Annotated in this window: 51 protein-coding genes, 1 tRNA gene and 1 riboswitch (2 of these 53 running past the window's edge); of the genes, 29 read left to right on the top strand and 23 right to left on the bottom strand. The window is 68.3% G+C overall.

Features of this window, described 5'->3' with window-relative positions; all coding sequences use genetic code 11:
- The 8 genes from sucD to E3T54_RS03670 form a co-directional block, all read left to right on the top strand.
- A protein-coding gene (gene sucD / locus E3T54_RS03705; RefSeq protein WP_092322276.1) for a succinate--CoA ligase subunit alpha crosses the window boundary here: on the top strand, window positions 1-885 show its 3' portion. 3 nt of this gene lie to the left of the window's left edge; the window shows 885 of its 888 coding nt (coding positions 4-888); the start codon falls outside the window, past its left edge; the stop codon is at window positions 883-885.
- 245 nt (window positions 886-1130) lie between these two features.
- Complete coding sequence (locus E3T54_RS03700; protein WP_134474620.1) at window positions 1131-2354, top strand: DUF6350 family protein; 1224 nt, start codon at window positions 1131-1133, stop codon at window positions 2352-2354.
- Between the two features lie 9 nt (window positions 2355-2363).
- The gene (gene purN / locus E3T54_RS03695; RefSeq protein WP_092322273.1) at window positions 2364-2957 is read left to right on the top strand and encodes a phosphoribosylglycinamide formyltransferase; all 594 of its coding nucleotides are present in this window, start codon (window positions 2364-2366) and stop codon (window positions 2955-2957) included.
- The gene (gene purH, locus E3T54_RS03690; RefSeq protein ID WP_134474619.1) at window positions 2954-4639 is read left to right on the top strand and encodes a bifunctional phosphoribosylaminoimidazolecarboxamide formyltransferase/IMP cyclohydrolase; all 1686 of its coding nucleotides are present in this window, start codon (window positions 2954-2956) and stop codon (window positions 4637-4639) included. The genes purN and purH overlap by 4 nt, the downstream gene beginning before the upstream one ends.
- A gap of 152 nt (window positions 4640-4791) precedes the next feature.
- Window positions 4792-5871, top strand: a complete 1080-nt coding sequence (locus E3T54_RS03685; RefSeq protein WP_092322270.1) for a Glu/Leu/Phe/Val dehydrogenase family protein — start codon at window positions 4792-4794, stop codon at window positions 5869-5871.
- A gap of 106 nt (window positions 5872-5977) precedes the next feature.
- Complete coding sequence (ddaH, locus tag E3T54_RS03680; RefSeq protein WP_134474618.1) at window positions 5978-6748, top strand: dimethylargininase; 771 nt, start codon at window positions 5978-5980, stop codon at window positions 6746-6748.
- A gap of 438 nt (window positions 6749-7186) precedes the next feature.
- The gene (locus E3T54_RS03675; protein ID WP_134474617.1) at window positions 7187-9040 is read left to right on the top strand and encodes an ABC transporter ATP-binding protein; all 1854 of its coding nucleotides are present in this window, start codon (window positions 7187-7189) and stop codon (window positions 9038-9040) included.
- Complete coding sequence (locus tag E3T54_RS03670) at window positions 9037-10842, top strand: ABC transporter ATP-binding protein (protein ID WP_134474616.1); 1806 nt, start codon at window positions 9037-9039, stop codon at window positions 10840-10842. Before E3T54_RS03675 ends, E3T54_RS03670 begins: the two co-directional genes overlap by 4 nt.
- 48 nt (window positions 10843-10890) lie before the next feature.
- On the opposite strand, the gene E3T54_RS03665 is transcribed toward E3T54_RS03670, so the two are convergent.
- The 3 genes from E3T54_RS03665 to E3T54_RS03655 all read right to left on the bottom strand — a co-directional run bounded on the left by E3T54_RS03665 (window position 10891) and on the right by E3T54_RS03655 (window position 13212).
- Window positions 10891-12381: an alpha-amylase family protein gene (locus E3T54_RS03665; RefSeq protein WP_241977035.1), complete on the bottom strand. Its 1491-nt coding sequence runs from the start codon at window positions 12379-12381 to the stop codon at window positions 10891-10893.
- A 61-nt stretch (window positions 12382-12442) separates the two neighbouring features.
- The gene (locus E3T54_RS03660; protein ID WP_134474615.1) at window positions 12443-12757 is read right to left on the bottom strand and encodes an MGMT family protein; all 315 of its coding nucleotides are present in this window, start codon (window positions 12755-12757) and stop codon (window positions 12443-12445) included.
- 2 nt (window positions 12758-12759) lie between these two features.
- A complete protein-coding gene (locus E3T54_RS03655; RefSeq protein WP_134474614.1) occupies window positions 12760-13212 on the bottom strand; it encodes a GNAT family N-acetyltransferase in 453 nt (150 codons plus the stop codon).
- A 156-nt stretch (window positions 13213-13368) separates the two neighbouring features.
- Between E3T54_RS03655 and E3T54_RS03650 the strand changes: the two genes are divergently transcribed.
- The 4 genes from E3T54_RS03650 (at window position 13369) to E3T54_RS03635 (ending at window position 21143) form a co-directional block, all read left to right on the top strand.
- On the top strand, window positions 13369-14583 hold the full coding sequence (locus E3T54_RS03650; RefSeq protein WP_092322260.1) for an NADP-dependent isocitrate dehydrogenase: 1215 nt from the start codon (window positions 13369-13371) through the stop codon (window positions 14581-14583).
- A gap of 148 nt (window positions 14584-14731) precedes the next feature.
- Window positions 14732-16624: a heavy metal translocating P-type ATPase gene (locus E3T54_RS03645; RefSeq protein ID WP_134474613.1), complete on the top strand. Its 1893-nt coding sequence runs from the start codon at window positions 14732-14734 to the stop codon at window positions 16622-16624.
- A 129-nt stretch (window positions 16625-16753) separates the two neighbouring features.
- Complete coding sequence (locus E3T54_RS03640) at window positions 16754-19840, top strand: S8 family serine peptidase (RefSeq protein ID WP_241977034.1); 3087 nt, start codon at window positions 16754-16756, stop codon at window positions 19838-19840.
- Between the two features lie 130 nt (window positions 19841-19970).
- Window positions 19971-21143 (top strand): MFS transporter, encoded by a 1173-nt coding sequence (locus tag E3T54_RS03635; protein ID WP_241977033.1) that lies wholly within the window; start codon window positions 19971-19973, stop codon window positions 21141-21143.
- Here E3T54_RS03635 and E3T54_RS03630 read toward each other — a convergent pair.
- Together E3T54_RS03630 and purU are read right to left on the bottom strand one after the other, a co-directional pair.
- On the bottom strand, window positions 21136-21489 hold the full coding sequence (locus E3T54_RS03630) for a YrdB family protein (RefSeq protein ID WP_134474611.1): 354 nt from the start codon (window positions 21487-21489) through the stop codon (window positions 21136-21138). The genes E3T54_RS03635 and E3T54_RS03630 overlap by 8 nt on opposite strands.
- A 114-nt stretch (window positions 21490-21603) precedes the next feature.
- Window positions 21604-22476, bottom strand: a complete 873-nt coding sequence (gene purU / locus E3T54_RS03625; RefSeq protein WP_134474610.1) for a formyltetrahydrofolate deformylase — start codon at window positions 22474-22476, stop codon at window positions 21604-21606.
- A 164-nt stretch (window positions 22477-22640) separates the two neighbouring features.
- On the opposite strand from purU, the gene E3T54_RS03620 reads away from it, so the two are divergent.
- From E3T54_RS03620 to E3T54_RS03600, 5 genes are all read left to right on the top strand, one after another.
- Window positions 22641-23864, top strand: coding sequence for an MFS transporter (locus E3T54_RS03620; RefSeq protein WP_134474609.1), 1224 nt, complete (start codon window positions 22641-22643; stop codon window positions 23862-23864).
- A gap of 92 nt (window positions 23865-23956) precedes the next feature.
- A riboswitch (ZMP/ZTP riboswitch) is annotated at window positions 23957-24045 on the top strand.
- A gap of 26 nt (window positions 24046-24071) precedes the next feature.
- On the top strand, window positions 24072-25370 hold the full coding sequence (glyA, locus tag E3T54_RS03615) for a serine hydroxymethyltransferase (protein WP_134474608.1): 1299 nt from the start codon (window positions 24072-24074) through the stop codon (window positions 25368-25370).
- A gap of 77 nt (window positions 25371-25447) precedes the next feature.
- A complete protein-coding gene (locus tag E3T54_RS03610) occupies window positions 25448-26332 on the top strand; it encodes a bifunctional methylenetetrahydrofolate dehydrogenase/methenyltetrahydrofolate cyclohydrolase (RefSeq protein WP_092322248.1) in 885 nt (294 codons plus the stop codon).
- 54 nt (window positions 26333-26386) lie between these two features.
- Window positions 26387-27220 carry a nitrilase-related carbon-nitrogen hydrolase gene (locus tag E3T54_RS03605; protein ID WP_241977032.1) on the top strand — a complete coding sequence of 278 codons (834 nt, stop codon included), beginning with the start codon at window positions 26387-26389 and terminating at the stop codon, window positions 27218-27220.
- A 4-nt stretch (window positions 27221-27224) separates the two neighbouring features.
- The gene (locus E3T54_RS03600) at window positions 27225-28922 is read left to right on the top strand and encodes an NAD(P)/FAD-dependent oxidoreductase (RefSeq protein WP_134474607.1); all 1698 of its coding nucleotides are present in this window, start codon (window positions 27225-27227) and stop codon (window positions 28920-28922) included.
- 98 nt (window positions 28923-29020) lie between these two features.
- Here E3T54_RS03600 and E3T54_RS03595 read toward each other — a convergent pair whose 3' ends face one another.
- Window positions 29021-29560, bottom strand: coding sequence for a gamma carbonic anhydrase family protein (locus tag E3T54_RS03595; protein WP_134474606.1), 540 nt, complete (start codon window positions 29558-29560; stop codon window positions 29021-29023).
- A 40-nt stretch (window positions 29561-29600) separates the two neighbouring features.
- Between E3T54_RS03595 and E3T54_RS03590 the strand changes: the two genes are divergently transcribed.
- From E3T54_RS03590 to E3T54_RS03580, 3 genes are read left to right on the top strand one after another with little or no spacing between them, the layout of a single operon-like run.
- A complete protein-coding gene (locus E3T54_RS03590; protein WP_134474605.1) occupies window positions 29601-30077 on the top strand; it encodes a YbaK/EbsC family protein in 477 nt (158 codons plus the stop codon).
- 31 nt (window positions 30078-30108) lie between these two features.
- On the top strand, window positions 30109-31005 hold the full coding sequence (locus E3T54_RS03585; RefSeq protein WP_134474604.1) for an ABC transporter substrate-binding protein: 897 nt from the start codon (window positions 30109-30111) through the stop codon (window positions 31003-31005).
- Window positions 31006-31051: 46 nt separating this feature from the next.
- Complete coding sequence (locus tag E3T54_RS03580; RefSeq protein WP_134474603.1) at window positions 31052-31993, top strand: aldose 1-epimerase family protein; 942 nt, start codon at window positions 31052-31054, stop codon at window positions 31991-31993.
- Here the strand turns inward: E3T54_RS03580 and E3T54_RS03575 are convergent.
- The 4 genes from E3T54_RS03575 to E3T54_RS03560 all read right to left on the bottom strand — a co-directional run bounded on the left by E3T54_RS03575 (window position 31990) and on the right by E3T54_RS03560 (window position 36805).
- Window positions 31990-33495: an APC family permease gene (locus tag E3T54_RS03575; protein WP_134474602.1), complete on the bottom strand. Its 1506-nt coding sequence runs from the start codon at window positions 33493-33495 to the stop codon at window positions 31990-31992. The two genes, E3T54_RS03580 and E3T54_RS03575, sit on opposite strands and share 4 nt — an antisense overlap.
- 56 nt (window positions 33496-33551) lie before the next feature.
- Window positions 33552-34997, bottom strand: coding sequence for an aldehyde dehydrogenase (locus E3T54_RS03570; protein ID WP_134474601.1), 1446 nt, complete (start codon window positions 34995-34997; stop codon window positions 33552-33554).
- 141 nt (window positions 34998-35138) lie between these two features.
- Window positions 35139-36101 carry a helix-turn-helix domain-containing protein gene (locus tag E3T54_RS03565; protein ID WP_134474631.1) on the bottom strand — a complete coding sequence of 321 codons (963 nt, stop codon included), beginning with the start codon at window positions 36099-36101 and terminating at the stop codon, window positions 35139-35141.
- Window positions 36102-36208: 107 nt separating this feature from the next.
- On the bottom strand, window positions 36209-36805 hold the full coding sequence (locus tag E3T54_RS03560; protein WP_134474600.1) for a TetR/AcrR family transcriptional regulator: 597 nt from the start codon (window positions 36803-36805) through the stop codon (window positions 36209-36211).
- Between the two features lie 138 nt (window positions 36806-36943).
- Here E3T54_RS03560 and E3T54_RS03555 point away from each other — a divergent pair, with 138 nt between their 5' ends.
- From E3T54_RS03555 to E3T54_RS03545, 3 genes are all read left to right on the top strand, one after another.
- Entirely contained in the window at window positions 36944-38893 is a 1950-nt protein-coding gene (locus tag E3T54_RS03555; protein ID WP_134474599.1) for a primary-amine oxidase, read from the top strand.
- 57 nt (window positions 38894-38950) lie between these two features.
- A complete protein-coding gene (locus E3T54_RS03550; protein ID WP_134474598.1) occupies window positions 38951-40225 on the top strand; it encodes a DUF445 domain-containing protein in 1275 nt (424 codons plus the stop codon).
- Between the two features lie 177 nt (window positions 40226-40402).
- A complete protein-coding gene (locus E3T54_RS03545) occupies window positions 40403-42307 on the top strand; it encodes a PKD domain-containing protein (protein ID WP_134474597.1) in 1905 nt (634 codons plus the stop codon).
- A gap of 39 nt (window positions 42308-42346) precedes the next feature.
- On the opposite strand, the gene E3T54_RS03540 is transcribed toward E3T54_RS03545, so the two are convergent.
- From E3T54_RS03540 to E3T54_RS03490, 12 genes are all read right to left on the bottom strand, one after another.
- Entirely contained in the window at window positions 42347-43993 is a 1647-nt protein-coding gene (locus tag E3T54_RS03540) for an AMP-binding protein (protein WP_134474596.1), read from the bottom strand.
- Between the two features lie 116 nt (window positions 43994-44109).
- The gene (locus E3T54_RS03535) at window positions 44110-45291 is read right to left on the bottom strand and encodes a MarP family serine protease (protein WP_134474595.1); all 1182 of its coding nucleotides are present in this window, start codon (window positions 45289-45291) and stop codon (window positions 44110-44112) included.
- 639 nt (window positions 45292-45930) lie between these two features.
- The gene (locus tag E3T54_RS03530) at window positions 45931-46323 is read right to left on the bottom strand and encodes a DUF2510 domain-containing protein (RefSeq protein WP_134474594.1); all 393 of its coding nucleotides are present in this window, start codon (window positions 46321-46323) and stop codon (window positions 45931-45933) included.
- 653 nt (window positions 46324-46976) lie between these two features.
- Entirely contained in the window at window positions 46977-48257 is a 1281-nt protein-coding gene (locus E3T54_RS03525) for a phage major capsid protein (RefSeq protein ID WP_166804813.1), read from the bottom strand.
- Between the two features lie 17 nt (window positions 48258-48274).
- Complete coding sequence (locus E3T54_RS03520) at window positions 48275-48676, bottom strand: helix-turn-helix domain-containing protein (RefSeq protein WP_134474592.1); 402 nt, start codon at window positions 48674-48676, stop codon at window positions 48275-48277.
- Window positions 48669-48932: a hypothetical protein gene (locus E3T54_RS03515; protein ID WP_134474591.1), complete on the bottom strand. Its 264-nt coding sequence runs from the start codon at window positions 48930-48932 to the stop codon at window positions 48669-48671. The genes E3T54_RS03520 and E3T54_RS03515 overlap by 8 nt, the downstream gene beginning before the upstream one ends.
- Window positions 48929-49870, bottom strand: a complete 942-nt coding sequence (locus tag E3T54_RS03510) for a hypothetical protein (RefSeq protein WP_134474590.1) — start codon at window positions 49868-49870, stop codon at window positions 48929-48931. The genes E3T54_RS03515 and E3T54_RS03510 overlap by 4 nt, the downstream gene beginning before the upstream one ends.
- Window positions 49871-49926: 56 nt before the next feature.
- The gene (locus E3T54_RS03505; protein WP_134474589.1) at window positions 49927-51180 is read right to left on the bottom strand and encodes an AAA family ATPase; all 1254 of its coding nucleotides are present in this window, start codon (window positions 51178-51180) and stop codon (window positions 49927-49929) included.
- Complete coding sequence (locus E3T54_RS03500) at window positions 51180-51524, bottom strand: hypothetical protein (RefSeq protein ID WP_134474588.1); 345 nt, start codon at window positions 51522-51524, stop codon at window positions 51180-51182. Before E3T54_RS03500 ends, E3T54_RS03505 begins: the two co-directional genes overlap by 1 nt.
- Before the next feature lie 2 nt (window positions 51525-51526).
- Window positions 51527-51655: a hypothetical protein gene (locus tag E3T54_RS17535; RefSeq protein ID WP_255452815.1), complete on the bottom strand. Its 129-nt coding sequence runs from the start codon at window positions 51653-51655 to the stop codon at window positions 51527-51529.
- Window positions 51655-51948, bottom strand: a complete 294-nt coding sequence (locus tag E3T54_RS03495) for a helix-turn-helix transcriptional regulator (protein ID WP_134474587.1) — start codon at window positions 51946-51948, stop codon at window positions 51655-51657. The genes E3T54_RS17535 and E3T54_RS03495 overlap by 1 nt, the downstream gene beginning before the upstream one ends.
- A gap of 330 nt (window positions 51949-52278) precedes the next feature.
- Complete coding sequence (locus E3T54_RS03490) at window positions 52279-52503, bottom strand: AlpA family transcriptional regulator (RefSeq protein ID WP_134474586.1); 225 nt, start codon at window positions 52501-52503, stop codon at window positions 52279-52281.
- Between the two features lie 120 nt (window positions 52504-52623).
- Between E3T54_RS03490 and E3T54_RS03485 the strand changes: the two genes are divergently transcribed.
- Together E3T54_RS03485 and xerC are read left to right on the top strand one after the other, a co-directional pair.
- Window positions 52624-53517, top strand: a complete 894-nt coding sequence (locus E3T54_RS03485; protein ID WP_134474585.1) for a hypothetical protein — start codon at window positions 52624-52626, stop codon at window positions 53515-53517.
- The gene (xerC, locus tag E3T54_RS03480; RefSeq protein ID WP_134474584.1) at window positions 53501-54655 is read left to right on the top strand and encodes a tyrosine recombinase XerC; all 1155 of its coding nucleotides are present in this window, start codon (window positions 53501-53503) and stop codon (window positions 54653-54655) included. The genes E3T54_RS03485 and xerC overlap by 17 nt, the downstream gene beginning before the upstream one ends.
- 51 nt (window positions 54656-54706) lie before the next feature.
- On the opposite strand, the gene E3T54_RS03475 is transcribed toward xerC, so the two are convergent.
- Window positions 54707-54779, bottom strand: a tRNA-Lys gene (locus tag E3T54_RS03475).
- A 91-nt stretch (window positions 54780-54870) separates the two neighbouring features.
- Here E3T54_RS03475 and E3T54_RS03470 point away from each other — a divergent pair.
- From E3T54_RS03470 to E3T54_RS03455, 4 genes are all read left to right on the top strand, one after another.
- Window positions 54871-55500 carry a DNA-directed RNA polymerase subunit beta gene (locus E3T54_RS03470; RefSeq protein WP_092322235.1) on the top strand — a complete coding sequence of 210 codons (630 nt, stop codon included), beginning with the start codon at window positions 54871-54873 and terminating at the stop codon, window positions 55498-55500.
- A 293-nt stretch (window positions 55501-55793) separates the two neighbouring features.
- Window positions 55794-56378, top strand: coding sequence for a sigma-70 family RNA polymerase sigma factor (locus E3T54_RS03465; protein WP_241977031.1), 585 nt, complete (start codon window positions 55794-55796; stop codon window positions 56376-56378).
- The gene (locus tag E3T54_RS03460) at window positions 56375-57229 is read left to right on the top strand and encodes an anti-sigma factor (protein ID WP_134474583.1); all 855 of its coding nucleotides are present in this window, start codon (window positions 56375-56377) and stop codon (window positions 57227-57229) included. The genes E3T54_RS03465 and E3T54_RS03460 overlap by 4 nt, the downstream gene beginning before the upstream one ends.
- 63 nt (window positions 57230-57292) lie before the next feature.
- A protein-coding gene (locus E3T54_RS03455) for an aminodeoxychorismate lyase (protein WP_134474582.1) crosses the window boundary here: on the top strand, window positions 57293-57550 show its start. Its footprint extends 630 nt past the window's final position; only the first 258 of its 888 coding nucleotides appear in the window; the start codon lies at window positions 57293-57295; its stop codon lies beyond the right edge, outside the window.

The raw sequence follows: 57550 nt of genomic DNA, 5'->3' as shown, positions 1-57550 counted from the left end.
TCAATCTTCCTCAACAAGGACTCCAGGGTCATCGTCCAGGGCATCACCGGCGGCGAGGGCACCAAGCACACCGCCCTCATGCTCAAGGCCGGCACCCAGGTCGTCGGCGGAGTGAACGCCCGCAAGGCCGGCACCACCGTGGTGCACGGCGACGTTGAGCTGCCCGTGTTCGGCACGGTCGCCGAGGCGATGGAAAAGACCGGCGCGGATGTCTCCATCGCGTTCGTCCCGCCCGCCTTCACCAAGGACGCCGTGATCGAAGCGATCGACGCGGGCATCCCGCTGCTCGTCATCATCACCGAGGGTGTCCCGGTGCAGGACTCCGCCGAGTTCTGGGCCTACGCCCAGGCCAAGGGCAACAAGACCCGCATCATCGGGCCGAACTGCCCCGGCATCATCACCCCCGGTGAGGCGCTCGTCGGCATCACGCCGGCGAACATCACCGGCAAGGGCCCGATCGGCCTCGTCTCCAAGTCGGGCACCCTGACCTACCAGATGATGTACGAACTGCGCGACCTCGGCTTCTCGACCGCGATCGGCATCGGCGGCGACCCCATCATCGGCACCACCCACATCGACGCCCTCGAGGCGTTCGAGGCGGACCCGGAGACCAAGGCGATCGTCATGATCGGCGAAATCGGCGGCGACGCCGAGGAGAAGGCGGCGGACTACATCCGGGCGCACGTCACCAAGCCCGTCGTCGGCTACGTCGCCGGCTTCACCGCCCCCGAGGGCAAGACCATGGGCCACGCCGGCGCCATCGTCTCCAACGGGGCCGGGACCGCCCAGGGCAAGAAGGAGGCCCTTGAGGCCGCCGGGGTCAAGGTCGGCAAGACGCCGAGCGAGACCGCCACCCTGCTGCGCGAGGTTCTCGCCGCGCTGTAAGGAAGCATTCAGCGGATGGGCCCGGCGTTCTCGCCGGGCCCTTTCGCGTGCGCCATACTGGTTCCTATGGAGACTTTTCTCACCCTCTTTCTCACCGGATTCGTCCTCGTCGGCGCCGCTCTCGGCGTCGCGGCGATCGTCGCGATGATCAAGGAGCCGTACCGCAAGTAGAATCTCCGTCGAATTCGCACGCACCGGTCGCGCGTGCCCGGTGCGGCCGGATCGGCGGGTAGGCTCAGAGGCCGATGAACCGCTTAACGACAGCCCTGCTCGCCGCGCTCGAGGCGCTCATTGTCGTAGCCATGGGCATCGGCATCGCGCTCGTGCCCCTGACCGTGCTCTGGGCGACGCAGGTGGACCGGGGCCTCGACTGGATCGTCTTCTGGCGGGCCGCCGCCGACGCGTGGTTGCTCGGCAACGGGGTGGACCTCCACGTGCAGCTCGGCCCCGCCGTCGTCTCCGCGCTCGGGATGCCGGCCGCCCTCGAGCCGTTCCCGGTCACCATCGCCTTCCTCGGCGTCGCCCTGCCGGCCGTCGTGCTCGGGGTGCGAACGGGCCGCCGCGCCGCCGCGACCCCGCACCGCTGGGTCGGTGTGCTCTCCGCGATCTCCGCCTACGGCCTGCTCGCCACCCTGGTCACCCTCTCGGCGGGCACCGAGCTCGTGCGTCCCTCCGTGCCGCAGGGGATGATCCTGCCGACCCTGGTCTACGCGTCCGGCGTGCTGGTGGGCTCGGAGCTGGGCTCCGGCGCCCGCGGGATCCGTGAGCGGTTCGCGGACCTGCCGAAGACGGCCCGCGCGGTCGTCGCGGGGGCGCTCCGCGGAGGGAGCGCGGCGGCCGTCGGCGTGATCGGGGTCTCCGCAGTCGCCGTCGCCGTGCTCACCCTGATCAACTACGCGACCATCATCGGCCTGTACGAAACCCTGCAGTCCGGGGTCCTGGGCGGCATCATTCTCACCCTGGCGCAGCTCGCGCTCATCCCGAACCTCGTCATCTGGGCCGCGGCCTGGTTCGTCGGCCCGGGCATCGCCGTCGGCGTCGGCACAAGCCTGTCGCCGGTCGGGACCGCCCTCGGCGCGGTCCCCGGGCTCCCGATCCTCGGCGCGCTGCCGCACGGCACCCTCGAACTCGGGTTCGTCGGTCTGGTCGTGCCCGTGCTGATCGGCTTCGGCGCCGCACGGATGACCCGCCGCAGATCCGAGGGGACGGATGCCCCGCTGCCGGGTGCAGCGGAGCGCCTGGTCACCGGACTGTCGATGGGGCTCGTGGCCGGCATCATGCTCGGGCTGCTCGCCTGGTGGTCGGCCGGTGCGATCGGCCCCGGCCGACTGTCGATGGTCGGACCCGACCCGTTCCTGGTCGGCGCCCTCGCCGCTGTGGAGGTCGGCCTGGCCGCCGGCCTCGGCATGCTGGTCGGTGGGCGCCCGGCGATCGTACGGGCCGAAGGGCGCTCCTTCGCGAAACGGTAAGCTCGAAGGGTGCTGTCACTGGTCGTTTTGATCTCCGGCGGGGGATCCAACCTCCGCGCCCTGCTCGAGGCGTCCGAGGACGCCGAGTTTCCCGCGCGGGTCGTCGCGATCGGCGCCGACCGCGACGCCGACGGACTCGCCCTCGGCGAAGAGTTCGGCGTGCCCACCTTCACCGTCCCGTATTCCTCGCACGCCGACCGGGAGGCCTGGGGAGACGAACTCCTCGCGCAGATCCAGCAGTGGCAGCCGGACCTCGTCGTGCTCAGCGGCCTGATGCGCCTGCTGCCGCCGCGCGTCGTCGCCGCGCTCTCCCCGAACCTGGTCAACACGCATCCGGCCTACCTGCCCGAGTTCCCCGGCGCCCACGGCGTCCGGGACGCCCTGGCCGCGGGGGCCGGCCAGACCGGGGCCAGCCTCATCGTCGTCGACAACGGCGTCGACGAGGGACCGATCATCGCGCAGGAACGGGTGCCCGTCCTGGCGGGCGACACCGAGACCACCCTGCACGAACGCATCAAGACCGTCGAGCGTCGCCTGCTGGTGCAGGCAGTGCTCGACATCGCCAACGGACACGTCAACCTCAAGGAGCTTTCCCACACATGAGCGGCCACACACAGAGCACCGCAGCGAGCCTCTACCGCGACCGGGACGTCATCCCCGTGCGGCGCGCCCTCATCTCGGTCAGCGACAAGGCCGGCCTGATCGACCTCGCCGACGCGCTCGTCGCCGCGGGAGTCGAAATCGTCTCGACCGGGTCGACGGCGGCCACCATTCGCGCGGCCGGCCACGAGGTGACGGATGTCTCCACGGTCACCGGCTTCCCGGAATCCCTCGACGGCCGGGTGAAGACGCTGCACCCCGCCGTTCACGCCGGCATCCTGGCCGACCTGCGCCTCGAGGCGCATGAGGACCAGCTCAAGGACCTGAGCATCGCCGCCTTCGAGCTCGTCGTGGTAAACCTGTACCCGTTCGTCGAGACCGTGCAGTCCGGCGCTGCCCCGGCCGACGTGATCGAGCAGATCGACATCGGCGGCCCCGCCCTCGTGCGCGCCTCGGCGAAGAACCACGCGAACGTCGCGATCGTGGTCGACCCGGAGGACTACCCCGAGATCATCGCCGCGGTCGGGACCGGCGGCACGACGCTGCGCCAGCGCCAGAAGCTCGCCTCGCTCGCCTTCGAGCACACCGCCGGCTACGACCTGTCGGTGTCGGCCTGGTTCACCGAGAACGTGTACGACCAGTGGGCCGACGATACCGAGACGCTCGCCGAAGGCATCCTCGAAGCATTCGACGCCGTGACCGGCGCCGTCGAGGACATCGACATCCCGTTCTTCCCGGACGCCCTGGTCATCGAGGCCACCCGCAGCGCCGTGCTGCGCTACGGCGAGAACGCCCACCAGTCCGCCGCGCTCTACGCCGGCGAGGGCGGGCAGGGAATCGCGCAGGCCGTGCAGCTGCACGGCAAGGAGATGTCCTACAACAACTACGTCGACGCGGATGCCGCGGTGCGCGCCGCCTTCGACTTCGACCAGCCGGCCGTCGCGATCATCAAGCACGCCAACCCCTGCGGCATCGCCGTCGCCGCGGGCAAGGCGCCCGATGCGATCGCGTCGGCCCACCGGCGGGCGCACGACTGCGACCCGGTCTCCGCGTTCGGCGGCGTGATCGCCGCCAACCGCACGGTCACCCTCGGCATGGCCGAGACGGTCAGCCAGATCTTCACCGAGGTGCTCGTCGCGCCGGGATTCGAGCCGGCCGCATTCGAACTCCTCCGCGCCAAGAAGAACATCCGCCTCCTGGAATTGCCGGCCGACTACCGCCGCTCCTCACTCGAGCTGCGCCAGATCTCCGGCGGCCTGCTGGTGCAGGAGTCCGACACATTCGAGGAGTTCAGCTCGGCCGGCTGGACGCTCGTGGCGGGCCCGGAAGCCGACGAGGCCACTCGCGCCGACCTCGAGTTCGCGTGGAAGGCCTGCCGCTCCGTGAAGTCGAACGCCATCCTGCTGGCGCGCGGCGGGGCATCCGTCGGCGTTGGCATGGGCCAGGTCAACCGGGTCGACTCGTGCCACCTCGCGGTGCTGCGCGCCGGTGACCGCGCGTCCGGCTCGGTCGCGGCCTCCGACGCGTTCTTCCCGTTCGCGGACGGCCTGCAGGTGCTGCTGGACGCCGGGGTCACCGCGGTCGTGCAGCCCGGCGGCTCGGTGCGCGACGAGGAGGTCATCGCCGCCGCGGCCCTGGCCGGCGTGACCATGTACTTCACCGGCGAGCGCCACTTCTTCCACTAGCCCGCGAAACCGCAGTTGTGCGCGTTATGCGCGGGTTTTAGCGCGCACAACTGCGGTTTCGCGGGGAGGGGAAGGCTTTAGGGTTGAGGTATCCGCCCGACACAATCAGGCGCCACACACCGCCCACAAGGCCACCACAGGAAGAACCATTCATGACCCTCTCGCAACCATCACTGTCGCTGGATGCTCTCGCCGGAATCCCGTTCACGCACGAACGCGTGCTCATCACCACGGGCGTCCGCTCCGGGCTCGTCATCACGGTCGCCGTGCACTCCACCCGCCTCGGCCAGGCCCTCGGCGGCGCCCGCGTCTGGCAGTACGAGAACTGGACCGAAGCCGTCGCCGATGCGCTGCGCCTCTCGGCCGCGATGACGCTCAAGAACTCGGCCGCGGGCCTCACCCGCGGCGGCGGCAAGTCCGTCATCTACCTGCCGGTCGGCACCGTGCTCACCGACGAGCAGAAGCGCGACGCCATGCTCGACCTCGGCGACGCCATTGAAAGCCTGAACGGCGCCTACATGACCGCTGAGGATGTCGGCACGAGCGCCGAACTCATGGCCATCGTCGCCGAGCGCACCCCGAACGTCTGCGGCCTGCCCGCCTCCAGCGGGGGCGTGGGCGAACCGGCCGACGCGACCGCCGCCGGCGTCTACGCGAGCCTCGTCGCCACCCTCGAGGCGCTGTTCGGCAGCCGTGAGGTGTCCGGACGCCACATCGTGATCTCCGGCCTGGGCCAGGTCGGCGGCCGCCTCGCCCGGGCGCTCGCCGCCGCCGGAGCTCAGCTGACCGTGACCGACGTCAACCTCGACAAGCGCGAGCTGGCCGAGGAACTCGGCGCCGACTGGGTGCCCGTGGCCGGAGCGCACCGCGTGCAGGCCGACCTGTTCGTGCCCTGCGGCCTCGGCGGGGTCCTCACTCCGCAGGTGATCGGCGAGCTCAATGTGCTCGGCGTCGTCGGCGCCGCCAACAACCAGCTCGAGTCGTCCGAGGGCGCCGCCGAACTGGACGCCCGGGGCATCCTCTGGGCCCCCGACTTCGTCGTCAACGCGGGCGGCGTGATCTACCTCGCGTACGCCGGCGAGCCCGGCGCCGACCTCGACGCCATCGCCGCCCGGGTGGACGCCATCGGCGACACCGTCGCGACCATCTTCACGGATGCGCGCGCGCAGGGCATCACGACGCTGGAGGCAGCCGAGCGCCTCGCCGCCGCCCGCCTCGACGCCGCCGAATAGCCCCGCACCACCCTCGCGATTCCGCAGTCGTGCACGTTATGAACGCCGAATAACGCGCACAACTGCGGTTTCGCGGGGGTGAAGCGGCGGGAAGTAGGCTGACGGGATGACGCACGCGAGACGCATTGCCCTGGTCCGGAGGCCGGCCGCGAACCTCGCCGCGGGGCAGCTGACCCACATCGAACGCACCCCGGTCGACCTGGAGCTGGCCCGCGCGCAGTGGCGCGACTACGTCGAGGCGCTCGCCGCCGCGGGATGGGAGACCCGAGAGGTCGATCCGGCCGACGAGGCTCCGGACTCCGTTTTCATCGAGGATGCCGTCGTCATGTTCGGCGACGTGGCCGTCGTCACGAGCCCGGGGGCCGAGAGCCGGCGCGGCGAGAGCACCGGGGCGGAGGCGGCCGTGCGCCGGCTCGGCGGCACCGTGCACCGGCTCGAGCTGCCGGGCACGCTCGACGGCGGCGACGTGCTCAAGGTGGGGAACACCGTGTACGTCGGCCGGAGCCTGCGCACGAACGCCGAGGGCGTGCGCCAGCTGACCGCGATCGTCGGCCCGCTCGGGTACACCGTGGTTGCCGTGCCCGTCAGCCGCGCCCTGCACCTGAAGACCGCGGTCACCGCGCTGCCCGACGGAACCGTCATCGGCTTCCCGCCGCTCGTCGACGACGAGGGCCTGTTCGATCGTTTCCTGGCCGTGCCGGAGGCCGAAGGCACCGCCGTCGTCGTGCTCGACGAGCAGACCGTGCTCATGTCGTCCGCAGCGCCCCGCAGCGCGGACGTGTTCCGCGGGCTGGGCTACGCCGTCGTGACGGTCGGCATCTCCGAATTCGAGAAGCTCGAGGGCTGCGTCACCTGCCTCAGCGTGCGGGTGCGTTGACACACCCCCGCGAAACCGCAGTTGTGCGCGATATGCGGGTGTTTTAACGCGCACAATTGCGGTTTCGCGGGAATTGGCGGTTGCGAAGCGGGGGGCGGGGGCCTAGTCTGAAAGGCTGCCTGATCAGGGGGGCAAAGACGAAGAACGACGCGCTCAGGAGGCCGACATGACAAAGACAGCACTGCTCAGGGTCGCGATGGTTGCGAACACCGGCACTGCCTTTGGCGCCTCCATCGCCGCCGCCCCCAGTGCTGCCACCGCCGGCCCGCTCACCGCTCCCTAGCGGCCCCGCGCACAGCTACCCCAACGCAGCACGTCGTCGGCGGCACCTGCCGCCCGTCACGCCGGAAGCGCACGTCTTCCGCCGCCCTCGAGCGACTTCGATCGCCGATGCCCGTTTTTCTCTACGCCACGCCCACTTTTTCAGGACCCACACAGATGACCGCACTCGCCGAACACTCACCGCCAGCCGGCCCGGACGCCCGGGAAGACGGCCGGAAGAACACCTTCCGCACCCTGCTGCGCCTCTACCCGTACGCGAAGCCGGCCGTGCCGCGCATCTACCTCGGCATGGTCTCCGCCCTGCTCGCCGGCCTCGTCGCTCTCGCCATCCCGCAGGTGCTGCAGCGGCTCGTCGACGGGCCGCTGTCGCAGGGCGACCCGAGCCGGATCTGGCCGGCCGTGCTGATGGTGCTCGCCCTCGGCGTCGTCGAGGCGATCCTGATCGCGCTGCGGCGCTGGTTCGTGCTGCGCCCCGGCACGTTCATCGAGGCCCGGATGCGCAACGGCCTCTACGCCCGACTGCAGGACCTCCCCGTCACGTTCCACGACCGCTGGCCGAGCGGGCAGTTGCTCTCCCGCGCCGTGAGCGACCTGAATCTCATCCGCCGCTGGATCTCGTTCGGGCTCGTGCTGCTCGTCGTGAACTTCCTCACCATCGTCGTCGGCGTGGTGATCCTGGTCTCGATGAACTGGATCCTCGGCGTGATCTTCGTCGTCTGCTCGATCCCGATCTGGATCTACGGCTACGTGTTCGAGGAGAAGTACTCGATCATCGCCCGGCGCAGCCAGGACCAGGCCGGCGACCTCGCGACCGCCGTCGAGGAGTCGGTGCACGGCATCCGCGTGCTCAAGGCGTTCGGCCGCGGCACGTACGCGATGAAGAACTTCGCCAGCCAGGCCGAAAGCCTGCGCGGCACGGAGATCGAGAAGGCCAGGGCGATCGCCGGCATCTGGCTCTGGCTGCTGCTGGTTCCGGATGTCGCCTTCGCGCTCTGCCTCGTCGCCGGTGTCTGGCTGGCCGGGCAGGGGCAGCTCAGCGCGGGCGAACTCGTCGCCTTCTTCGCCACGGCGACCGTGCTGCGCTTCCCGGTCGAATCGATCGGGTTCCTGCTGTCGATGACGTTCGACGCGCGCACCGCGACCGACCGGTTCTTCGACATCCTCGACGCGCCGAACACGATCACCGATCCCGAGCGTCCGGTCACGGTCGAAAAGTCCCTCGGCCGGCTGGCGTTCGAGGACGTGCACTTCCGGTACCAGGATTCGCCCGAGCGCTTCCCCGATCTGCTGGACGGCATCGACCTCGTGCTCGAACCGGGCGAGACCATGGCCCTGGTCGGGCTCACCGGCTCCGGCAAGTCCACGCTGACCGCCCTGACCACGCGCCTCTACGACGTGACGGGCGGCCGGGTAACCCTCGACGGCGTCGACGTGCGCGACCTCGGCCGTGAGGAGCTGCGCACGCACCTGGCGATGGCGTTCGAGGACGCCACCCTGTTCTCGGCATCCGTGCGCGACAACGTGCTGCTCGGCCGGTCCGAGTTCGCGGAGCCGAGCCCCGAAGCGGATGCCGTGCTCGAGGAAGCCCTGCAGATCGCCCAGGCCGGCTTCGTGCACGATCTGCCCCAGGGCGTCGACACGCTCGTCGGCGAGGAAGGCATGAGCCTCTCCGGCGGCCAGCGGCAGCGCCTCGCGCTCGCCCGCGCGGTCGCGGCCAGGCCGGCCGTGCTCGTGCTCGACGATCCGTTGTCGGCGCTCGACGTCGACACGGAGGCGCTCGTCGAGGCGGCCCTGCGCCAGGTGCTCGCGTCGACCACGGCGCTGGTCGTGGCCCACCGCCCCTCGACGGTCATGCTCGCCGACCGGGTGGCGCTGCTCGAGAACGGCCGGATCACGGCTATCGGGCGGCACTCCGAACTGCTCGCGACCAGCGAGCACTACAAGTTCGTCATCTCCAGCCTGGAGGACGAAGAACGACGAGAGTCGATGCGGAAAGAGGACTCGCTGTGAGTGTCACCGGGGTAGAGGGCGAAGAACGCCATGACTTCACCCGGGCGGAAAGCGCCCAGATCCGCCGACGGTCGCTGAGGCTGCTCGGCTCGCTGCTGCACCCGCTGCGCTGGCCGGTGGTGGGGGCCATGCTCGTCGTGGTCGTCTCCACGGCCGCGCAGGTGGCCGGCCCGCTGCTGATCGCCTTCGGCATCGACAAGGGCCTGCCGGCGCTCATGCAGCAGGACTGGATGCCGCTGGCCCTGGCCGGCGGCGCCTACCTGCTGACCGGGATCATCGGCGCGCTGCTGATCGCCTGGTACACCGTGCTGTCCGCGAGGATCAGCCAGGCCGTGCTGATCGACCTGCGGAAGCGTGTGTTCCTGCACACCCAGAAGCTGAGCCTCGAGTTCCACGAGTCGTACACGTCGGGCCGGATCATCTCGCGCCAGACCAGCGACCTCGACGCGATCCGGGAGCTGCTCGACTCGGGCATCAACCAGCTGGTGCAGGGCGTGCTCTACATGGTCTTCACCGCCATCGCCCTGTTCACGCTCGACGGGCAGAGCGGCCTCGTGCTGTTCGCCGCGCTCGTGCCGCTCATCGTGCTCACCCGCTGGTTCCAGCTGCGCTCGCAGACCCTGTTCCGGCAGTCCCGCGTCGCCTCGGCGAGCCTGATCGTGCACTTCGTCGAGACGATGACCGGCATCCGGGCGGTCAAGGCGTTCCGCAAGGAGAAGCGCAACGAGAAGCAGTTCGCCGGCCTGGTCGAGAGCTACCGCGACGTGAACGGCCGGGTCATCCAGCTGTTCGGCATCTTCGACCCCGGCCTCGTGCTGATCGGCAACGTCACGGTCGCCGCCGTGCTGCTGGTGGGCGCGTTCCGCGTCGCCGACGGCCAGCTGGCGATCGGCGCGCTCCTGGCCGCGCTGCTCTACACGCGACGCTTCTTCGACCCGATGGAGGAGATGGCGATGTTCTACAACTCCTACCAGTCGGCCGCGGCGGCGCTCGAGAAGATCTCCGGCGTGCTCGAGGAACGCCCCGGCGTGCCCGACCCGATCAAGCCGGTCGACCTGTGGAAGGCCGACGGCGACGTGCGCTTCGACAACGTGCAATTCGCCTACAAGACCGATCGGGTCGTGCTGCCGCACTTCGACCTCACGATCCCGTCCGGGCAGACGATCGCCCTCGTCGGCTCGACCGGCGCGGGCAAGTCGACGCTGGCCAAGCTGATCTCGCGGTTCTACGACCCGTCGGAGGGCCGGGTGCTGCTCGACGGCGTCGACCTGCGCGACCTGCACCCGAAGGACCTGCGCCGGGCGATCGTCATGGTCACCCAGGAGGCGTACCTGTTCAGCGGGTCCGTCGCCGACAACATCGCGATCGGCAAGCCGGATGCGACGCTGGACGAGATCACGGCGGCCGCGCGGGCGGTGGGCGCGCACGACTTCATCGAGGGGCTCCCCTCCGGGTACGACACGGACGTGAACAAGCGCGGCGGGCGCGTATCCGCCGGCCAGCGCCAGCTGATCTCGTTCGCCCGGGCGTTCCTCGCCGACCCAGCGGTGCTCATCCTCGATGAGGCGACCTCCTCGCTCGACATCCCGAGCGAGCGGCTCGTGCAGGAGGCGTTGCAGACCCTGCTGAGCGATCGCACCGCGGTGATCATCGCCCACCGGCTGTCGACCGTCGCGATCGCCGACCGGGTGCTCGTGATGGAGAACGGCCGGATCGTCGAGGACGGCACCCCGGAGGAGCTCATCACGGGCACCGGCCGGTTTGCGCAGTTGCACGCGGCCTGGCGCCAGTCGCTGGTCTAGCCGGAAGGGTGCGTGCCGGGCCGTCGTTCATCGCGCCGGCCCGGCCCGTCAGGGCAGGTGGGCCCCCACGTGCAGGGCAACGGCGCCGCCGGGCGGCACGGTGACCCTGGCCGTGCCGTCGGCGGCGACCTCGACGGACCCGCCCGAGCAGGCTTCGGCGGCCATGGGTGTGCCGCCACCGGTCACGACGTCGCAATAGCGGCCGGCGGCCCCGGTCTGAAACCGGCGGGCCAGCGGTTCGTCGCCCGCGTTCATGGCGACGAACCCGCGCTCGCCGCGGCTGAACGCGTAGCCGTCGCCCCGGGTCCACGAGTTTTCGAGCGGCGCGTCGCCGACGGCGCTCCGCCAGAGCACCATGCCGGCGATCGCGTCCCAGCGGTGCTGGCAGACCCAGTCCCCGTCGGCATGGCTCACCTCGGGCCCGACCGTGCCGCAGTCCGCGTCCTGCACCCGGCCGGATGCGTCCTGCGCCGGCCCGTCGTCGCCGGCGCTGAAGGCGTAGCCGGAGTAGAGCACGGGGGAGCCGTAGGGGAGGGCCAGGGTGAGCACATTCGCGAGAACGTACTGGGCGCCATCCGTGTAGTTCAGGGTCTCCCCGTTGCGTTCCGTGTCGTGGTTGTCGACGAAGGTGCGGGCGATGCGGCCGGGCAGGAAGCCCCAGTCCTCGCCGAATCCCTCGCTGACGCTCATCGTGCCGGACTCGACCATGCCCTCCAGTTCGCGAGCGAAACCGAACTCGAACACGTCGCCGTTGCCCGTGTACATCTCGGGCCGAACCGCCTCCCGGGAACCGCGGATGACCTCCTGCACGACGTAGGTGTCGAGTGGCAGCGGCGCGAGGATCGCCGCCAGGTCGGCGGCCGGGATGTGCTTGGCCGCGTCGATCCGGAAGCCGTCGACGCCGAGCGAGAGCAGGTCGGCCAGGTACGCCGTGATGGTGGTGCGCACGTGCGGCGTCTCGGTGGCCAGGTCGGCGAGGTTCACGAGTTCGCAGCTCTGCACGTCGAACGCGGCCCGGTAGTTGGCGATGTCGTCGCCCTCGCCCCGTCCGCAGTGGTGGAAGTCCCCGGCGGCGTCGGAGTAGAGCCCCGGGTAGTCGTAGTGCCCGTGGCGGCTGCCGGCCCAGCCGACGCCGGGTTCGTCCCGGCCGGTCATGTGGTTCACGACGGCGTCGGCGAGCACGTCGACCCCCGCCTCGTGGCAGGTCGACACCATCGACTCGAACTGCTCCCGCGTGCCGAGTCGGGACTCGACGCGGTAGCTGACCGGCTGGTAGCTCGTCCACCACTCCGGCCCGGTGACGTGCTCGTTCGGGGGAGAGGCGAGCACCCAGGCGATGCCGTTGGGGCCGAGGGTGTCGGTGCATTCGCGGGCGATCGAGTCCCAGTTCCACTGGAACAGCTGCACGCCCACGTCGTGCGTGCCGGCCGGCTGGTCCGCGGCGACGGTGCCCGCAGTCGACAGCCCGGAGCATCCGGAGAGCAGGGCGACGGATGCCGCGATCAGCGTCGCCGCGGCCGGCATTCGAACAGAGACCACGGCACCGCTTCCCGCGCAGCCCCAATGCAAACGCTTGCACCGAGACTAGTACGGCCGGCGTTCAGGAGGGTGACCACCGTGCGGCCGGGTAGTCGATCCGATACGCCGTCGCGCTCGTGACGAGCGGTGTGCCCTCGGCGAGGTAGAACGGCAGGGCGCGGTCCTCGTGCTCGATCGGCGGGTGGCCGCCGGCCCGGATGACACGCCACCACGGAACATCCGACCCGTAGTTCGACATGACCTGGCCGACGGCCCTCGCGGCGCGCGAGCCGAGCGCGGCGGCAACGTCGCCGTAGGTCATCACCCGGCCGGGTGGGATCGTGTCGACGATGTCGAGCACGTGCGCCACGAACGCGCTGTCGGGGGTGAAACGCACCGCTACAGCTGCAGCGCGCCGATGGTTTCGCCGTACTGGGTCTGCCCGACGTCCCGGAAGCCGATCCGGTGGAAGAACTCCTCCGGGCCTTCTTCGCCCGGCTCCCAGATCACGTTGATGTGGTCGAACCCGCGCGAGCGGGCCTCCTCGGCGAGGGCCTCCGCGGCGAACTTGCCCACGCCCTTGCCCTGGGCCGCCGCGTCGACGTTGATCCGCCAGATGCACGCGCGGAACTCCTCGTGCTCGGCTTCGGGGTCGAAGTTGCCGTGAATGAAGCCGACGACGTCGTCGCCCTGGAGCACCACGCGCTGCCAGGCGGTGGCCGGGTTGATGACGGTGGCCGATGCGGAATAGGAGACCGGTGCGATGAATTGCTCCTGGCCCGGTTTCAGGCTCAGGTTATTGGCCGCAACGATGTTGCGTGCGGACAGTTCTTCCAGTCGTAGCGTCGCCATGGGAACAGGCTAACCTGCGGCCGGTCCGGTCGGTAGTCGGCAGCCGTACGCAGAGGATGAACTCTCGGCAAAGTCTCTCGATGTCAAGATACTTGCACTCCTCTAGTAAGCTTGGCGTCGGCCATTCGCGGCCCACCTACTTTTTGAGGAGAACCATTGTCGAAGATCAAGGTTGAAGGCACAGTCGTCGAGCTCGACGGCGACGAGATGACCCGCATTATCTGGCATGCCATCAAGGACACGCTGATCCACCCGTACCTCGACATCGACCTCGAGTACTACGACCTGTCGATCCAGAAGCGCGACGAGACCGACGACCAGATCACGGTCGACGCGGCACACGCCATCCAGAAGCACGGCGTCGGCGTCAAGTGCGCGACCATCACGCCCGACGAGGCGCGGGTCGAGGAATTCGGCCTGAAGAAGATGTGGGCCTCGCCCAACGGCACCATCCGCAACATCCTCGGCGGCACGATCTTCCGCGAGCCGATCATCATCTCCAACATCCCCCGCCTGGTTCCGGGCTGGAACAAGCCGATCATCATCGGCCGCCACGCGTTCGGCGACCAGTACAAGGCCACGAACTTCCGCTTCGAAGGCGAAGGCACGCTCAGCATGACCTTCACCCCGAAGGATGGCAGCGCGCCGCAGCAGTTCGAGGTCTTCCAGTCGCCCGGCAGCGGTGTCGCCATGGGCATGTACAACCTCGACAAGTCGATCACGGACTTCGCCCGCGCCTCGCTCAACTACGGCCTCGAGCGCAACTACCCGGTGTACCTCTCCACGAAGAACACCATCCTCAAGGCCTACGACGGCCGGTTCAAGGACATCTTCCAGGAGATCTTCGACGCCGAGTTCAAGTCCGCCTACGAGGCTGCCGGCCTCACCTACGAGCACCGCCTCATCGACGACATGGTGGCATCCGCCATGAAGTGGGAGGGCGGTTACGTCTGGGCCTGCAAGAACTACGACGGCGACGTGCAGTCGGACACCGTCGCGCAGGGCTTCGGCTCGCTCGGCCTGATGACCAGCGTGCTCTCGACGCCGGACGGCAAGGTCGTCGAGGCCGAGGCCGCCCACGGCACCGTGACGCGCCACTACCGCCAGCACCAGCAGGGCAAGCCCACCTCGACCAACCCGATCGCGTCGATCTACGCCTGGACCCGTGGGCTCACCCACCGGGCCAAGCTGGACGACAACGCCGCCCTGGCCGAGTTCGCGCTCACGGTGGAAGACGTCGTCATCAAGACCGTCGAGAGCGGCAAGATGACCAAGGACCTCGCCCTGCTCGTGGGTCCGGACCAGGCGTTCCAGACCACCGAGGAGTTCCTCGCTGCGATCGACCAGAACCTGCAGGCGCGCCTGGCCTGACCGTTTCGCACGGCCCCGCCGGGCTGTGCGGCGGATCGACGGCCCCGACCTCACCAGGTCGGGGCCGTTCCGCGTCCGTGGCGGGGCATCGGTCAGGAGGGCCTGTCCTTGCTGGCGAGGGGCGCCTGCCGGGGGAAGAATGTTGAGCATGCGAACCTTTGCCCATGCCGCACGCCGGTATCCGATCGTCGCGGCCACCATCCTGGTCGCCCTGGTCGGGGTGGTCCTCTGGCTGAGCGGTGAGACCGCAGGGGTGCGGTGGCTCTTCAGTGGCTTCGGCCTGTTCGTCGCCGGGATCGAGGCCGTCGGCATGGTCAGGCAGCTGCGCCGGGGCAGCTTCGGCATCGACTTCCTCGCCATCACGGCCATCGTCGCCACCGTGCTCGTCGGCGAGTACATCGCCACGCTCATCATCGTGCTCATGCTCTCCGGCGGAGCCGCCCTCGAGGACTACGCGGTCAGCCGCGCCAAGCGGGAGCTGAACTCCCTGCTGAAGCGCGCACCGCAGATCGCGCACCGGGTGCGAGACGGGCAGGGAGAGGTCGAGGATGTCCCGGCGGGCCGGGTGCAGGTCGGCGACGTGATCCTGGTGCGCCCGGCCGAAATCGTCCCCGTGGACGGCGACCTCGTGTCCGAGACGGCGTCCTTCGACGAGTCGTCCCTGACCGGGGAAAGCCTCCCGGTCGAGCGCGGCAGCGGCGATCCCGTGCTCAGCGGATCCATCAACGGAACGGCCGCGGCCACCGTCCGGGCGACCGCGACCGCCTCGAACAGCCAGTACCAGCAGATCATCGCGCTGGTCGAGGAAGCGGCGGCCAGCAAGGCGCCCGTCGTGCGCCTCGCCGACCGCTACGCGGTGCCGTTCACGGCCGTGTCGCTGGCCATCGCGGGCCTCGCCTGGTTCTTCAGCGGAGATCCGGCCCGTTTCGCCGAGGTGCTCGTCGTCGCCACCCCGTGCCCGCTGCTGATCTCGGCGCCGGTCGCGTTCATGGGCGGCATGAGCCGCGCCGCCCGCAACGGAATCATCGTGAAGGGCGGCGGCGTGCTCGAGAAGCTCGCCCGAGCCCGCACCGTCGTGTTCGACAAGACCGGCACGCTCACCCACGGCCAGCCGACCATCGTCGCCGTGCGCCCGGAGCATCCGTTCACGGAGCGCGAGGTGCTCGCGCTCGCGGCGTCCGCCGAGCAGTACTCCTCCCACGTGCTCGCGGCGTCCGTCATCGCGGCCGCCCGGGACCAGGGCGTGGAGCTCACGAGCACCGAGCAGGCCGGCGAAGTCGCCGCTCGCGGGGTGGTCGCCCGCTTCGGCGAACGCGAGGTTTCGGTCGGCAAGCTGTCCTTCATCATCGACCGTGCCCCGGATGCCGCCGCCACGCCGCTCGACGGCGGCGAACTCGCGATCTACGTGGCCGTCGACGGGGAGTTCGCCGGGAGCCTCGTGGCCAGCGACCGGCTGCGCGACAACGCGAAGGCCACGATCGCTGCATTCGCGGCCCGCGGGGTGCGCGACACCGTCATGCTCACCGGGGATGCCCGGCCGACGGCGGAGCACATTGCGGGGCTGGTCGGCATCACTCGCGTGCAGAGCGACTGCCTGCCGGGCGACAAGGTGAACGCAGTGAAGGCGATCTCCCGCCGCCCGGTCATCATGGTGGGCGACGGCGTCAACGACGCTCCGGTGCTCGCGGTCGCCGACATCGGGATCGCGATGGGAGCCAGGGGTGCGACGGCCGCCAGCGAATCGGCCGACGTCGTCATCCTGCTCGACGACCTGTCCCGCACGGCGCGCGCCGTCGCCATCGGGCAGGACACGATCCGGATCGCGCTGCAGAGCATCTGGCTGGGAATCATCCTGAGCCTGGGCCTCATGGTGGCGGCCGCGTTCGGGTTCATCCCGGCCACCGCCGGGGCGCTCGCCCAGGAACTCGTGGACCTGGCCACGATCCTGAACGCCCTGCGCGCGATCGGCGGCCGGCGGGATGCCGCGCGCTCCGCCGTGGCGGTGCCTGGGCGCGCTGCACCCTCATTCGCCAGGGATTGAGCGTCATGCCCCCAGTACGGGGGTGATTGTCGACACAATGCACCGGTCATCGGCTAGTTTTTGACTCGTGCACGTCCCTCGGCCGGGGGGCAGCATGCCATTCAACGACGAACGGATTGGACACCACAAGTGACCTTACGCACCCGGCGACCGAGCACCTCGGGCCACGAACCACGATCAAGCCGCGCGCTGCTCCGCAGCGCGACCGCCCTCACACTGACGGTCGGGATGGTGGCCGCTGCGGCCCTCCTCGGCGGAACCGCGGCAACGGCCGTGGCCCAGCCCACAACCAGCGCGGCGGCGGCCAAGCCGTCCGCGAGCTTCGAGGACGGCCGCTACGTGGTCACCCTGGCCGCCAGCGCAGTCGCCACCTACTCCGGCGGGGTCAACGGTTTCGCGGCCACGAAGCCGGCCAAGGGCAAGCAGCTCGACGCCCGGTCGAAGGGCTCGAGGGCGTACGCCGGCCACCTCAAGGCCCAGCAGAAGAAGATCGCGGCGGCCGCGGGCGTGAGCATCGACTACTCCTACACGACCGCCATCAACGGCTTCGCTGCCACCCTCACCGCGGCCCAGGCCGCCACGCTCTACGCCAACCGTGCCGTGCTCTCGCTGGAGAAGGACTCGATCCGCCAGATCACGGCGCAGTCCTCGACCGAGTTCCTCGGCCTCGGCAAGGCCGACGGCCTCGGCGGTCTCTGGGAGTCCACGGGCGGCGTCGCCACGGCAGGCGCCGGCGTCGTCGTCGGCATCGTCGACACCGGCATCGCGCCGGAAAACGCCTCGTTCGCCGGTGCTCCGCTGGGCACGACCAGCGGCGCCGCGCCGTACCGCACGGCCGACGGCAGCATCAGCTTCGCCAAGTCCGACGGGGGCACCTTCACCGGCGCCTGTGTCACCGGCGAGCAGTTCACCGCCGCCGACTGCAGCACCAAGATTGTCGGAGCCAGGTACTACGTCTCGGGCTTCGGAGCCTCGCAGATCGGTGACGCGAGCGTCGGCGAGTACGTCTCCCCGCGAGACGGCGACGGACACGGTTCGCACACCGGCAGCACCGCCGTGGGCAACCACGCCGTCGCGGCATCCGTCGGCGGCATCGACTTCGGCACCATCTCGGGTGTCGCTCCGGCAGCCAAGATCGCCGCATACAAGGTCTGCTGGTCGGGTCCCGACGCGGTCAGCCAGGACGACGACGGATGCGCAACCAGCGACCTCGTCGCCGCGATCGACCAGGCCACCACGGACGGCGTTGACGTGATCAACTTCTCCATCGGCGGCGGAGCGGCCCAGACCACGGTGTCCGCCACCGACATGGCCTTCCTCGGCGCGGCATCCGCCGGCATCTTCGTCGCAGCCTCGGCCGGCAACTCCGGCTCGGCGGCGTCGACGCTGGACAACGCCTCACCGTGGATCACCACCGTCGCGGCCAGCACCATCCCGAGCTACGAGGCCACCGCCACCTTCGGCAGCGGCGCGAAGTTCGCCGGTGGCTCGATCACGGTCCCGACGACCGGTGTGACCGGTTCCCTGGTGCGCGGCGACCTCGTCGCGGCCCGCCGCGGCGTCGACCCGCTGCTCTGCGGACCGGGTTCGCTCGACCCGACCAAGGTGGCCGGCAAGATCGTCTTCTGCGCACGCGGCGTGTACGCCCGCGTCGACAAGTCGGCCGAGGTCAAGCGCGCCGGTGGTATCGGCATGGTGCTGGTGAACCCGTCGTCGAGTTCGCTCGACCTGGACCAGCACTCGGTTCCGTCCGTGCACCTGAACGGCGACGCCTACGCCACGGCCTTCGCCTACGCCGGCACCGCCGGTGCGACGGTGACGCTCACGCCGGGCAACGAACTCGGCACGACGCCGGCCACGCCGCAGGTTGCCGGATTCTCCTCGCGGGGACCGGTCCTGGCGGACGGCAGCGACATCATCAAGCCGGACATCTCGGCCCCCGGTGTCGCCATCCTCGCCGGCGGCGCCAACGCCGCGGGCCAGGCCGGCACGTACAAGTTCCTGTCCGGAACGTCGATGTCGTCGCCGCACATGGCCGGTCTCGCCGCGCTGTACTTCGGCGAGAAGCCCACGGCCAGCCCGGCCGAGGTGAAGTCGGCGTTCATGACCACCGCCTACGACACGAAGAATGCGACCGGCGGAGCAGTGACCGACCCGTTCACGCAGGGGGCGGGCCACGTCGACCCGACGAAGTTCTTCAACCCGGGCTTCGTCTACCTCAACGGCGCGGGCGACTGGTGGTCCTACATCAAGGGCGCCGGCTACACCTGGCAAGGCTCGGACGATGTCACCGCGATCGACCCGTCGAACCTCAACCTGGCGTCCATCGGCATCGGGTCCCTCACCAAGGCCGAGACGGTCACCCGCACGGTGACGTCCACGCAGGCGGGCACCTTCACCCCCACGGTGATCGGACTCAACGGCATCACCGCGGTGACCTCACCGGCGGAGCTCGTGTTCGACTCGGCCAACCAGGTCAAGTCCTACACGGTGACGTTCACCCGCACCACGGCGCCCCTCGACACGTTCGCGACCGGTTCGCTGAACTGGACGAGCGGCACCACCGTGGTGCACAGCCCGCTGGCGGTCAAGCCCGTCACGATCGAGGCGCCCGGTTCCGCCAACGGAACCGGCGTGTCCGGCTCCGTGGAGATCGCCGTGACGCCGGGTTCGACCGGCCCCATCGCCCTGACGACCGACGGCCTCGCGGCCGGCGTGCAGCTCAAGGAGAAGAAGGGCGGCCCGGGCAAGGCCTACAGCGGTAACGGAGTCGCCGGCACGGAGATCACCTTCAACGTGCAGGTTCCGGCGGGGACGGCGCTGCAGCGCTTCGACCTCGACTCGCTGACCGATGCCGCCGACCTGGACCTCATCGTCTACCGGCTGGACGGCAAGGGCGGCACCGCGGTCGATGGCTGGCAGTCGGCCACGGCGGCGACGGACGAACACGTCGACCTGATGAACCCGACCGCCGGGTACTACCAGGTCATCGTGTCGGTCTTCAGCGGCAACGACACCTACGACCTGACCAGCTTCTCGGTCATGCCGGACGGCGGCGTCGGAACCCTCACGGTCCCGGCCTCCATCGACGGTGTCCAGGGCATCGAAACGCAGTACACGGCGTCGTGGTCCGGGCTGGCTTCCGGGACCGATTACCTGGGGCTGGTGCGCTACGGCACCTCCGGCTTCTCGACGATCGTGTCGGTGAAGAACTAGCACCAACCGAACCAGCACTAGCGGAGAGGCGGCGACGGATGGCAACATCCGTCGCCGCCTCTCTCTCTGCCTGCCGCGCACACCGTAACCTGAGGGGATGCGACGAGAGGGGATGCGACGAGCTCGGCCGGTGAGGCCCCGCTTCTCCCGTGACGTCTACGTGCTCGGCGTCATCGCGTTCTTCGTCATGGTCGGGTTCGGCGTGGTCGTGCCGGTGCTGCCCGTGTACGTGCGCAGCTTCGGAGTCGGCTATGTCGAGGTGGGGGCCGTCGTCTCGGCCTTCGCCCTGATGCGGCTGGTCGCCAGCCCGTTCTGCCCGCGCTTCATCGACTGGTGGGGCGAGCGCACGACGCTGGCCGTCGGGATCGGAATCGTCGCCGTGTCCAGCGGGCTGGTCGGCATCGCCCAGGACTACCCGCAGCTGCTCCTGCTCCGCGGTGTCGGCGGCATCGGCTCGGCCATGTTCACCGTGTCGGCGATGACGCTGCTGCTCGGTTCGACGTCGCCGGGCATCCGGGCCAGGGCGATCGGTTTCTACCAGGGCGGCTTCCTGATCGGCGGCATGGCCGGCCCCGCGCTCGGCGGGCTGCTGGCCACGATCTCGCTGACCGCCCCGTTCTTCTTCTACGCGGCGACCCTCGCGGTCGCCGGACTGGTCGGCCTCGTCCTGCTGCGCCCGGCCACCCGCGCCGCCGCCGCCGGTTCCGGCGCCCAGGCCGATCGCATCCCGTTCCGCACGGTGCTTCGCGACCGCCGCTTCCGCGCCGCCTGCCTGGCCAACTTCTCGCAGGGCTGGACCTCGTTCGGCGTGCGCAACTCCCTCATCCCCGTGCTCGTCGTCGAGGTGCTCAAGGGTCCCAGTTCGTGGACGGGCCTCGCCTTCGCCGCCGCGGCGGTCGCCCAGACGCTGGCGCTCGGCCCGGCAGGCCGGTTCGTCGACCTGGTCGGCCGCCGGCCGGCGATGATCGGGGCCTTCGCGCTCGCCGCCGTGACGATCCTGGCCGTACCCTTCGCGGGCAACATCTGGCTGCTCACCGGCCTGCTCTGCCTGTACGGGGTGGTGGCGGCGTTCATGGGGACCGCGCCGGCCGCGGCGGTCGGGGACGCGGCCGGGGCATCCGGGGGGCGGCCCGTGGCCGTGTTCTCGATGTTCGCCGACGTCGGCGCCATCGTCGGGCCGCTGGTCGCGGGCCTGCTCGCCGACACCCTGTCCTACCCGGCCGCGTTCGCGGTGGGGGCGGTGCTGTTCCTGGCGACGTCCGCCTACGCGATGCGGATGCCGCGGGAGACGCGCGTCAGCTGAGTTCCTTGCGGCCGGAGATGACGCCGCTGACCGTGGCGACGAGCGCGAAGACCGCTGCGACGACGGGCTGGTCGAGGTCCCACCAGGCTAGTGCCGCCGCACCGAAGACGGCGATCTCGACGACGGCCTTGCCGAACGGGTCGAGCCGGAACACGGCCTTGGGCGAGCGGAACAGGCCCCAGAGCACAATCGCGACGGCCGGCGCCAGGATGCCCACGAGCACGCCGGGCCAGGGCAGCGGCCACGCGGCGAACCCCCAGAAGCCGAGGCTGACGAAGGCGAAGAGCTCCAGCAGGAACCTCAGGACGTCGTTGGGGCCGATCGTGGTCTCGCCTGTCTCTTTCACCCGCCAATCCTACCGACCCTGTCCCGTCACCGACTCCCCGCGAAACCGCAGTTGTGCGCGCTAAAACGCGTTCATAACGCGCACAAGTGCGGTTTCGCGGGAGGGGAGAGGGGGTTATCTGAAGATGATGGTGCGGGCGCCGTCGACGAGCACCCGGTTCTCCGCGAACCACTTGACCGCCTGGCTGAGCGTGCGGCTCTCCTCGTCCTGGCCGATCGCGACGAGCTCGCCCGGCGTGCGGGAGTGGTCCACGCGCACGACGTTCTGCTCGATGATCGGTCCCTCGTCGAGGTCGCCGGTCACGAAGTGCGCGGTCGCGCCGATCAGCTTCACCCCGCGGGCGTGCGCCTGCCGGTACGGGTTGGCACCCTTGAAGCCGGGCAGGAACGAGTGGTGGATGTTGATGGCCCGGCCGGCGAGGCGCTCGCACAGTCCGGGGGAGAGGATCTGCATGAACCGGGCGAGCACGACGAGCTCGATGTCGTTCTGCTCGACCGCGTCGACGACGCGAGCCTCGAACGCGGCCTTGCTGGCGGCATCCGTGATCGGCAGCGACTCGAAGGGCACGCCGTAGAAGCCGACCAGGTCACGGAGGGTGCCGTGGTTGCTGAGCACCAGCGGGATCTCGACCGGCAGCTGGCCGGCGCGCTGGCGGAAGAGCAGGTCGTTGACGCAGTGCCCGGCCGTCGAGGCGAGCACGAGCGTGCGGAGAGGGCGGCCGACGACGTCGATGACGGAGGTCATCTCGTAACGGTCGATCACGGGGGCCAGCCCGGCCTCGAGCTCCGCCCGGTCGGCGGGGGACTCCACCTGCAGGCGCATGAAGAACCGGCCGGTGTCGGCGCTGGAGAATTGCTGGCTCTCGGTGATGTTCCCGCGGGCCCGCACGATCGCCCCGCTGACCGCGTGCACGATGCCGGGCCGGTCGGCGCAGACCAGCGTGACCACCCAGTGGTGGTGGGCAACCGGCGGCGGGTTACTGCTCATGCCCCCAGATTAGCGGCCCCCAGGCGGCCGCGCGCCCGTCGGTTAGACTGCTTGCGGCCGTCGGAATCCGCTCGGCCCCGGGCGCGCACGTTGGCGCGCAGTCGATCCTTGCCCCGCCCCACCGGTGTGAACGGCAGGATCCGCCGTCCGTGAGCCATGGCCCCATGTCGAAAACCACCCCCCACGTTCCGCTCCGCGGCCAGGCGGCCTTCCCCTGGCTCGGTCTGATCACGCTCTCCTCCGCCGTCTTCCTCTCGGTGACGAGCGAGATGCTGCCGACCGGGCTGCTGCCGGAGATGAGCCGGGACCTCGACGTCACCCAGTCCCGGATCGGGCTGCTCGTCAGCTGGTTCGCCTTCACCGTGGTGCTCACGAGCACGCCGCTGGCCCACCTGACCCGACGCCTGCCCCGGCACGGGCTGATCGTGGCCGTGCTGATCGTCTTCGCGCTCAGCAACGTGCTCACTGCCGTCGCGCCCACCTACGAGTTCCTCGTCGTCTCCCGGGTGGTCGGCGGGATGGCCCACGGGCTCTTCTGGTCGGTCGTCGGCGCCTACGCCGCGCACCTCGTGCCGAAGGAGCAGATCGGCCGCGCCGTGTCGATCACGATCGCCGGCGGAACCGTGGCCTTCGTCTTCGGCGTGCCCGTCGCAACGGCCGCCGGGCAAGTGCTCGGCTGGCGCCTGTCGTTCGCCGTGCTTGCCGGGCTCATGCTCGCCGGTGCCGTGCTCGTCTGGCGCCTGCTGCCGCCGGTCGAGCACTACGCCGGCACGACGGATGCCGCGGCATCCGCCCCCGGCGCCGCCCCGCCCCGCGGGGACCCGACGGTCCCCGCCGTCGTGCTGATCTGCATCATCACGGCGGTGACGATGATCGGCCACTTCACGTTCTACACCTACATCGCGCCGTTCCTGATCGAGGAGGTGGGCGTCGGGTCCGAAGGCGTCGCGCCCCTGCTCTTCCTGTTCGGGATCGCCGGCGTCGTCGGCCTCATCCTCGCCGGAACGGTCTTCGGCCCCCGTCCGCAGCGCGGCCTGCTGGTCAGCCTCGCGCTCGCCGCAGTCAGCGTCACCGTGCTCGCCGTGTCCACCGAAACGCTGCCGGTGGCCGTCACGGCCTTCGTGCTCTGGGGGCTCGCCTTCGGCGTGCTGCCCCCGCTGATGCAGACCAGGCTCCTGCACGCGGCCTCGCACCGCATCCGCGACACCGCGAGCGCGTTCTACACGACCGCGTTCAACACCGGGATCGGCGGCGGCGCCCTGCTCGGGGCGGTGCTGCTCGACACCGTGGGACTTGACGTCGTCCCGTTCGTCTACGCCGGCATCCTCGTCGCCGCGTTCACGCTCGCGCTGGTCAGCGGGCGGATCGTGCGCCGACGGGCGACCTGAGCCGGCCAGGGAGCCCGACAATACGCGGGCATGTGCCGGTGACAGACGTGCTCGTCACAGACGAGCCGGGCACCCGCCCGGGCTGATAGGATCGTTCGTGTCGCAACTGGCGTAGCACGAAGATGGGTCACCATCGGGGAGCGACTGACACGGTTAGTGGCCGCACGCCTGGGCCGCAGCATCCACCGATATGTCTAAGGAGACCCCGTGTCCACCACCGTGCCAGCCCACTCCGTGCCTTCCACGTTCAACGATTCCCTGCAGGACGTCGACCCCGAGATCGCCGCCGTCCTCGAGCAGGAGCTCGGACGCCAGCGCGACTACCTCGAGATGATCGCCAGCGAGAACTTCGTTCCGCGCGCCATCCTGCAGTCGCAGGGTTCCGTGCTGACCAACAAGTACGCCGAGGGCTACCCGGGCCGCCGCTACTACGGCGGCTGCGAGTACGTCGACGTCGCTGAGCAGCTCGCGATCGACCGGGCCAAGGCCCTCTTCGGCGCCGAGTACGCCAACGTGCAGCCGCACTCCGGGGCGACCGCCAACGCGGCCGTGCTCTCCGCGATCGCCACGCCCGGCGACACCATCCTCGGCCTCGAGCTCGCCCACGGCGGCCACCTCACCCACGGCATGAAGCTCAACTTCTCCGGCAAGCTGTACAACCCGGTCGCCTACGGCGTCGACCCCGAGACCTTCCGTGTCGACATGGACGTCGTGCGCGACAAAGCACTCGAGCACAAGCCCAAGGTCATCATCGCCGGCTGGTCGGCCTACCCGCGCCACCTCGACTTCGCGGCCTTCCGCAACATCGCCGACGAGGTCGGCGCGCTGCTCTGGGTCGACATGGCGCACTTCGCCGGCCTCGTCGCCGCCGGGCTGCACCCGTCCCCGGTTCCGCACGCCGACGTCGTCTCGAGCACCGTGCACAAGACCCTCGCCGGTCCCCGCTCGGGCTTCATTCTCTCCCGCGACATGACGCTGGCCAAGAAGCTCAACTCCAACGTGTTCCCCGGCCAGCAGGGCGGCCCGCTCATGCACGTCATCGCCGCGAAGGCGACCGCGTTCAAGCTGGCGGGCGAGCCCGAGTTCAAGGAGCGCCAGGAGCGCACCCTGCGCGGCGCGAGCATCCTCGCCGACCGCCTCACCGCCGAGGACTCGAAGGCCGGCGGCGTCGACGTGCTCACCGGCGGAACCGACGTTCACCTCGTGCTCGCCGACCTCCGCAACTCGCCGATCAACGGCCAGCAGGCCGAGGACGCCCTGCACGAGGTCGGCATCACGGTCAACCGCAACTCCGTCCCGTTCGACCCCCGCCCGCCGATGGTGACCAGCGGCCTGCGGATCGGCACGCCGGCCCTCGCCACGCGCGGCTTCGGCGACGCCGAGTTCACCGTCGTCGCCGACATCATCGCCGAGGCGCTCAAGCCGGATGCCGACATCCCGGCCCTCCGCGCCCGGGTGAAGGTGCTCACCGCGGCCTTCCCGCTCTACCCGGGCCTGCAGCAGTAACAGCCAGACCCGGCCCCGGCCCTCGCCGGGGCCCGGGCCGAATTCGCTGAAGGACTGACCGACAGAATGGATCACTCATGACGGCAATCACTCTCGACGGGGTCGCGACGGCGTCCGCGGTCAAGGCCGAGCTGGCCGAACGCATCTCGGCCCTCCGCTCCCACGGCATCGTGCCGGGCCTCGGCACCCTGCTCGTCGGCGACGATCCCGGATCCCGCTCCTACGTCGCGGGCAAGCACCGCGACTGCGCCGAGGTCGGCATCGAGTCGATCCGGATCGACCTGCCCGCCTCGGCGACCTCGGCCGATGTGCGGGCCGCCATCGCCGACCTCAACGCCAGCCGCGAGGTGACCGGGTACATCATCCAGCTGCCGCTGCCGGTCGGCCACAACGACAACGCCATGCTCGAACTGATCGACCCGGCCAAGGATGCCGATGGGCTGCACCCGACCAACCTCGGCCGGCTCGTGCTCGGTATCGAGGGCGAGCTCAACTCGCCGCTTCCCTGCACCCCGGCGGGCATCGTCGAGCTGCTGCGCCGCTACGACGTGCCGATCGTCGGCCGGAAGGTCGTCGTGATCGGCCGCGGACTCACCGTCGGCCGTCCGCTCGGCCTGCTCTTCACCCGCAAGGGGCTGGATGCCACGGTGACCCTCACCCACTCGCGCACCGTCGACCTGCCGGGCGAGGTCCGACGGGCGGACATCGTCGTCGCCGCCGTCGGGGTGCCGCACCTCGTGCAGGCCGACTGGGTCAAGCCCGGGGCGGCCGTGCTCGACGTCGGCATCACCCGGGTGACCGACCCGGTCACCGGCAAGGGCACGCTGACCGGGGATGTGCATCCGGATGTCGCGGCGGTCGCCGGCCACCTCTCGCCCAACCCCCGCGGCGTCGGACCGATGACCCGCGCCATGCTGCTGGGCAACGTGGTCAAGGCCGCCGAACAGTCCCTCCGCAAGTAGCGGGCCCCCGGCACATCCGGGGCACGATGGAGGCAGAGCGACCGAGGAGGTCCGGTGGATCGCCAGCCAGGGCACGACACCCGGACCGTCCGGCTGGCCATGCTCCAGGCGAGGGCGGAGCCGCTGGCCCTCACGGAGAACCTCGCCCTGGTCGACGCCTCCGCCCTCGAGGCCAGGGAAGCCGGAGCGGACCTTCTGCTCACGCCGGAACTGTTCGCCACCGGTTATGCACCGACGCTGATCGCCGAGTCCGTCTCGGCGGCGTCGGTCGCGGGCGCCCACGAGTCGCTCCGGGCGATCGCGGCGAACCGGGGAATCGCGCTCGCCTTCAGCCTGCCCGGACCGGGCCCGGCCGACGAGCGGGAGATCACGGCGACCCTCGTCGACAAGACCGGCACGGTCATTCTCGGCTACGCCAAGTCCCACCTGTTCGGGCCGGCAGAGCGCTCCAGTTTCCGGCCGGGCGCGGAGGCGCCCCGGGTCGCGGAGCTGCTGGGCCTGCGCATGGCGTTGCTGATCTGCTACGACGTCGAGTTCCCGGAGACGGTGCGTGCCGCGGCGCTCCGGGGCGCCCAGGTCGTGCTCGTGCCGACCGCCCTGGCCGCGGGGTACGAAAACGTCGCCCGGGTGCTCGTGCCGGCCCGCGCGCTCGAGAACTCCCTGATCGTCGCCTACTCGAATCACGTCGGCGTCGAGGACGGACTCGAGCTGGCCGGTGCGAGCGTCGTCGCCGGGCCGGACGGAAACCTCCTCGTCGACGCGGGGAGCGCCTCCGGCCTCGTCTACGCCGACCTGTCGGTCCCCGACGTGGACGTGGACTACCTCGCCGACCGCAGACCCGGGCTCTACCGAGCCTGGGAACAGAACCGCACGACTGAGGAAACGTGAATCAATGACCCTGGCAACCAATCTTCCGCACACACCCCTCTCCGGCGAGGCCGGCGGGCTGCCGATCACCATGCTGAACCCGGACTTCCCGTTCAGCTACGACCACTACCTGGCGCATCCGGCCGGACTCGGCGAGGTGCCCGCACTCAAGCACGGCACGAAGGTCGCCGTGATCGGGGCCGGGTTGTCGGGCGTGATCGCCGCCTATGAACTCCTGAGGCTCGGCCTGCACCCGGTGCTCTACGAGGCCGATCGCATCGGCGGACGGCTGAAGACGCAGGGGTTCGCCGCCGCGCCGGGTGTCGTCGCCGACCTCGGCGGTATGCGGTTCCCGGAGTCGGGCCGGGCGTTCTACCACTACGTCGACACGGTGGGCCTCGAGACCCGGGAATTCCCGAATCCGCTCTCCGACGTGGCGCCGAGCACGTTGATCGAGCTCCAGGGCGAGTCGTGGTACGCGGAGACGGACGAGGACCTCCCGCCGTTCTTCACCGAGGTGGCGGATGCCTGGCGCCGCGCCCTGCTCGAAGACGCTGACCTCGCCGCGATCCAGGGCGCGATCCGGCGGCGCGATGTCACGGGGATCAAGAAGATCTGGAACCGGCTCGTGGCCGACCTCGACGAGCAAACCTTCTACGGTTTCATCGGCGCCAGCGCGGCCTTCCGGGAGAAGAGCTTCGCCCACCGGGAGGCGTTCGGGCAGGTCGGCTTCGGCACGGGCGGCTGGGACACCGACTTCTCCAATTCCATCCTCGAAATCCTCCGGGTCGTCTTCACGGACGCCGACGACAAGCACCGGCGTATCGTCGGCGGGGCGCAGCGGCTGCCGGACGGACTCTGGACGCACGCACCGGAGAACATCGTGCACTGGCCGGCCGGGACGACACTGTCGAGCCTGCACAACGGAGTGCCCCGCGGCGCGGTGGCGTCCATCCGGCGCGGGCCGGGCGGCGGCATCCGGATCGGCGAGAAGTGGGGCGGGGCCAGCGAATTCGAGGCCGCCATCGTGACCTGCCAATCATGGCTGCTCTCCGCGCGCATCGACACCGAAGAGGGCCTGTTCCCGCCGAGGCTGTGGACCGCCATCGAACGCAGCCACTACATGCAGTCCTCGAAGACATTCGTCATGGTGGACCGCCCGTTCTGGAACGACATCGACCCGGAGACCGGCCGCCACGTGCTGAGCATGACGCTCACCGACCGCCTGCCCCGGGCGACGTACCTGATCGACGACGGACCGGACAAACCCGCGGTGATCCTGCTCTCGTACACCTGGAACGACGACGCACTGAAGTGGCTGTCGCTCAGCGCGGACGAGCGAACGACCCTCATGCTGCACTCCCTGCGTCAGATCTACCCCAAGCTGGACATCGGTTCGCACATCGTCGGTGAACCGATCACCGTCTCCTGGGAGGCCGACCCCAACTTCATGGGGGCGTTCAAGAACAACCTGCCCGGCCACTACCGGTATCAGGAGCGTCTCTTCGGCCACTTCATGCAGGACGAGCTTCCGGACTCCCAGAAGGGCATCTTCCTCGCCGGTGACGACATCTCGTTCACCGCCGGCTGGGCGGAGGGTGCCGTCACGACCGCGCTCAACGCGGTCTGGGGAACGGTGAAACACCTCGGCGGACGCTCCGCGGCCGGCAACCCCGGCCCGGGGGACCTGTGGGAGGAACTCGCGCCCGTCGTCCTGCCGTAGTCAGGACGCGCCCGGGCTCGCGCACGCCGGCTCCAGCCCCGGATGCGCGCCGGCTCAGCCCGGATGCGCCCCGGCTGCGCGCCGGCGTGCGCCCCGGATCAGTCCTGGATGGCTGCGCGGTGCAGGGCGGAGTGCCTGAGGTACTCCTCGGCGTTGTGGCGGTTGCCGGCGATCTCGTCGTCCGTCAGTGCCCGGCGCACCTTCCCCGGCACCCCGGCGACCAGCGAGCCGGGGGGAACCACGGTTCCCTCGAGCACGACCGCGCCGGCAGCGACGAGGGAGCCGGCGCCGATGACGGCGCCGTTCATGACCGTCGACGCCATGCCGATCAGCACGTCGTCTTCGATCGTGCAGCCGTGCAGCACCGCGCCGTGGCCGACCGACACATTGCGCCCGACGGTGAGCGGGTAGCCGCCGTCGACGTGGCAGGACACGTTGTCCTGCAGGTTCGACCGCTCGCCGATCGTGATCGGCTCCGCCTCGGCACGGAGCACGGAGTTGTACCAGACGCTCGCCTGCCCGGCCAGGCTGACCCGGCCCACCAGGACGGCTCCCGAGGCCACGAAGGCGGAGTCGGCCACGCTCGGGGCGGGAAGGTTCGGGAGCGCGATGATGCGCGCGGAAGGATCGATTGCCATACCCGCAGCCTAGTCGCGGCGGCCGTTTAGACTTTCGGGCATGGTGAACACCGAACATCCCGCCGTCGACCTCGTTCGCAGCGCGCTCGGCCGGCACGGCCTCCACCCCGAGGTCCGCTGGTTCGACGAGGCGGCCACCACCGCCCAGGCCGCGGCAAAGGCCCTCGGCATCGAGATCGGCGCGATCGCCAACTCGCTCATCTTCACCCTCGACGGCGAGCCGCTGCTCGTGCTCACCAGCGGCGCCCACCGCGTCGATGCCGCGTGGCTGGGGGAGCAGCTGGGCGGCACGATCGGGCGGGCCTCCAAGGAGACCGTCAAACAGGCGACCGGGCAGGTGATCGGCGGGGTCGCGCCGGTGGGGCATCCGTCGCCGGTGCGCACCCTGGTGGATGTCGCGCTCGCCGGCTACCCCGTCGTCTGGGCGGCCGCGGGCCACGCCCACACGGTGTTCCCGACCACGTTCGACGAGCTGATGCGCATCACCGGCGGCAGGGCCACCGCCGTCGTCCCCTAGGGTGGGACCACTCCCAACCAAAGGATCGTCCATGCGCGCTCGTCATGCCCTCCCCGCCCTCGCCGCCATCGCAACCCTGTTGCTGACCGGCTGTGTCGACAATTCCGCGCCGAGCGCGGAGGGGAGCCCGGCACCGTCCGGGACGGTCGTCGAGAAGGATGACGCGGCCGCCGCGCTCCTGCCGGACTCGCTCGCGAAGGCGGGCACCCTCGTCTTCGGGACCAGCCCGAACTACGCGCCGAATGAATTCAAGAACGATGCGGGCGAGCCCATCGGCTGGGCCATCGAGGTCAGCGACGCGATTGCGGCGAAGCTCGGGCTTACCTCGAGCTACACGATCGCCCGGTTCGAAAACATCATCCCCGGGATCGTCGGAGGCACGATCGACGTCGGCCAGTCCTCCTTCACCGACAACCTGGAGCGGGAGAAGCAGGTCGACTTCGTGAACTATTACACCGCGGGCATCCAGTGGGCCTCGGCCACCGGCAAGACGGTGGACCCGGACAATGCCTGCGGACTCAAGGTCGCCGTGCAGTCGACGACCTACCAGGACACCGTCGAGATCCCGGAGAAGAGCGCCGCCTGCGTGGCCGCGGGCAAGAAGCCGATCGAGAAGGTTGCCCTGGACACTCAGGATGCCGCCGCCACCGCCGTGACGCTCGGCCAGGCCGACGCGTTCACCGCCGACTCGCCCGTCACCCTCTATGCGATCGAACAGCTCAAGGGCAAGCTGCAGACCGCGGGGGAGACCTTTGACGCGGCGCCCTACGGCATGGCCGTCGCCAAGGATTCCGGCATGGCCGAAGCCGTGCAGGCGGCGCTGCAGTCCATGGTCGACGACGGCTCCTACGCCGAGATCCTCGAGGCCTGGGGAGTTTCGGACGGTGGGATCGACACGATCACGATTAACGCGGCCTCGAAGGGCTAGGGTCCGCGCCGGCGCGAGGCGCTCCGGGCCGGAATAGGCTGAACCCATGCGCGCAGCAACGGGACACCAGTACGAATTGACGGCGGCGACGCCGGCCGGGCCGGCCCGGGCGACCATCACCGAGGTCGCGGCCGGCCTCCGGGCGTATTCCGTTGGCGGCATAGACCTGGTCGAAACCTTCCCGGCCGGGGCGGTGCCGCCGAAGGCCGCCGGAATCGTGTTGGTTCCCTGGCCCAACCGCATCCGCGACGGCGTCTGGGTTCACGACGGCGTGAAGCGGGAGCTCGCGCTGACCGAGCCGGCCCTGCGCAATGCCAGCCACGGCCTGCTCCGGTTCGCTCCCTACCGCGAGCTCGACCGCACGGCGGGATCGGTCACCCTCGGCGCCACGGTCTTCCCGCAAACCGGCTACCCGTTCCAGCTCGACACCGAGGTCACCTATACCCTGGCCGCCGACGGCCTCGAGGTCACCCACCTTCTGCGGAACGTCGGGCAGGCGGATGCCCCGGTCGCACTCGGCGCCCACCCGTACCTGAAGATCGGCGACGTGCCCACCGGCGACCTCGTGCTGCGGGTCGCGGCCGGTACCCACATCGACGTCGACGACCGGCTGAACCCGGTCGGCGAGACGCCGGTCGACGGCACCCCCTTCGACCTCCGGAACGGCCAAACGGTGCGGGACCTCGACCTCGACGACGGCTTCGGCCGCGTGGCCTCCACGAACGGGCGCACGGAGCACTCTCTCACCGCGCCGGACGGACGCCGCGTCGTCCTTTGGGGCGACGAAAACATGCGTTACGTGCAGGTCTTCACGCCGCGGAACTTCCCGATCAGCGCCGGGGACGGCGAGCCCGTGCGCGGGCAGGCCGTAGCGATCGAGCCGATGACGGCGCCCGCCAATGCCTTCAACACGGGAGCAGGTCTCCACTGGCTGACGCCGGGGGAAACCTGGACCCTGCGCTGGGGCATCCGCCACAGCGGCTTCTAAGACAGGACGTCCCTGACCAACGATTCGTTCTCGGTCTTCCCGGCGCGCAGCACCGCGTACCCGCCGACGAGCAGCGCGAACGGCAGGACCACCAGAACCCAGCCGATCGGGCTCAGCCCCCACGACGTCACCGTCGGGTCAACACCCTCGGCCACCGTCCCGGCGAGAAGTCCGAACCGGCTCATCAGCAGGTACTCGCCGAGCACCAGGCCGACGGTGGCCAGGATCGGGGCGATTACCGTCTGGAAGACGTTTTCACTGCCCTTGTTGCGGTGGAAGTACACCACGATTGCGACGCACACGAGGATCTCGATCAGCACGATGGAGATCACGGCCAGGCCGCTGAACCAGAAGAACAGGTTGAGCACCGGGTCGAGCCCGAACACGGCAAACACGGTGATCACGAGCCCGGTCAGCACCGACGTGACGATGGATGCCGCCGCCGGGGCGCCGCGGCCATTGACCCGGCTGAGCGGTTTCGGCAATGCGCCGCCGCGACCGAGCGCGAACAGGCAGCGGCTCGCGGAGTTCTGGAAGGCCAGCAGACCGGCGAAGAGGCTGGAGAGCACAAGGATGCTCATGACCGTGGCCATCCACGGCCCCACGTACTGGGTGGCCAGGGCGAAGAGAACGGCTGCCGGGTCGGCCAGGGGTACGTCTCCGACCGTCGAGAACTCAACGGTCTTCTCGACCACGGACGACGCGCCCATGCCGGTCACCATGGCGAACGCCGTCAGTGCGAAGAGGGCAGTGATGAGACCCACCGCAAGGTAGGTGGCTCGCGGGACGACCTTCTTCGGGTCCTTCGATTCCTCGCCGTAGATCGCCGTGGCCTCGAACCCGATGAAAGAGGCGAAGGCGAAGGCGAAGGCGATGCCGGCCGAGCCGGCGAGGCCGCCGGCAACAATCGCAGCGGGATCGAAGGAGGCCCAGACGTTGATGCCCTCCGGGCCGCCGTCGGCGAGGATGGCCACCGAGGTGACGACCAGGGCCGCCACCTCGAGCAACATCAGCACTCCGAGGACCTTCGCCCCGACGTCCACGCTGAGCAGGGACAGCAGGGTGACGACCGCCCAGGAGAGGAGCGACCACGCCCACCAGGGAAGCAGGCCGACCTGACCCGACATGACCGCGCCGAAGAACCCGTAAATCGCCAGCTGGATCGCGAGGTAGGCGAGGATCGAGACGAACGCCGATGCCCCGCCGAGGTGCTTGCCGAGGCCCCGGCCGATGTACGCGAAGAACGCCCCGGCGTTGGTGACCCGCTGACTCATCGCCGCGTAGCCGACGCTGAACAGCAGCAGCGTGATGCCGACAACGAGGTAGGCGCCGGGGGCCGCCGCCCCGTTGCCGAGCACGATGGCGACCGGGACAGCCCCGGTCATGCCGACCAGCGGGGCCGCTGCGGCGACCACGAAAAAGACGATTCCGATGACGCCCAGTCGCCCCTGGCGCAGGCTCGTTTCTGGTTCGGTGGGGGACGTGGTGCGGGTGGTCGTCATGGTTTTCTCCTCTGTGACGTCATGGGTTCAGTGCGGCGGCGGGATGGAATGCCGGATCAGCTGCCGTAGTGCATCCAGACGCCCTTGGTCTGGGTATATGCGTCGATGGAATAGGGCCCCATTTCGTTGCCCCAGCCGCTGGTTTTGAACCCACCCCAGGGCGCGGCCATGTCGGGCACCGGGGGCATGTTCACGAAGATGGCGCCGGCGCGGATGCCGTTGGCCAGGCGGTGAGCCACCGTCATGTCCTTCGTCCAGACCGTGGCGGCGAGCCCGTAATCGGTGTCGTTGGCGCGGTTGATCAGGTCCTGCAACTCGTCGTCATCGTCGTAGGACATGATCGAGAGCACCGGTCCGAAGACCTCCCTGGTGGCGATGTCCATGCCGTCGCGGACGCCAGCGAAAATGGTCGGCTGGTAGAAGAAACCCTGGTCGCCGGACCTGGCGCCACCGGTGATCAACTCCGCGCCCTCTGCCCTGCCGGCGGCCACGAGGGCCTCGACGTGGGCGAAGTGCTTGGCCGAAACCAGCGGGCCCAACTGGCTGGTCGGGTCGATTCCGGGTCCGATCTTCATCCCGCTCACGCCGGCAGCCATCTTCTCGACGAACTCGGCCTCGCGCTTCTTGTTCACGTAGAAGCGGGTGTACGCGGCGCACACCTGGCCGGAGTTCAACATCCCGCCGGCAATGTTCCCGCCGACTGCCGCGTCGATGTCCGCATCGGCTGCGATGATCGAGGGGGCCTTGCCGCCGAGCTCGAGCGTGACCTTCTTGAGGTTGGAGGCGGCAGAACCGGCGACGATCGAACGGCCCACGGCGGTGGAGCCGGTGAAGGAGACCTTGTCGACCTTCGGGTGGTCCACGAGGGCCTGGCCCGTTGTCCCATCGCCGGTCACCAGGTTGATCACGCCGGCCGGGAAGCCGGCCTGGACGGCCAGTTCGACAAGACGGATGGCGGTCAGCGGCGTCTGCTCCGCGGGCTTGATGACGACCGTGTTGCCGGTGGCCAGGGCCGGGGCGAGCTTCCAGGAGAGGATCATCAGCGGGAAGTTCCACGGCGTGATCAGCGCGCAGACGCCGATGGGCTCGCGGCGGGTGTAGTGGTGCGTGTCCGGGAAGGAAATCGGGGAGGTGCGGCCCTCGATCTTGGTTACCCAGCCGGCGTAGTATCTGAAGTGCTCCGCGGCCCCGCTGACCGAAATGTTGCGGGAGATGCCGATCGGCTGTCCCTGATCCCTGGTCTCGAGTTCTGCCAGTTCGTCGGCGTGGGCCTCGATCAGGTCGGCGAGCTTGAACAGCAGCCGCGCCCGCACGACCGGGAGCATGTCGCGCCACTCCGGGGCGTTGAAGGCCACCTGGGCCGCGTCGACGGCGGCATCCACATCGACGGCACTGGCAAAGCCGACCTCCTCGATGATCTCCTCGGTGGCCGGGTTCCACGTCGTGATGGTGCCGCCGGTCGCGCCGGTCCACTCACCGTTGATGAACAGCTTCGTTGGCATTGTGTGACTCCTCGTCGAGTACCTAGCCGGCAGGATGCGGCAGTGGCCCCCGGTGATCGGAGGCTCTATCCCGACTCTCTCCTGGACAGGGGCCGGCCGTCTTGTCTTTCCGGGAACGGCAGTTGACCGACAGTGAAGACTTCAGGCGCGGCGGTAGGCGCTGGGCGGTTCGCCGAACGCCAGGCGGAAGGTGCGGCTGAAGTGCGCGGCATCCAGGAACCCCCAACGCGCGGCGATGGCACCAACCGGGCGATCGTCCAGGATGGGATCGCGCAGATCCCGGCGGCAGCGCTCCAGCCTCCGGGTGCGGATCCAGCCCGCCACCGTCGTGTCCGCCTCATGGAAGATGCTGTGCAGCTGGCGGGTAGACATGAAATGAGCGGCGGCGATGCCGGCCGGGGAGAGCTCCGGGTCGCCCAGATTCGCCTCGATGTGCTGGCGCATCTTCTTCAGCATCTCGCCGCGCGACCCGCCGACCGGGTCACGACGCACATTCAGTTCGCTTTCGAACATGGTGGCGATCAGGTCAACCGCGTTGTAGGCGAGCCGGTGGCCGCTGGCGCCCGAGAGGACGTCCAGGTTCTCGGCGAGTTGGACCATGAAGGGGCTGATCATTCGCCCGAGCCCTGCGTCACCGGCCATGCGCACGGCCGTCAGCTGGGCGATGGAGTCAGCAGGCAGGTCGAAGGCGTCGTGGGGGATCATCAGCACGAGGAGTCGGAAGTCCTCCGCGAAGGCCAGGGTATACGGGCGGTGGGTGTCGTACACGGCGATGTCCCCTGGGCGCAGCGTGGCCTCGCGTCCGTCCTGGATCAGGATGCCGTGGCCGGACAACTGCAGATTCAGCTTGAAGTACAGGCGATCCGACTTCGAGATGAGTGCTGGAGTGCGCAGCACTTCGTGGCCGTGGGCGGTGACTTCGACGATCGAGAGGTCATCCAGCACGCGCGAGCGGAGGCGGCCACGGAAGTGCGCCGCATCGGATCGGACCTCGAGGGGGACGAAGGATTGGGAGACCAGGTTGCGCCACTGGGCGAAACTGTCCGCGACGGCCGTTTGTACCGGGTCCAGGGCGCCTCGGGACCCGGTGCGGATGTTCGTCATGGTCACGAGAGGCCTCTTCCGGTAGCGCTTCAGCGCGCATCCCCAGCAATCTAGTCCGGAACGAGGCCGTTGTCACTCTTTTTTCGACACTCGGCGAAGAACCCCGGTCAGTCCCCGGTGGCGAGTACCCGCAGGTAGCCCTCGAGCTGGGTGATCAGCCGGGCCGGAGAATGCTCCGCAGGGGAGAGGACGGCGGTGATCTGCGCGCCCAGCACCACTGTCATCAGATGCCCGACGATGTCGGCATCGGGCGCGGTCGTGTGAATGTCGCCGGCTGCCCTGGCCTCGCGCAGATGCTCGTGCAGCCGACTGCGCCATTGCCGCATGGACTCTTCGTTCAGTGTCGCCTTCGACGGGTCGGTCAGCGCCTTCTGCCAGAAGGGGATGACGATTCGGGCCTCCTGGATCCGGGTGTCGTCGAGCGGGAGGATCTCGTGGCAGAAGGCGCGCAGCGCGGCCAGGCCGGTGTGGCCGGCGGTCGATTTCTCCATGCGCTCGTTGGTCTGGTTGAACACGTGGTCGAAGGCGAAGGTGAGCAGGTCGTCCTTGGTGGGGAAGTAAGGCTTCAGCGCCCCGTTCGCGAAGCCGGCCTCAGCCGCGATGTCACGCATGGTTGCGCCTTCGATGCCGTGGCGGGCGATGATGCGCCAGGTCGCCTCGACGAGGTCGACCCGTCGCTGGTCGTGGTCGACGACTTTCGGCATGCTGTCCCTCGAAAAAATACTGCCCGGAAAAAGAACTTGTCAGCGAGCCTAGTGAAAAGCTATGGTTCTACAACCATAGAAATAAAACCGCTATCGGCTCGCAGTGCTGCGGCTCGAGAACACCGGAAAGGTGTAACCATGACTTCCTCTTCACCGACCGCCACGGCCGCTCCACTGACCGCCACGGCCGCGTATGCCCTGGCCACGGCCGAGGAAATCAGTGCGGTTCGCGGCGTCCTGGTCGGCGCGGACCTGCTCGGGGACAGCGTCCGCATCGCGTACCTCGGCTTGCTCGATCCGCCGCGTGGTGCCGAGGGGGAGCGGCCGGACCGGCGCTTCCGGATCTTCCTGCACGACACTTCCGGTGCCGCCCCGCGCGATGTCGTCGTGTCAGCCACGGCAGGAAAGGTCGAGTCGGTTGTCGTGCTGGACACCGCGGTCAGCGGGGAACTCCCCGTGCTCGAGGAGGAATTCGCCGCCGTGGAGGAGCTCCTGACCCACGATGAGCGCTGGCTCCGGGCCCTCGCCGATCGCGGCCTCGATGTGCAGAAGGTGCGGGTGGCGCCGCTGTCCGCCGGTGTCTTCGAATACCCGGAGGAGAAGGGCCGCCGCATCCTCCGCGGACTCGCCTTCGTTCAGGACTTTCCGGAGGACAGCGCCTGGGCGCACCCGGTGGACGGCCTCGTCGCCTACGTGGACATCGTCAGCAAGACCGTGGACCAGGTCATCGACTACGGCGTCGTGCCGATTCCCGCTGAGCACGGCAACTACACGGATCCGATCCTGACCGGACCGGAGCGCACTTCGATCAAACCGATCAGCATCACGCAGCCCGACGGCCCCAGCTTCACGGTGACCGGCGGCAACCACGTCGAGTGGGAGAAATGGAGTCTGGACATCGGCTTCGACGTGCGAGAAGGCCTCGTGCTGCACAACATCGGTTTCCAGGACGGCGGCCGGCGGCGGTCCATCATCAACCGGGCCTCGATCGCGGAGATGGTGGTGCCATACGGCGACCCGTCGCCGGTGCGGTCCTGGCAGAACTACTTCGACACGGGCGAATACCTGGTCGGCCAGTACGCCAACTCGCTGGAACTGGGCTGCGACTGCCTCGGCGACATCACTTATCTCAGCCCGGTCATCGCGGACGGCTTCGGCAACCCGCGCGAAATCCGCAACGGGATCTGCATGCACGAGGAAGACTGGAGCATCCTGGCCAAGCACAGCGACCTCTGGACCGGCATCGACTACACCCGACGCAATCGCCGACTGGTGATCTCGTTCTTCACCACCGTCGGCAACTACGACTACGGCTTCTACTGGTACCTCTACCTGGACGGCACCATCGAGTTCGAGGCCAAGGCCACGGGCGTCGTCTTCACCAGCGCCTATCCGGGAAAGGGCTACGCGTACGCCTCTGAGCTGGCCCCCGGCCTCGGGGCGCCGTTCCACCAGCACCTGTTCAGCGCCCGGCTGGACATGGCGCTGGACGGCGCCACCAACCGCGTCGAGGAGGAGGAGGTCGTGCGCGTGCCGATGGGCGCCGGCAACGAGCGCGGCAACGCATTCAGTCGCCGCCGCACGCTGCTGGCCACCGAATCCGAGGGGGTCCGAGAGGCAAACATGGCCGCAGGGCGCACCTGGCACGTGTCCAACCCGAACTCGCTGAACCGGCTGGACGAGCCGGTCGCGTACAAGTTGTATCCGCAGGGCCAGCCCACCCTCCTGGCCGATCCGCAGTCGTCGGTGGTGCGGCGGGCCGCGTTCGCCACCAAGGACCTGTGGGTCACCCGCTTTTCGGAGGATGAGCGGTACCCGACGGGGGACTTCGTGAACCAGCACGCCGGCGGGGCCGGGCTGCCGGCCTACATGTCAGCGGACCGGGACATCGATGGACAGGACATCGTGCTCTGGCACACGTTCGGCCTCACGCACTTCCCCCGGGTCGAGGACTGGCCGATCATGCCGGTGGACACCGCGGGCTTCAAGCTGCGACCGGACGGCTTCTTCGATCGGAGCCCCGTGCTCGACGTCCCGGCCAACACGCCCGGCCACGCGCCCGCCGCAGAGGGGCACTGTGCCTGCTAACGAGGACGCGCCCTCGCGGGCGTGTTGATCGGTCCCGAAGTTTGGCAAGCTGGGGGGATGGTTGCCACCCGGATCCCCTCCCCGCCGGATGCCGCGCGCCTCGTGGCCCTCACGAGGATGAAGCGCCTCGCGGCCGGGCTGCTCGGCGTGATGGCCGTCGTCTTCGCCGTCTCCTTCGCCCTGCAGGAGCGCTACCCGGCGCTGGAGTACGTGCGGGCCGCGGCCGAGGGCGGCATGGTCGGCGCGATCGCGGACTGGTTCGCGGTGACCGCGCTGTTCCGCTACCCGCTCGGGCTGCGCATCCCGCACACGAACATCATCGCCCGGCGCAAGGACGAGATCGGCGCGAGCCTGGGCGAATTCGTCGAGACGAACTTCCTCTCCGAAGTCGTCGTGCGCGGCAAACTCGAGTCCCTCGGGGTGTCCCGGCGGCTCGGCGGCTGGCTGGGTCGGCCGCAGAACGCCCGGCGGGTCGCCGACGAACTCGCGGTCGCGGGCACGGGCATGCTCCGGCTGCTCGGCGACGAGGCCGTGAAGGACCTGATCGAGGCCGTGGTGCGCGAGCACCTGCTGCGCCCGGAGTGGGCGCCGAGCCTCGGCCGGGTGGGTTCGCGCCTGGTCGCCGCGGGGCAGCAGGAGGCGGCCGTCGACGCGGTGCTCGAACGCACCGAACACTGGCTGGCCGCTCACCCGGAGGCATTCGGGCATGCCGTGTCCCAGCGGCTGCCGCGCTGGCTGCCCGGTTTCGTCGGCGAGATGGTCGACGACAAGGCCTACCGGGAGGTGCTCGGCTTCGTCGCCGCGGTGCGAGCGCAGCCCGGGCATCCGCTCCGGCAGGCGATCGACCGGTACCTGGCCGAACTGATGAGCGACCTGCAGCACGACCCGGACACCATCGCCCGGGTCGAGTCGCTCAAGGCCGGCCTGTTCGACAACGCCCGGCTGCGTGAGTTCGCCGGCGAGGCCTGGGAGTCGGCCAAGGCGACGCTGGCGGACGCACTGGCCGACCCGTCGAGCGGCCTGCGCGCCGGCATCCAGTCGACCGTGACGGATGTCGGGGAGCGGCTGGCCGAAGACGCCGCCCTCGGCGCCCGGATCGACCGCTGGCTGGCCGACGCGCTCAGCCACCTCGTGCAGAGCTACCGCCACGAGATCGCCGGGGTGATCACCGAAACCGTCGAACGGTGGGATGCCGCCGAGACGTCCGAGAAGATCGAACTGCAGGTGGGCCGGGACCTGCAGTTCATCCGGATCAACGGCACGGTCGTCGGCGCGCTCGCCGGACTGGTGATCTTCGCGGTGGCCCAGGGAATGCTCGCCCTGACCCGCTGACCCGCTGACCCGCTGACCCGCTGACCCGCCGGGCGCTCCGCGGCCAATCTCCTTATGGCCGTAGCGGAGACTCGCGCGCCCGGTGTACCGTTTTTGCTGTCCGGACCTCCTTCGACTCGTGCATGTCGCAGGCTCCGTCGTCGTCATCGTGGGCAGCGCGCCCGGCTTGGAGCATCCGTGCGATCCAGGAAATTCGTCCCCGTCATTGCAGCGGCGCTCCTGCTGGTCGGCCTCCCGCTGGCCGGCGCCCCGGTGCCGGCCGCCGCCGCCGATTCGTTCTCGTTCGCGGTGATCGGCGACGTGCCGTACGGGTCCGCCCAGATTGCGGCATTCCCCCGTCAGATCGACCAGATCAATGCCGACCCTACGGTTCAGCTGGCCAGCCATCTCGGCGACATCAGTAGCCCCCTCAATTGCACCGACTCGTACTACTCGGCGATCAAAACACAGTTCGACCGATTCGTCGACCCCTTCGTCTACACTCCCGGCGACAACGAATGGGCCGATTGCCACCGCGCGACCGTGGGGAAGGCCAACCCCCTGGATCGGTTGAGCGCTGTGCGCAGAACGTTCTTCCCGGCCCCGGGAACAACGCTGGGGATGAACCGGATCGGCGTCAGCGCGCAGTCAGGGTACCCCGAAAACGTGCTCTTCGACGCCGGCGGGATGACCATCGCGGCCGTGCACATCGTCGGCTCCAACAACGACCTCAACACGTGGACGGGCCTGGGCTACTCATCGCCGACGACGACGCAGAAGGCGGAGGTGACCGCCCGGACGAACGCCGGCAACACCCTGATGCGCGACGCCTTCGCGCAGGCCAGGGCCAACGGAAGCCGTGCCGTGGTCCTGATCACGCAGGCCGACATGTTCGCCCCCGGAGCGGACGGCTCGACCTACCGAACCGCCTTCCAACCGCTCGTGAAGACGATCGCAGCCGAGAGCCTGAGCTTCGCCAAACCGGTCTTCCTGGTCAACGGGGACACCCACAGCTGGGCCAGCGACAAGCCCCTGATGTCGTCGACCTGGCGCTCCTACTATGGCGTCGCATCCGCTGTGCCGAACCTGTCCAGGATCACCGTCAAGGGCGGCACCAGCGAGTGGACGAAGTTCACCGTCGTGGCCGATGCGGCGGTGCTGAAGGTCCAGCGCATCCCCTTCGGCGCGGTGACGTCGAACGCGGCGCCCGTCGCGGCGTTCACGAGCAGCGCGAACGCCCTGACCGCGACCGTGAACGGGTCGGGGTCCACGGACGCGGACGGGACGATTGCGTCCTACGCGTGGGACTTCGGTGACGGCCAGGCGGGGACCGGCGTGACGTCGAGCCACACCTATGGCACCGCGGGAACCTACCAGGTCACCCTGACTGTGACGGACAATGCCGGCGCCACGGGCAAGGTCGGCCACGCCGTCACTGTGTCCGAGGCCACGCCGCCGCCACCACCGCCGCCCGCGGGGTCGACATTGGCGCAGGACTCGTTCACCCGAACGGTCAGCAATGGCCTCGGGTCGGCCGAGATCGGTGGGGCCTGGACGACCTCCGGCACGGCGGCCAACTTCGCCGTCGACGGCGGCGCTGCCGCCGTGACGAGCCCGGCCGGGTCGAACCGGTTCGCGTACCTGGACGGCGTGTCCTCCAGCGACACCGAGGTCAGCACAACGGTGTCCTTCACCAGGCCGACGGCCAGCAGCATCTATGCGGGCCTGATCGGGCGGCGCGTGGGCGCGGGCACCTACGGAGCGCGCGTCGTCGTGGATGCGAACGGATCGGTGAAGCTGCAGCTGCAGCGCAGCACGAACACGGTGCTGCTCAGCACGACCGTCCCCGGCCTGACCTACCTCTCAGGCGACCGCCTCCAGCTTCGCGTGCAGGTGACGGGACTCTCGCCGACGACGATCCGGGCCACGGTGTGGAAGGTCGGCACGACCGAGCCGGTCGCCTGGCAGCTCACCGCCACCGACTCCGCCGCCGCGCTCCAGTCGGCGGGAGGCATCGGCCTGTACAACTACCTGAGTGGCAGTGCCAGCCCCAGCACCCTCGTCGTCTCCTTCGACGACCTCCGGGCCGGGCCCACCGGGTAGCACCGGGGCACGGGTCCCGGGAGCTCAGGCCCCGGGAGCTCAGGCCCCCAGGCGCATCCGGGCGATCGCCTCGTCCCGCATGTCGATCTTGCGGATCTTGCCGGAGACCGTCATCGGGAAGCTCTCCCGGACGTCCGTGAACCTGGGCACCTTGAAGTGGGCGAGTCGGCCGCGGCAGAAATCGGCGAGGTCGTCGGCCGAGATCATCTCGGCGCCGGGCTTGAGGATGATGCAGGCCATCAGCTCCTCCCCGTACTTCTCGTCGGGGACGCCGATGACCTGCACGTCCTGGATGGAGGGGTGCAGGTAGAGGAACTCCTCGATCTCGCGCGGGTAGATGTTCTCCCCGCCACGGATGACCATGTCCTTGATCCGGCCCTCGACGCTGATGTACCCGGCCTCGTCCATGACGGCGAGGTCGCCGGTGTGGATCCAGCCGTCGCCGTCGATCGCCTCGGCGGTCTTCTCCGGCTCGTTCCAGTACCCGGAGATGACGCTGTAGCCGCGCGTGCACAGTTCGCCGATGACGCCGCGCTCCACCGTCAGGCCGGTGTCCGGGTCGACGATCTTGTTCTCCAGGTGCGGCATGGTCCGGCCGACCGTCGACGTGCGGCGGTCGATGCCGTCATCGCTGCGGGTCATCGTCGAGACGGGCGCGGTCTCCGTCATGCCGTAACAGATGGCCACATCCTTCATGTGCATCTCGCCGATGACGCGCTTCATCACCTCGACCGGGCAGGTCGACCCGGCCATCACCCCGGTACGCAGGGTGGAGAGGTCGTAGTCGGCGAAGTCGGCCAGCGCCAGCTCGGCGACGAACATGGTCGGGACGCCGTAGAGCGAGGTGCCCCGATGGTCCTGCACGGCCTGCAACACCGCGGCCGGGCTGAAGCTGCGGCCGGGGAGGATGGCCGCGGCGCCGTGCGAGTAGATATTGAGGTTGCCGATGACCATGCCGAAGCAGTGGTAGAACGGCACGGCCAGCACGACCCGGTCCTGCTCGGTGTAATCGAGCAGCTCGCCGATGAAGAATCCGTTATTGAGGATGTTGCGGTGCGTGAGCGTGGCGCCCTTGGGGAAGCCCGTGGTGCCCGAGGTGTACTGCAGGTTGATCGGGTCGGTCGCTTCGAGTCCGGCCAGGCGCGCGGCCAGCTCCGCCGGGGCGACGTCGGCCGACCCGGCCGCCACCTCGGCGTAGCTGAACTCGCCCGGACGCCGTGCGTGGCCGTCGGGCTCGATGAAGACGAGCTCGGCCAGGTCCTCGCAGTCCTGGTGCGCGGTGCGCGCCATCGCGGCGTAGTCGCTGTTCTTGTCCGACGGGGCGGTGATGAGCATGCGCATCCCGCACTGCCTGACGACGTATTCCAATTCGCCGTAGCGGAACGCCGGGTTCACGTTCACGAGGATCGCTCCGACCTTCGCGGTGGCGTACTGCACGATCGTCCACTCGGCGCAGTTGGGCGACCAGATGCCGATCCGGTCGCCGCGCCGGACCCCGAGGGAGAGCAGGCCGCGGGCCAGCGCATCCACCTCGGCGTTCAGGGCGGTGTAGGTCCATTTTCGGCCCGTGGCGGCCTCGATGAGGGCGTCACGATCGCCGAACAGCGCCACATTCCGTTCGAAATCCACACCGATGGTGCATTCGAGAAGCGGCTGGTCTGACGGTGCGTCGGTGTACGAGAGCATGCAGGATCTCCTTTGATCGCCGGGCCAGCCTCAGCGAAGAGAGTGACAACTGCTACCGAGCAACGTACCAATGGCGGCCCCAGGCGCACGAATCGCCGCGGTGCTGCCGGGTACAACTAGTCGTTGACACAGTGACCGGATGCGACCGGTGAGCTAAGCGATGCCGCCCGGGCCGCGACCGGCGCGAGTTCCTCCATCGCCAGCGCGTAGCCGACGTTGGGCGTGTCCTCGGCCTTGGCGAAGATGACGCCGGCCACCTCTCCGCCGAGGCTGAGCAGCGGCCCGCCCGACTCGCCCTGCTGCACGTCGGAGGCGAGCGTGTAGACCTGCCGCGGCGACGGGTTCTGGCCGTAGATGTCGGCCACGCCGACCGCGGCGACGGAGATCACCTCGGCCGGATCGGAGTCGAAGGGGCCGCCGAGGGGGTAGCCGTCGGTGACTGCCTCGGTTCCCGGCGCGAGGTTCCCGGTCAGTTCGAGCGGGGCGGCGGTGAGGCCGTTGACCGCGATCACGGCGAGGTCGTCGACCGGGTCGAAGTAGACCACCCGGCCCGGCAGGGCGCCGCCGCCCGGCACCTCGACGACGGGTTCGCTCACGCCGGCGACGACGTGCGCGTTCGTGACGACGCGGCCGGCGGCCACGACGAAGCCGCTGCCCGACTGGTTCTGCCCGCACGCATAGGCGTTGCCGGTGATCTTCAGCACCGACCGCGCCGCGGTGACAAGGGCGGGGCTGCCGGTATCGACAGTGGGGATGTCCGGGCTGGGACCGGTGAAGGCCTCGACGATGCGGGGCAGCCCATCTTCCACTGCGCTCGAGCGAAGCTGGGCGAGGAAGCGCTCCACCGGGTCGGGGGTCAGCTCGTTGATCGTCCGGACCGTTCCGGACGAGGCGATCGCCGGCGACAGGAACGGCACCCCGAGGGCGCCGATGCTGAACGCCAGCATGGAGACCACCAGGGCGGTCGCGACCAGGGCGACGCCCGCGCCGAGCACCCGGTCGACCACGCGGAGTCTCGTGCGGTGCGCGCGGCGACGGATGGCGTGGCCGATCGACTCCCCGACCGTGAAGCCGCCGAGCACGAGCACCAGTGCGGCCCCCAGGGTCACCGGCGTGCGCCATTCCGGTGCCTGAATCCAGGGCCCGATCAGCGGAACGAGGAAGAACGCGACGGTGCCGCCGGCGATGATCCCGGCGATGCCGCTCAGGCTGCGGACCAGGCCGCTGCGATAGCCGTTGACCAGCGAGGCGACGAGCACGAGCACGAGCAGCACGTCCAGGAGGATCGGGTCCTGCATTCGGCATCCTTCCGTATCGCTCGTAGTGTTCGCGGGCCGGGATCAGGATAACCGAGGGAACTGTGAGCGAAGGTTGCCCCGGCCCCGGAAAGCCGGAGCCGCCGTCACGCCCGGGGCACTGCCTGCCGCCGTGGCCGTGGCAGCCGCCTGCACGCTGCCTGATTCGACGCCGGAGGCGCACGAGAGGCGCGAGGGTGGGCCCCGTCGGGCTCGAACCGACGACCCAAGGATTAGAGTTAGGCGGTTTTCGGGGGTTATCGCAAGTTGTCCGATGCCCGCGCTTCCCTTTAGTGCGTTGACTGGGCGCTCGCGGGGATTAGCTCGCGTTTACTGTGAATGTTCGGGATAGATTCGGGGTTGTGGCATCGGTCGCGTGCGGCGTCGGGGGAGTGCCAACCAACTCTCGCACGCCCTCGGGCTCCCAACGTCTTAGACGGGCGCACAGGGCCGCGCATGGTCGATACCGAGGGTTCTACTAGTGCGCGTCGATGGGACCGTGCCAGACTCCCCGCATGGACGACCTCGACACCCCCAACTGTCCCGACTGCGTGGTGCGCATGGAGCCCGTCGAGCGATGGGGTGCAACGTTCTGGAAGTGCTGGGAATGCGGGTTAGTGAAGCTGTAGCCGTCGAGGTTTCCTAGCTGTATTCCGTGATCGTGCGCGCCGCGATCATGAAGAAGAAAACGAACGCGGGCATAAGCCCCAAGAATCCACCCCAAAGCGCCCGTGAATGTCCGAGTCCGTTGAGGCGCTTGGCCTTGGCGTCGCCTATGAAGCCGAAAATAACGGCGATCAATCCCGGCAGGATCGCCAACGGAAGCAGCGCAACAGATAGCGCCAGAGGTGCTGTGACCAAGCCGAGCACTAGGGACGCGGTTGCCAGGCCGTTCGTTGACGGTGTCGCCACCACTTGCGGGGCAGCGTTGGAATGCTCGGTCCACTCGCGCCCGTTCCACCAACGCGACAGAGGGCGCCCGCTCGGATCGTTGTACCAACCTGCCGGCGGCTGATCTGTGGACTGTTCACTCATGGGGCTCCCCTCGGTGCAACACTCTCACCGGTCGATCATCTGGCATATCCGGACTCTAGGGCAATGGAAGCGCCCCGGTCCTCGATACGGGCAAATTGCTGCCCATCTTCTTATAGATCCAGCGATGCGGACAACCGCGGCGTTTTCCAAAAATCCCCCTCCGAGGGATACCGGGGGGTCGCGCGCGCGAGGCGAGGCCGGCACAGGTTCCGAATATTTACCGGGGAGAGAGGGAACGGACCGGAGCGCGGTGTCCCGTTCCGTCGATCCAAAAGAAAATGTGCCGAAGTGCTGCCAGGGTCGCGCGCGATGGGGTGGGGGGTCACTCGCTAATTTTTTGGACCACTGAGCGGTAGACCGCTATGCCGAACACCAAAGAAAATTCCCCCGATCAAGCGCTATTTCCGCTTGTCGGGGGCTGCTGTCGTGCTGTGGAGCTGTTGAACTAGAGAGTGCCAGGAGGTATCTGCTTTGATACCTGCTGGCACTCATTCCGCTGGTGGACGTGTCTGAATCCACCATACATTCCAGGCTCCCTTAGCCCGTATGCGTGTCTCGCGGTACGGGTGCTGGGTGGTGAGCTTAACGGAAGCTTTGGGGGTTGAGCGCCGCCCGCCTGGGAGGGTGGCGAGCGGCGCTCAGGTTGGTGCTAGTTAGGTGGCGCTGTGGGCGAAGTACTTGATTGCCCCGGTGGTGTCGACCATGCTGCCGTCGAGTCGAGCGAGGCAACGGAAGGTCACCAGGTCGTTGGCGAATGCGTATTCGTTGGACCGTTCGAAGCGGAGCCCGTTGACCTGTCGCACCCAGTAGCGGCTGATGTCACCGAATGCGACTGACTTCGCTCCTGCTGCCATTGCTGGCATGGTCGGGTCGGTGTAGACCGGGCGACCGAGCAGGGTTCCCGCGGAGCCTGAGCCGGGGATGATGTCCGTTGAGAACACGTAGCGGCCGGTGCTGTCGCGGAGCTTGCGGATCGCGTTGAGCGTTGCGCTGCGCATGAGCCAGGCGGCGGACGAGCTGCGGGCGTACGGTTCGGATACCGATGCGGCGAGGTCGAGCAGCAGGTCGCCACCCTGCCCTGCCGTGGTCTGCGTACCGAACGAGGTTGCGGTGCCGGTCGGGCCTGTAACGCCGAGTACGGCGTCGGTGAGGATGCCGCGGGGCTGTCCGGAGCCAGTTCCGGTGATCGCGTGGGCGCCGAATGCGTTACCGATCGCGACGCCGGCCTGTTCTGCGAGGAAGCCGAGCAGGTCGAATTTCGCGTCTTCGGCAAGCTCGTAGCTGACCTGAACGAGGAAGCCGTACTTGTACGCTCCGAGGCTGACCGATCCGAGGGTCGGGTCGCTTGTGCCAATGAGCGAGCCTTCGGTGACGATTGCGGCTGCGCTGAGTGCGGTGGACTTGGGAACCTTGAGGGGTTCGCCGCTGTCGGACTGCAGGACCGTTGCGCCGGCTGCGAGGATGGAGCTGGATTCCACGAGGTGACGGGTGAGCTTGTTGAAGAAGGTAGTTCCGACGAGTCCGCTGCCGGAGGTCGTGGCGAGGGCGCGCTGTTCGATGCCGGGCTGGTAGCCGGAGCGCAGCTCGTGGCTGGGTACGTGTACTTCGATCGGCTCGAATGAGCGGGTGCGGATCGAGTTACGGAAGCGCTCGTTGAGGTCGCGGTCTGCGCCGGATCCGAACGCGGGGCGCTGGCTGGACTGCTCGCCGTACTGGCGCAGGAGTGCTACAGCCTGAGCGCCTGCTGCTTCGTCGGCGTCGATGCGCTCGATCTGACCGTTGAGGGAGCGGATGTCTTCGGCGATCTGCTTGTAGTCCTTGTCTTCGGCGTGGTTGAGGTTGCGCTTTTCCTTCTGGGCCGTGTTCAGCAGTCGCTCTGCGGCTTTGACTGCGGTTGCCTTCTTTTCGAGAAGTTCTGTCTTGTAGTTGCTCATCTTGTTTCCCTTGGTAGTCATTTGCGCCCGGCACGAAAGTGGCTGAGTGCTTCTCTGCTGATCCGGTATCGTCCGGCTACGTTTTCGGCTTGTAGTCGTCCCGTTGCTATCGCGGTGCGGACACCTCGATCGGTTATCCCGAGCCGGGCTGCGACATCGTTGGTTGACAGCCATTCTGAGTTTGGAGCCAGTTCCGGTTTCGGTGCGGAGCTAGTTCCGGTGGCGGATTTAGCCCATGCCAGTCCCGCTACGTGGAAGGCGACGAGCAGCGCGTCTACTTCCGCATCGATGCCGACGTTGGTGCGCCGGAAGGTGTCGAGTCCGGCGTACCTGTTGAGGTAGGCGCACACCCTGGCGGGGATGACGATGACGCCACCCCCGGCATGGATGTAGTGCTCCGCGGGGCGGGCGTTAGCCATGATCGGTAATCGTGTACGTGAGGCGGTCGAATTCCAGAGCGAGCCAACCGGCTTGTACTTGGTCGCAGAGTTCCGGCTGTTCTGCGATTATGTCCAGCAGGACGCAGGAGAAGTCGAGCAGCTCGAACAGGGTTGTCTTGACCGCGGCCGACTGCTCATCTGGGGGAAGATCGCCTAGCAGTAGACCGATGATTGCCATGCGGTAGCTGGCGCTCGTTGGGGAGTCGAGCAGGATCTTCGTCAGGGGCATGCTCATCGGGTGACCTCGACTGCCTGCTCAACGTCGAAGTCCACGCCTGAGCGGGCTGCCTTCACGAGCCAACTGAACGAGCGCCCGGCCTCCCCGTATGCGGTGAACGTGCCGCCGCTGGGCAGGTCAGCTCCCACCGGGTACGGCTTGCCGATTGGTGTGATTAGAACTGTGCGCCCCTCGGTTTTCGTGAGTGCTTCGAAGTAGTCGGGCAGCATGACAACGCATTCGCCGTTGGGGTCAAACGTGCCTACTGCCGTGTACTCGACGCCGTGCACGGGGGACTCGGTTACGCCGTGCACGAGCCAGGTGTCTTCCTTGATCGGGTGCGGGATCTTGAAGCTCTTGGTGGTGGCGCTGAACGAGCCGCTGACGACGGTTGTGCCAGTCAGGGTGATCTGTGTGCCACTGATTGCAACAGATTTGGTGCCATATGCCATTGACACCACGCCCGACGATGCCGCCACACGTCCGCCGGTCGTGCCCGACTTCATGAGCAGGCCGTCCGTGGACGATATGAGTGCGTTGCCGGCTGAGAACTCGAGGCCGGGCAGCCCAAGCGACGTGACACCCAACGTCGCCGGGGTTGCGCCTGCGACGGTTATGCTGCCGGAGCCGTTGACTGTTACATCGCCCGTGATCGTCGTTGGACCGCGAAGGCTCGTGGCTCCGTCAACGAGCAGCGGCCCGTCAACATTGAGGGTGCCGGTTACAGTCTCGGTGCCCGAAACATTCAGCGTCCCCGTGACTGTCTCTGTCCCCGTGACAGAGAGAGTGCCCGACACCCTGGCGCTGCCGTCAACGATCAGCCCCTCGGGGCTCTTGATTGTCAGAGCGCCACGGCTGATTGATGCATTAGCGAGCGGCGTTGCCATCTCAAGCGCGCGAATCCGGCGCGTGATTGCGGCGAGCTCGCCGCTGTTCAGGTTGTCTATTCTTGCCATGATCTAGTGCTCCTGGTTCGTTGGTTTGGTGGATGCTGCTGGGGTGGCGCGCGTCATCAGGCGACCCTCTCGCCTGCGTTACGGGCAGCGATCCTGTCCGCGATTGCCTCGGCGCGACAGATCCCGCAAGAGCCGTCCTGCTTCGGTTCAGCGGCCGGGTGGAACGCGCAGCGAGTCGAGCCGATGATGCTCAAAGGCGACACATTTCCCCCAAAGGTGCCAAAGGTGCCAGGCTCACGAACCCTTGTCGCCTTTGTCGCCTTTGTGTCGCCTTTGGCAAGATCGAGGGTCCAGACCCAAGCGCCCTGGAATCCGGACTTCGCCTTTTCTGCGACTCGCTGACTTGCCCGCTGCACGGTTCGCCACTCGAGGCCGTCTACCTGTGACCCCTTCTTGATATCCCGTGCGGCCGCGCTTCCCCCCTGGTCCTCGAGGTAGCTAATGAGCCACCGTTCGGCCTCGGAGCGGTCAGACTCCATCCCGTTGTCATCGGCACTGCGGTTCACGATGTCGTTTACGCTGACATCCGTTTCTCCCAAGTACTCGACCCGGGCAACCTCCGTCGTGTCTCCGTCATCAGTGGGAACGATTACGCTCTCGAGGTTGAACGCGAACGACTGGCCCTTCGCGTCGGAATAGCTGGACTTGTCGAGGGTGACAATGCGCCGCCCCGTCTCTTCGTCGGTGGCAAACAACATGACCGAGCGGGAAGCGTCCCGGAATGCATGGGAGCCGCTGAGCTTGTCACTCACGTTGCCGGTGCCCTTGTTGAAGTGCATGATCGCGATGACTGCGGAGCGTGTTTCCTGGGCAAGCTCCATGAGCGGGTTGAGCGCCCGCCGAACGTCTGCGACTTTGTGGAGATCCCCGTCGATGGTGGAGGTGATTGGGTCAACGATGATGAGTCCCGCGTTTGTCTCTTCAATCGCTTTACGGATCAGATCAATGTCGAGCGGGAAGGCCGGCACGGTCTCGCGGGTCACCTGGTCCACTACGGTTTGGATGCCCAGCTTGTAGACGCTGTCCAGGTCGGCCCCTGCAGCCACGAGACGGGGCTTCATGACCGTCCCCCAGTCGTCTTCATGACCGACGATGAGAACCGCTCGAGGCTCCCCGTGAAGGTCGCCCGTCAGCACACCCGCTTGCATCTGACTCCCCAGGTGTAGGGCGAACGATGACTTTCCTTCTCCTCCCCGGCCGGCAAAGATCGTGACCGTGCCAAGCGGGAGGTAGGGGTCCCAAGCGAACTTCTGTTTGGCTGATCTGATCTGACTTGCCGGGGTGAGCGTGAGCTGTCGTGCTTCGGCCATTACGCGGCCTCCTTGTCGGTATGAAGTTGTGATGTTTCGGAGTTCAGGAATTGCTGCCAGTACTCTTCGGCGGCGATGTCGAGCTGGTCGCGTCGAACCTCTGCGAGCTGCGCGCCGGGGTTCAGCCAGCGTGCATAGAATCGGTCGGCCGCTGAGTTCGCCTGGTCGATCTCGCCCTGTCGGGATGCTGCCCCCGCTGCGAACGCAAACGCAAATACCTGCGCGAGCGACGGGGGCAGCTGCCAGAGTTCAACGCGGCCTAAGAGCAGATCCTCAGAGAGCTTCGTGAGGTAGTGCTCTGCCGGCTCCGAGAGCGTTATGCGCTCCGGGTACTCTGCCGCCATGCTTACGCTGCCGTGATGATGTAGCTGGCTCGGTCGCTGAAGCTGCGGTCATTGTCCCCGTTCACGAGGATCTGCATGAGCAGTTCGTCGGGCTGCACGGTGCGGCCGCTTGGCCCGGTGACGGTCGCCATCAGAGCGCCTGCCCGGCCGTGGTGGGGACCCTCTGGGGAAGGTCACGGAACCATGCGGCCCCGGCAGACACGCCGAGGTGGTCGCCGATGCGCATGATGTCGCTAAGTTTGAAGTCTGACTGGCCGAGGAGCTGCCGGCGGAGCGTGGATACGGGCATTCCCGTTGCCGTGGCGAGGGCGGAGACTGTCAGCCCCGCGGCTTCTCTCGCTGCGTTCACCCTGCGGACGAGAATGGCGCGGCTGCTGGCGTGGTCGATGGTGGTTGCTGGTACGATTGAGGTGGAGCTGAACATTAGATGATCCTTACTTGCTGGTAGCGGTTCGGTTTATTGCGGTTCGGTTTAGGTCAGTCGGAGAGGTGCAACTCTCTGAGTGGCCTTTTTCTTTGAGTCGGGCTCGAAGGTTCGCGCCTGCTCGTGTTGCGGTGAATGTGTAGAGGCGGAGTGCCGGCCTCAGGGCTTCGGCGTCGATCCAGATTGTGAAGCCGTGCGCGTCGGTGATTGCGTATTGCCCCGGTTCGAGATTCCGGACAGCCTGATTCCCGGTGGGGTCCCGGTAGGTCAGGGAGTTGGAATCAAGCGAGCGGTCAGCTTGATGGGAGCGCATGAGTCGCGCGCCGGCTGCTAGGCGGCATCCTTGGCGATCTGGGCATCAATCCACAGGTCCACGGCTTCCTGTGCCCAGCGCACGCGGCCGCCGATCTTGAAGCCCTTCGGCATGTCCGTTCCGTCTGATCGCCAGCGGTAAATAGTCGCAACGCTCATGCCGAGCTGCGCGGCCAGGTCGTTGACATCGAGGTTGCGGCGCTGCCGGCCAGTTACGGCGGGGTCCAGGCTGGTTATCGTCATGGTCTTCTCATATGCGTTTTTCTCACCTTTAGCCGGATGACTAATCGCTTATCTCATACGCTAGCGGAAGTTTCTGCACTATGCAAGTTTCTCCCGAAAATTGTTGGTAGTATGCGATTTATGAAGACTGACGAGAGAAAGTTCTCCCTTGATGACCTGCCCGGCGACGACTGGGAGGTGCGGTTTACGAAGCAGGTGGTGCGGAACGTTGCCCGCTACCGGGACCTCCGAGGCTTGACGACCGAGCAGTTGGCCGCGGGATGCAGCGAGGTTTTCGGAGAGCCCGGGAAGGTCAAGGGCAACACTCTGAATGGGTTGTTTGCGGGCAAGCGAAAGAACATTGGCATTGCAGAGTTGCTGGTGTTCGCCCAGGCGTTGAACGTGCCGCCAATTGCTCTGGTGCTCCCGATGGACAACAGCGACGTTGTGATTAGCCCAAAGCAATTTGGAGCGGCGAGCGCGTTTCACGCGTATCTCTGGTTCAACGGAGAGTCCGCCCCTGACTCGAGCCCGAGCAGCGAAGAGTTTTTTGCTGCCAGCGCGCCTCTGCGCTGGGTTCGCGCAGCGACGGACCAAATGCGCAAGGTCATTCAGATGAACTACGAAATGATTGCGCTCGATCGTGCGGAAAACAAGACTGGGATACGGGAGACTCGATATACGACTGACTTTGATCTGGAATCGGCAATTGAAGCGCTGGCGATGCTTCGCCAACGGCTCAACGAGAAGTCAATCTCCGCCCCGGCGCTTCCAGACTGGCTTTCGTTCGTTGATCGAGAGCCGTTATTGGTTCCCTCACTCCCCATCGTCGCGGGGCTTTCCGCTAGCGCTCTTGCGTGGATTGAAGCCAGGACTGAGAGGGACGTACTCGACTTGATCGAGATGGACTCTCAACATGAGGCCCAGGCCGCCTACGAGAAGAGCGACGAGTATCGGGCCATTTTGAAGGACGAAGCCGAAGTGCGAGAGTCCATCGACAAACTCAGCCAGGACCCCTATGAGCCGCCCGCGTAACCCGGTCGGCACTCACGGCGTCGTCAACGTCCAGGAGGTGACGCCGGGTAAGTGGCGCGCGCGCACGCTGTACCGATTCCAAGACGGTAAGCGCCGGCAGGTGGAGCGGTTTAGCGTCTCCTCGGCCAAGGCATCGCACGCGCTGAAAGTTGCCCTGACAGCGATTGAGGCCCCGTCGCACCTTGCGATTACGAAGCGCACGAAGCTTGCCGATCTTGCGGATGCTTACCTGCAGCTGAAGGTAGACACGGGGCGCGCGCCGCGCACAGTTTCCACCTATCGGCACAATGCCGACACGATCATCAAGCCGGGCATAGGGCAGCTAACGGTCGGTGAGGCGACGACAATGCGGCTGCAGCGCTTCATCACGGAAACGTCCTCTAAGCACGGTCACGGGTCAGCCAAGGGCTGCAGGTCGGTGCTGTCGGGGATGCTTGCTCTCGCCGTGCGGAATGACGCGCTGACGACAAACCCGGTAGTCGGCATTGCTGGTATCGAGCGCAAGCGATCGCGTGCGGCAACGGCGCTGGGGGTCGATCAGGTGCCCGCATTCCTGGCGACCGTTCGCGCCGATGCGGAGATGCAGCGGCTGGATCTGGTCGAGCTGTGGGAGTTCATGGCGAGTACCGGCTGCCGGATTGGTGAGGCGCTGGCGCTGCGGTGGGAGTTTGTAGACCTTGATGCGGCAACGGTCACGCTCGGCCCAAGTGTGTCCCGCGTGAAAGGTCAGGGGTTATTCATCCATGAGTCAGGAAAGACGGCGACCTCTGAGCGCACATCCGTTGTGCCGGCCGATCTGGTCACGATGCTGCAGGCACGCTACCTAGCGCAGCCTGAGAATGAGTTGAGCCTGGTGTTCCCGTCGATGCTAGGCAAGCTCAGGGACACATCTAATACCGAATCTGACTGGCGCGATAACAGGGACCGGCTGGGATACCCCGGCTTCACGTCCCACGGCTTCCGAAAGACGGTGGCGACCGCGCTTGATGCTGCCGGCCTATCGGCTCGAGACATTGCCGATTACCTCGGCCACAAGCATCCGTCTATGACTCAGGATGTCTACATGGCGCGCAACACTCAGAGCGCAAAGGCAGCGGCCGCGCTAACTTCAATGTTCGGGGTAAGTTCGGGGTCGTGAACCGGCCGCGGTGCTTTGTGCCGTAACTATCGCGTAATTACGGGGAAAAAGTGGGCCCCGTCGGGCTCGAACCGACGACCCAAGGATTAAAAGTCCTTTGCTCTACCAACTGAGCTAGAGGCCCGCGGGTAATAATCTATCGCGGATTTCCCGGAGCTTTTGTCGGTACCGTTGATGCAGGCCCACGACCATCCGACAAACCGAGGGAGGACACGATGGCAGAGGACTTCCACAAGCCGACCCAGTTCTCCGGCAGCAAGTTCGAATCGTTCCAGGGCGGGGACGACCCGGCGTCGATCAGCCGCGTCGCCCATGAAACCGCCCAGGCCCTCCTGGCCCGCGTGCGCAGCGACCCGGATCCGCGCATCGTCGAGCGCCTCATCGCGTACACCGACGAGCACGGAATCGACACGGTCGCCGAGCTGTGGTCCCGGGCCACGCCCCGCAGCCTGCCCGGCGCGCTCTGGCGCATGTACCTGATTCGGCTGCTGATCCGGCAGGACCCCGACGGCACGGCGTTCCTCTACCAGCGTGGGGTGGACGTGACCGTGTCGATCGACCCCGTCGTGGCGGGCGCGTCGATCCCGACGGGACCGGCCGAGATCATCGCGGTGGCCGACGAGATCCTCCGCGGCGCGTTCTCCGGCGACTTCGCCGTCGCACTCGACCGCGCCGCCGCGTTCTGCCGGGTCACCGGAGCCGGGTGCACGAGCGTTGCCGACGACCTGGATGCCACCGAGCCGGCCCGGTCGTCCGAGCTCACCACGCGGGCGCTCCGGTTCTCCACCACCGCCCAGGACTTCGCCGCCTGCGCCCGCCTCTGGCGCCACCACTCGCTCGACTGAACGAGCCGCCCCGGGCGAGGCCATCGCTCAGGGCGAACAGCGCGCCGACCGCGGCCGACCTCGTTTACACTGGGTTATGGTCGGGCCGCAGTAACCCCGGGCTCCAATATTCGCCGCCTAGAGCGGCCGCACGCCGAGAGGCGTTCTGCGGCCCGACCTTCACCTCCGGTCGTCCCACGCGACTGTCGAGGGGGCCACCGGTTGCCCGGACACGAGACATTCGACCAATCCGCGCGGGACTCGGCACCGAACCCTCTACATGGAACATGACGAGACCTGACATGCTTGTTCTCATGACTGCCGACTCCACGTACGACTCCGAGTCGACGGCTCCTGCCACCAGCGAGGAGCTGCTCGGCCGGATCGCGCACGGGGACCAGGCGGCATTCGGAGAACTGTACGATCAGATCGCCCCGCGGGTTCTTGGCCTCGTCAAACGCCTGCTGGTCGACCATGCACAGTCCGAAGAAGTGACCCAGGAGATCTTCCTGGAGATCTGGCAGAGCGCTACGCGGTTCGAACCGACGCGCGGCGGGGCATCGACCTGGATCATGACGATGGCCCACCGGCGGGCGGTCGACCGGATTCGCGCGTCGCAGGCCGGGCGCGACCGGGACCAGAAGATCGGAATCCGCGATCTCGCGGTCGAATACGACCATGTTTCCGAAACCGTAGAAGTTCGAATCGAGCACGAAAGGGTGAAGAAGGCGATGTCCAGACTGACGGAACTCCAACGCGAGGCGGTCAGCCTCGCGTACTACGGCGGGTTCAGTCACAGCGAAGTCGCCGAACGCCTGGACATTCCGCTCGGCACCGTGAAGACCCGTCTGCGTGACGGGATGATCCGCTTGCGAGACGAATTGGGGGTGGCGTCATGACCGAGCAGAAGCAGAACCCGGCCGACCTGTCCGGCGCCTATGCCCTGAACGCGCTCGGCGCGGACGACAAGGCCGTCTATGAGGCGTACCTGGCCGGATCCGACGAGGCCAGGACCGAGGCGGCGGAGCTCGGCGACACCGCGCTCGCGCTCGGCCTGGCGGCGGACCCGGTCCAGCCGTCCGAAGGCCTCAAGGCGAGCCTGATGGCCCGGCTCGCCTCCACCCCGCAGCTGCCTCCGCTTCCCGTGCCCGAGGCCGCTCCGGCCGAACAGTCGGCGCCCGAGGACGCTCCGGCCGCCGGCGTGACCGAGTCCGGCGTCGGCGTGCCCGCCGCGGCGCCCGCCGAGCCCTCCACCAGGCGCTCCGCCGCGGCCGACCGCGCCCAGAGGCGCTGGTTCCAGCGCCCGGCCGGGATGCTGGTCGCCGCCGCGGCAGCCGTCGCCCTGTTCGCCGGCGGTACCTTCGTCGGCCAGGCCCTGAACTCGAACCAGTTCGAGCAGCAGCAGGCGGCCCAGCTCGCCGAGATCAACGCCGCTCCCGACGCCCAGCGCGCCGCGACCACGACCACGGACGGCCAGCCGGCCACCCTGGTCTGGTCGGGTGAGCTCGGGCTGTCGGCACTGATGGTCCAGGACCTGCCCGCGCTGTCGGCCGACCAGGACTACCAGCTCTGGTACATGAACGACGCCGGGGCGGTCCCCGCCGGAACGTTCGACTCGACCGGATCCGGAACGGTCTGGCGGGTGCTTGAGGGCACCATGCATGCCGGCGACCAGGTCGGCGTGACCGTCGAGCCGCAGGGCGGCTCGCCGCAGCCCACCTCGGCGCCGATCGTCGCCATCCAGAGCTGACACTCAGAGCTGACACTCGCCAGCGGCCCTGCCCGGGCCCGGAGATCCCAGTAGGCTCGGGGCATGAACCTGCCCTTCACCCTGCTGATCGACCCGGTGCCCGCGGATTCGTCCCGCACAAACTTCGAGGACACCTTCCACGAGATGGACTCCGCCGCACCGGCGTTGCGGGTGGGGGAGCTCAGCACGCAGCGCGGCGACGGCATCTTCGAGACGCTCAGCGTGGTCAACGGCCACCCGCAGGAGGTTGAGCCGCACATCAGCCGCCTGGTGAACTCCGCCCAGATCTGCGAACTCCCGGTACCGAATCCGGCCCAGTGG

The organism is Cryobacterium sp. Sr8 (assembly GCF_004403225.1).
GTDB lineage: Bacteria > Actinomycetota > Actinomycetes > Actinomycetales > Microbacteriaceae > Cryobacterium > Cryobacterium psychrotolerans.
The sequence above is the reverse complement of the archived record's forward strand: the minus strand, read 5'-3'. Positions and strand labels throughout refer to the sequence as shown.

Bases quoted from the DNA above. Each gene is read 5' to 3' on its own strand.
- E3T54_RS03530 (WP_134474594.1), bottom strand. From the start codon at position 46,323: ATGAGTGAACAGTCCACAGATCAGCCGCCGGCAGGTTGGTACAACGAT.
- E3T54_RS03675 (WP_134474617.1), top strand. From the start codon at position 7,187: ATGACCGCACTCGCCGAACACTCACCGCCAGCCGGCCCGGACGCCCGG.
- E3T54_RS03470 (WP_092322235.1), top strand. From the start codon at position 54,871: ATGGCAGAGGACTTCCACAAGCCGACCCAGTTCTCCGGCAGCAAGTTC.
- E3T54_RS03540 (WP_134474596.1), bottom strand. From the start codon at position 43,993: ATGCTCTCGTACACCGACGCACCGTCAGACCAGCCGCTTCTCGAATGC.
- E3T54_RS03575 (WP_134474602.1), bottom strand. From the start codon at position 33,495: ATGACGACCACCCGCACCACGTCCCCCACCGAACCAGAAACGAGCCTG.
- E3T54_RS03700 (WP_134474620.1), top strand. From the start codon at position 1,131: ATGAACCGCTTAACGACAGCCCTGCTCGCCGCGCTCGAGGCGCTCATT.
- purU (WP_134474610.1), bottom strand. From the start codon at position 22,476: ATGAGCAGTAACCCGCCGCCGGTTGCCCACCACCACTGGGTGGTCACG.
- E3T54_RS03510 (WP_134474590.1), bottom strand. From the start codon at position 49,870: ATGGCAAGAATAGACAACCTGAACAGCGGCGAGCTCGCCGCAATCACG.
- E3T54_RS03525 (WP_166804813.1), bottom strand. From the start codon at position 48,257: ATGAGCAACTACAAGACAGAACTTCTCGAAAAGAAGGCAACCGCAGTC.
- E3T54_RS03515 (WP_134474591.1), bottom strand. From the start codon at position 48,932: ATGAGCATGCCCCTGACGAAGATCCTGCTCGACTCCCCAACGAGCGCC.
- E3T54_RS03590 (WP_134474605.1), top strand. From the start codon at position 29,601: ATGGTGAACACCGAACATCCCGCCGTCGACCTCGTTCGCAGCGCGCTC.
- E3T54_RS03580 (WP_134474603.1), top strand. From the start codon at position 31,052: ATGCGCGCAGCAACGGGACACCAGTACGAATTGACGGCGGCGACGCCG.
- E3T54_RS03565 (WP_134474631.1), bottom strand. From the start codon at position 36,101: ATGACGAACATCCGCACCGGGTCCCGAGGCGCCCTGGACCCGGTACAA.
- E3T54_RS03555 (WP_134474599.1), top strand. From the start codon at position 36,944: ATGACTTCCTCTTCACCGACCGCCACGGCCGCTCCACTGACCGCCACG.
- xerC (WP_134474584.1), top strand. From the start codon at position 53,501: ATGAGCCGCCCGCGTAACCCGGTCGGCACTCACGGCGTCGTCAACGTC.
- E3T54_RS03495 (WP_134474587.1), bottom strand. From the start codon at position 51,948: ATGTTCAGCTCCACCTCAATCGTACCAGCAACCACCATCGACCACGCC.
- E3T54_RS03610 (WP_092322248.1), top strand. From the start codon at position 25,448: ATGACGGCAATCACTCTCGACGGGGTCGCGACGGCGTCCGCGGTCAAG.
- ddaH (WP_134474618.1), top strand. From the start codon at position 5,978: ATGACGCACGCGAGACGCATTGCCCTGGTCCGGAGGCCGGCCGCGAAC.
- E3T54_RS03600 (WP_134474607.1), top strand. From the start codon at position 27,225: ATGACCCTGGCAACCAATCTTCCGCACACACCCCTCTCCGGCGAGGCC.
- E3T54_RS03505 (WP_134474589.1), bottom strand. From the start codon at position 51,180: ATGGCCGAAGCACGACAGCTCACGCTCACCCCGGCAAGTCAGATCAGA.
- E3T54_RS17535 (WP_255452815.1), bottom strand. From the start codon at position 51,655: ATGGCGACCGTCACCGGGCCAAGCGGCCGCACCGTGCAGCCCGACGAA.
- purH (WP_134474619.1), top strand. From the start codon at position 2,954: ATGAGCGGCCACACACAGAGCACCGCAGCGAGCCTCTACCGCGACCGG.
- E3T54_RS03570 (WP_134474601.1), bottom strand. From the start codon at position 34,997: ATGCCAACGAAGCTGTTCATCAACGGTGAGTGGACCGGCGCGACCGGC.
- E3T54_RS03500 (WP_134474588.1), bottom strand. From the start codon at position 51,524: ATGGCGGCAGAGTACCCGGAGCGCATAACGCTCTCGGAGCCGGCAGAG.
- E3T54_RS03645 (WP_134474613.1), top strand. From the start codon at position 14,732: ATGCGAACCTTTGCCCATGCCGCACGCCGGTATCCGATCGTCGCGGCC.
- E3T54_RS03465 (WP_241977031.1), top strand. From the start codon at position 55,794: ATGACTGCCGACTCCACGTACGACTCCGAGTCGACGGCTCCTGCCACC.
- E3T54_RS03535 (WP_134474595.1), bottom strand. From the start codon at position 45,291: ATGCAGGACCCGATCCTCCTGGACGTGCTGCTCGTGCTCGTGCTCGTC.
- E3T54_RS03520 (WP_134474592.1), bottom strand. From the start codon at position 48,676: ATGGCTAACGCCCGCCCCGCGGAGCACTACATCCATGCCGGGGGTGGC.
- E3T54_RS03460 (WP_134474583.1), top strand. From the start codon at position 56,375: ATGACCGAGCAGAAGCAGAACCCGGCCGACCTGTCCGGCGCCTATGCC.
- E3T54_RS03490 (WP_134474586.1), bottom strand. From the start codon at position 52,503: ATGACGATAACCAGCCTGGACCCCGCCGTAACTGGCCGGCAGCGCCGC.
- E3T54_RS03685 (WP_092322270.1), top strand. From the start codon at position 4,792: ATGACCCTCTCGCAACCATCACTGTCGCTGGATGCTCTCGCCGGAATC.
- E3T54_RS03485 (WP_134474585.1), top strand. From the start codon at position 52,624: ATGAAGACTGACGAGAGAAAGTTCTCCCTTGATGACCTGCCCGGCGAC.
- E3T54_RS03655 (WP_134474614.1), bottom strand. From the start codon at position 13,212: ATGGCGACGCTACGACTGGAAGAACTGTCCGCACGCAACATCGTTGCG.
- E3T54_RS03550 (WP_134474598.1), top strand. From the start codon at position 38,951: ATGGTTGCCACCCGGATCCCCTCCCCGCCGGATGCCGCGCGCCTCGTG.
- E3T54_RS03585 (WP_134474604.1), top strand. From the start codon at position 30,109: ATGCGCGCTCGTCATGCCCTCCCCGCCCTCGCCGCCATCGCAACCCTG.
- E3T54_RS03595 (WP_134474606.1), bottom strand. From the start codon at position 29,560: ATGGCAATCGATCCTTCCGCGCGCATCATCGCGCTCCCGAACCTTCCC.
- E3T54_RS03560 (WP_134474600.1), bottom strand. From the start codon at position 36,805: ATGCCGAAAGTCGTCGACCACGACCAGCGACGGGTCGACCTCGTCGAG.
- E3T54_RS03620 (WP_134474609.1), top strand. From the start codon at position 22,641: ATGTCGAAAACCACCCCCCACGTTCCGCTCCGCGGCCAGGCGGCCTTC.